We start from the raw sequence: 57671 nt of genomic DNA, 5'->3' as shown, positions 1-57671 counted from the left end.
CGAACAGGAGATCGGCGAACTGATCGCCGCCTGTTCACGCGACTGGAAGAATGTGGAGCCGGCGATCTTCGGCACCCTGCTGGAAAACGCGCTGAGCAAGCGCGAGCGCAGCCAGTACGGTGCCTTCTTCACGCCGCGCGCCTATGTGGACCGGCTGGTGGTGCCGGCCGTCATCGAACCGCTGATGGCGGAGTGGCGGGCGGCGCAGGTGATCGCCGAAAACGCCCAGCGAAAGAAAGAACCGGCGCAGGCCATCAAGGAAATCAAGGATTTCCATCGGAAGCTGTGTTCCGTCAAAGTATTAGATCCCGCTTGCGGAAGTGGGAATTTTCTTTACGTCGCCCTGGAGAAGATGAAGGCCCTGGAAGGGGAGGTCATTGCGACGCTGGAGGACATCGGCGGCGGAACGCAGGCCAATCTCGACCTTGCCGGGCACACGGTCGGGCCGCACCAGCTTCTTGGACTGGAAAAGAATCCCCGCGCCGTGCCGATCGCCGAACTGGTGATCTGGATCGGTCATCTGCAATGCCACCTGCGCCAGCGCGGGCCGGAAAGCCTGAGCGAGCCGATCCTCCATTCCTATGACAACATCCGGCAGTGCGACGCGGTGCTGTCCTGGGAGCGGGTGGAACCGATGCTGGACGAGGCTGGTCAACCGCGGGTGAAGTGGGACGGCCTCAGCTGGAAGACCGATCCCTTCACCGGTCAGGAGGTGCCGGACGAAAGCCGGACGGTTCCGCTGCAACGCTATGTCGGGGCCAGGCCGGCGGACTGGCCGGCGGCCGATTACATCGTCGGCAACCCGCCCTTCATCGCCGGCAAGGACCTGCGCGCCGAACTGGGCGACGGCTATGCCGAGGCGCTGCGGAAGGCCTATCCGCACATGCCCGGCGGCGCCGATTTCGTCACCTACTGGTGGGACAAGGCGGCCGATCTGGTGCGCAAGGGAGGGGCCAAGCGCTTCGGCTTCATCACCACCAACAGCATCACCCAGACCTTCAGCCGCCGGGTCATCCAACGCCATCTGGACGCGAAGACGCCGCTGTATCTGGCCTTCGCCATCCCGGACCACCCCTGGGCCGACGGGCAGGGCGCGGCGGCGGTGCGGGTGGCGATGACGGTGGGCGCACTCGTCGAGCATGACGAACGGACGGGCTTGTTGAAGACGGTGGTGCATGAAGGGCAGGCACCCGACAGGGACGGGGCGGTGCCGGTTGAGCTTTGCATGAAGAGAGGAGTAATTCATTCGGATTTGTCTATTGGCGCTAATTTAAACCTTTGTAATCCTCTTTCTGCTAACAAGGGATTGGCTTGCATGGGGGTAAAGCTCCATGGAAAGGGATTTCTTCTCAATAGAAGTGAATGGAAATATATAGCATCGCATTCTTCCGACAGTGCGCATGGCGTTGTAAAGAAATACATTAACGGAAAAGATCTAGCTGGGCGAAATAGAAATCTTATGGTCATTGATCTATTCGGATTTCACGAGGAAGAGATAAGGCAAAAATATCCGTTGCTGTACCAATGGGTGTTTGACAGGGTCAAGCCTGAAAGAGATCAAAATAATAGGGTGTCCTACCGGAAAAAATGGTGGGTTTTCGGTGAGCCGAGGCCAGAAATGCGATATGCGTTTGAGGGGATTGATGAGTACATAGCTACATGCAGAACTGCTAGGCATAGAGTGTTTCAGATGGTCGGGAAGTACGTTGTCCCGGAAAGTAAGGTCGTTGTTGTGGCGACATCAGACAAGGCAATATTAGGGGTGCTTTCTAGCAAAATTCATAGAACTTATTCAGAAGCTGCTGGCGGATGGCTTGGTGTGGGCAATGATTCAACCTACAATCATAGTCAATGCTTCGACACCTTCCCCTTCCCCAACGCCACGCCGCATCAGAAGCGCGTGATCGGTCAGCTTGCCGAGGAACTCGACGCCCATCGCAAGCGGGTGCTGGCGGAGCATTCCGACCGACTGACGCTGACCGAGCTTTACAATGTCCTGGAGAAGGGGCGGAGCCGGGAGGAGCTGACCGCGCGCGAGATGGAGATTTACCAGTTGGGGCAGGTCGGCGTGATGCTGGACCTTCACGGCCGGATCGACCATGCGGTGGCGGATGCCTATGGCTGGCCGGCCGATCTGGAGGATGCGCGGATTCTGGAAAATCTGGTGGCGCTGAACGCCGAGCGTCACCGCGAGGAACGCGACGGCCTCGTCCGCTGGCTGCGGCCGGAGTACCAGAACCCGCACGGGCAGGGCGCCGCCGTGCAGATCGCGGCGACGCTCGACATCGCGGCGGACACGGCGAAGCGGATCGTCTGGCCGAAGGCGCCGACCGAACAGGTCCACAGCCTAATGGCGGCGCTGAGCCGCTGCGGCCGTGCCGTCGAAGCCGAAAGCCTCGCCCGCCAGTTCAAGGGCGCCCGGTCGCCGCGGGTCAAGGAACTGCTCGACATCCTGGTGTCGGTCGGGCATGCCCGGCAGATCAACGACCGCTATGCGCCTTGACAGGAGCCGTCGCGGCCGGTCGCCGCCCGCATCGTCCGGATATGCGGACCACTAAATTGTACGTGCTACAAACTTGACGATCCGGGCCGTCCGGCGCATCATGGTCGGCGTGATGGATGGTGCCGAAAACGCATTGTTCCCACGACGCCGACCGGTCTGAGCATCGGTCGGAACCACGGCTGGAGTTCCAGTGGCAACGACCCACGGCCGCTTATCGCGCGCCGCCACATGACCTGTTGCCCGTCCGGCTGTTCGGCGGCGGAGCCATACCCGGGTGGCTCCGCCGCCGATTGTTTTTTGGCCGATTGTTTTTTGGGCAATCGTCACGAACCGGCCCGATCCCCGCCATCCTCCCGCCTCATTTCTGTCACGTCCTGTCCCGCTCCGCATTTCACAACGGCAGCGGTCAGCGCGTAATGGATTTTGCCGAATTTCATACCACTTTTGAGCAAAGACACCGGCAACCCTTGCCGGAATCGCTCGAAAATCAAACGAAACTTCGAAAAATATTGATGGGCTTTCGCAAAATGGGGGTAAGGGCTGTGGCTTTAACGCGCCATTAACCAGACTGGATTGAGTTTAGGCACATCAGACGCGGCCAACTCCAACCAGCACGCGAAGTTGACTTCCAGGCTAGATGGAAATGGTTCGTCCCGTGTTAATGCCGATATGTCCGTTCCCCCTGGTTTCGAAAGGCCCGCCCCCATGACCGTGCCGGCAGTCCTCCGCGATGTGGCGCAGTATGGCGCCTACGCCGCCGGCCGGGGCCGACATGCGGGCCTGCTGGTTGCGGTCCTGCTGCTGGCCGGCTGCCCGTCCAACACGGCAGGGCCCTGGGGCGGACCGGATGTGACGGCGGCCCGCCCGAACGCCCATCCGGCCTCGCCGCCGGTGCCAAAGCCGAAGCCGGTCCGGAAGGCTCCCGACGTCGCCACGCTGGCGCCGGCCCTGCCGATGCCGCAGCCGGGGCCGCCGGTGACCGCCGGGGAACTGACCGCCGGCCAAATGACCGCCGACCAGGCCACCACCCATCTGGCGGCCATCGGATCCGACAGCGCCGCCCAGGCGGCTTTGCCGCCAAACGCCGCCCAGTCGGCGAATTCGCCGACGGGGGGCATGCCCACCCAACCCGCAACCACCAACGCCGACCCCGACAGTCTTGTCGGGCTGGACGAAGTCCAGACTCTCAAACTCCTGGGGTCCCCCGTTGCACGGGAAGAGGCGCCTCCCGCCAAGATCTGGCGGTATGCCAAGGGCGATTGCACCCTCAAGGTGTTCTTCTTCATGGATATGACCTCGTCCCAGGACTTCCGCGCCCTCTCCTACGATATGAAGAGCAGCCAAAATGTCCCTGACGCCGACCACCGATGCTTCGCCCAACTCCTCGCTCAAGCTGACGCAGGGCGCCCTGTCCGCGCCGGGATTCAGTAAGGCGGAGTCGAACAAGGGAATGTCCGCAATGACCGATCCGACCATTGCCCGCATCGCTCTGGTGGACGACGACGACCTGTTCCGTGAGTCGCTCAGCCTCAACCTCGGCGACGAGGGCTACGAGGTCATCACCTTCGACCGCGGCGAACCGGCGCTCGACTTCTTCGCCGAAGGCGGGTCGGTCGACATCGTCCTCCTCGACTGGCGCATGCCCAAGCTGGACGGCATCGACGTGCTGCGCCAGATGCGTGCCCGCGGCATCGCCACGCCGGTCATCTTCCTGACCGTGCTGTCCGACCAGATCTACGAAGAGGCCGCCCTGGCCGGCGGCGCGCTGGACTTCGTCGAGAAGTCGCGCAGCCTGTCGATCCTGCTGAAGCGCATGCGCCTGATCCTCGATGGCATCAAGGGCGATGCGGCCAAGGGTGCGGAGGATGCGGAGGCCGGCGGCAACAGCACCAGCCACCGCCTGGGCGAGCTGGAACTACGCCTGGACAACAGCCGCGCCTTCTGGAAGGGCAAGCGCATCGACCTGACGCTGACCGAGTTCAACATCGTCAAGCTGATGTCGACCCGCCCGGAAGAGGACGTGTCCTATCGCGAGATCTACGATCTCGTCCACGGCAAGGGCTTCGTCGCCGGTTACGGCCCGTCGGGCTACCGCGCCAACGTCCGCGCCTTCATCAAGCGCATCCGCCAGAAGTTCCGCTCGGTCGACGCCAGCTTCGCCTGCATCGAGAACTATCCAGGCTTCGGCTATCGCTGGGGCAAGGGCGAGAACGCGGCCAACCAGGGCCGCGACGAGGATGGTATGGGCGAGGATATGCTGATCGATGGCGCTGCTGCCGATTGACCTCGCGATGCGGGCGCCCCGACGGGCGTCCGCCCGCCTGCTCTGGCTCTGGCGCTCGATGGCGAGCCGCCTGGTGCTGCTCACCCTTGTCTTCATCGCAGTGCCGGTCCTGCTCTATGACCAGTTCCAGCGCGCCGACGAGGCGTCGCAGCAGCTTCTGCTGAAAAGCGCCCAGCGCCAGGGCGAGCTGATCGCCCGCGCGCTGGAACCCGAACTGCTGGGCGTCGACCGCACGGCGCTGCCCAGCCTGAGCATCGCGCTCGCCCGCTACGGCGACGACCGCACGCGGCTGAAGCTGCTGGTGCGCCCGCGCGTGGCAGCCACCGGCGCCGCCACCACCCCGTCCGGCGCCAAGGCCGGGCCGGAGCCCTTCTTCTACGTCGCCGCCGCCCCCAGCCTGTCCACCGCCGACATCGACGCCGAACGGCGCCTGCTGCTCGAGCAGGGCGTGCTGGACCGGTTGGGGTCGAGCTGCGCCGGCAATTCGACGCTGGCGATGCGCGTTCCCCATCTGGAAGGCGGGGAGGAGGTGCTGTCCTCCATCACCCCGATCAAGACCAGCTTCGGCTGCTGGGCGCTGGTGACCAGCCACGCGACCGAAGCCTACATCTCCTCCTCCATCGGCCGGCCCTACTGGAGCACGCCGGCGGTCCAGGCCGCCGCCGCGATCTATCTGGCGATGGCAGCCCTGGTGCTGGCGGTGCTGGCCGGCATCTGGCGCAACCTGAACCGCTTCGGCGATCTCGCCCGCCGCATCGTCGGCGGCGACGATACGCCCGAGCGCGAGGACCGCGACGCCTCCTTCGCCGCGCGCAACACCGTGCCCGAACTGGCCGGCGTGGCCGAGGATTTCGACCGGCTGGTCGCCACGCTGCGCGACAGCGCCCAGTCGCTGCGCCGGGCCGCCGAGGACAACGCCCACGCCTTCAAGACGCCGATCGCCGTGATCCGCCAGTCGGTGGAGCCGCTGCGTCGCGCCCTGCCGGCAGAGAACGCCCGCAGCCAGCGCGCCCTGACCATGATCGAGAAGTCGCTGGACAAGCTCGACGGGCTGGTGTCCTTCGCCCGCCGCATGGACGAGGCGGCGGCCGACCTGCTGGCCCCATCGCGCCGCCGGGTCGACCTGTCGCAGCTGGTGGAGCGGATGGCCGGCGGCTATACCGGTCTGCTGGCCGAACGCCGCCTGCACATGCGCTCGCGCATCGATGCCGGGCTGGTGGTGCGCGCCAGCGAGGAGACTCTGGAGACCATCGTCGAGAATCTGGTGGAGAACGCCGTCAGCTTCTCGCCGCCCGAGGGGACGGTCAGCGTCCGCCTGACCCGCACCGGCAGTTGGGCGGAGCTGGTGGTGGACGACGAGGGGCCGGGCGTCGATCCCGCCAACCTGGACCGCATCTTCGAGCGCTATTTCTCCCACCGCGAACCCGGCCGCGGCATGCCGGAGGACGAGGCGGCGGCGCATCAGGCCGGCGCGGCCCATTTCGGCATCGGGCTGTGGATCGTCCGGCGCAACATCGAGGCGTTCGGCGGCCGTGTCCGCGCCGAGAATCGTCCGACCGGTGGCCTGCGCATGACGGTGGCCCTGCCGCTGGCGGCCTGACCGGCTGTGCTGCGGGCAAGCAGGCTCGGTTCGGCGTCCTTGTTGCCGCTGCGCCCGTCAGGGGCATCGAATTTGAGAATCCGTTCCTACCCAAGGAGGAGCGTCATTCCCGCGAACGCGGGAATCCAGCCGGTTCAGCGACGTTCCGTGAAAGTTTCCTGGATCCCCGCCATTGCGGGGATGACGGAAGTCCCGTCGTAGGAAATTTGCTTTCATATACGATGAGCCTGCTCCGCCTATGGTCCGGCATGGCCTGATCCCGTTTTTTCCGCTAGGATCGGGGCCGCCAGCCGAACAGCATTCCGAGCCGCCGATGGACCGCAGCCTCGATTCCACCGACATCAAGATCCTGCGCGAACTGCAGGATGACGGCCGCCTCAGCAATGTGGAGCTGGCCCGCCGCATCAACCTCAGCCCGGCCGCCTGCCTGGAGCGGGTGAAGCGGCTGCAGGCCGACGGCATCATCCAGCGCTATGTCGCGCTGCTCGACCCGCACCGGCTGGAAGCGGGGATGCTGGTCTTCGTGGAGGTGGTGCTGGACCGCACCACGCCCGACAATTTCGACGACTTCAAAGCCACCGTGCTGCGCATGCCGCAGATCATGGAGTGCCACATGGTGGCCGGCGGCTTCGACTATCTGGTCAAGGCCCGCGTGCGCGACATGAACGAGTACCGCCTGTTCCTGGGCGAGCTGCTGTCCACCGCCCGCGGCGTGCGGGAAACCCACACCTACGCCGTGATGGAAGAGGTGAAGAGCGTCACCGCGATCCCGCTGGACGGCCTGTCCAACGGGTCGTTGCGCGGCTGAATGATCAGACGGCAAAGCATTTTCCAAAATGCATAATACTTTGGGACCAGTCCCGTTTTGCGGTCGCATTTTGCAAAGAAGGGGATGGCCGCTTTCGCGCTTCCGTAGCAGTCAAGGGCGGAGCTTGTTTGTTTGCTGACAAAATGACGCGGCATGCCGATTGCAGCAAAGGCTCCGGTCCGGGGTGGCGACCGATATGGTCGTCCGGCGGCTTTCGTTCCGCCTCCACACCCGGCCGATTCCTTCGAGGCTTTGGCTGGAGCGGAACCCCGTCATGCGCGTCAACACTCCGATCACCGACCGGGAAGTCCAACTGACCGAGGGGGTTCCCCTGGTGTCCCGAACCGACACTGGCGGGCGCATCACCTTCGTGAACCAGGCCTTCGTCGAGATCAGCGGCTTTGACGAACATGAACTGATCGGCGCTCCGCACAACATCGTCCGCCACCCCCACATGCCGAAGGAGGCCTTCGCCGACCTGTGGGCGACGGTGAAGAAGGGACGGCCCTGGGAAGGGCTGGTGAAGAACCGGACCAAGGGCGGCGATTACTACTGGGTGCGGGCAAACGTCACCCCGGTGGTCGAGAACGGTGCCGTCACCGGCTATATCTCCATCCGCTCCAAGCCGGCGCGCGAGGACGTCGCGGCGGCCGAGGCGCTCTATGCGGAGATGCGCGACGGCCGCGCCGTGCTCGCGCTGGCGGAAGGCGCCCTGGTGCGGAAGAGCCGCGCCGGCCGCGCCGCCGCCTTCGCCTGGGCCAGCCTGTCGGGGCGGTTGGGCGCGGTGTTCGGGCTGCTGATCCTGGCGGTGCTGCTGGCGGGCTGGCTCGGCCTGGACGGCATGTCGGATTCCAACCGGTCGCTGCGCACGGTCTACGAGGACCGCACGGTTCCCGCCTATCAGATCGGCGAGATTCAGAACCTCGCCCGCGACAGCCGGCAGCGCCTGACCGACCTTGCCGCCGACCTGCGGGCGGGAAGCGGCGCCGGCGATCTCGGCGCGGTGGAGAAGGAGGTGACGGACAACGCCGCGGCGATGCGCCGCCTGCTGACCGACTATCTGGCGACCTACCTGACTCCGGAAGAGGCCGTCCTCGCCGAGAAGTTCAAGCCGCTGGTCGGGAGCTATCTGCAGGGCGGGATCGAACCGGCGCTGGCGTTGGCCAAGCAGAAGGATGCCGCCGGGCTGGACGCCCATTTGCGCAGCACCGTCCGCCCGGCCTTCGCCGATCTGCGTCGGGTGTCCGACGCTCTGCTGGAGCTTCAGATCCGCGTCGCGCGCGAGGAGTTCGACAAGGCGGAGCGGGATTACGGACGTCGTGTCGTTCAGGTCGCCGTGGCGATGCTGCTGAGCGCCCTGCTCGCCGCCCTGTTCGGCTGGGCGATCCTGCGCACGGTGCGCCGTCCGCTGGCGGTGCTGGAACGGACCTTCGAGCGCATCGCCCGCGGTGCCCTGACCGACCCGATGCCCGCCGTCGGCGTGCCGGAATTCCACCGCGTGGCGTCGGAGCTGAACGCCATGAAGGCCAAGCTGGCCTACGGCATCCATGAGAAGCACGAGACCGAAATGCGCCAGAAGGCGCTGACCCGGCAGGCCCTGCTGGAAACCTGCAAATCGATCGAGAGCGATCTGGACGCCACCTGGATCGGGGTCGAACTGGCCAGCAACCGCGCCGGCGACGGCATCCGTCACCTGATGCAGTCCCTGGGCGTGGTGCGCGAGAACACGGTGGTGGTGTCTGCCGCCTCCGAACAGGCCAGCGCCAACGCCCAGTCGGTCGCCGCCGCGACGGAGGAGCTGAACTCCGCCGGGCACGAGATCGCCCGGCAGGCGGCGCGCTCCAGCGAGGTGGCGCGGCGAGCGGTGGACAGCGCCCGCGGCTCCGCCAGCGCCATCGGCCAGATGGAGATCGCGACGGAGGAGATCGCCAAGGTCGCCAACCTCATCAACTCCATCGCCGGCCAGACCAACCTGCTGGCGCTGAACGCCACCATCGAGGCGGCGCGGGCCGGGGAGGCGGGCAAGGGCTTTGCCGTCGTCGCAAGCGAGGTCAAGACGCTGGCCAACCAGACGGCCAAGGCGACCGAGGACATCGCCCGCCAGATCGAGCAGCTGAAGCAGGCGGTGGGCGGCAGCGTCACCGCGATCCAGACCGTCATCTCGGTGATCGAGGAGATCGACGAAGCCGCCGCCGCCACCGCCGCCGCGGTGGAGGAGCAGTCGGCCGCCAACGCCGAGATCGGGCGCAGCGCCACCAACTCGGCCGGTGGCGCCTCCCAGGTGTCGGGCAGCGTGCTGCACATCCGCGACCAGACCGACGAGATCACCGGCATCGCCACCGACGTCAGCCGCCGCATGACCGACACCCAGGGCGCGGTGGCCGACCTGAAGCGCCGGCTGGTCATCGCGCTGCGCCAGTCGGTGGCGGGCGACCGCCGCGTCTCCGACCGCATCCCGTGCGAGGAGCCGATCGGCCTGACGGTTGCCGGCGACCGCCGCAGCGTCACCATGCTCGACCTGTCGCTGGACGGGCTGCTGGTGGAGAGCAAGGGGCTGCCCGAACTGGCCGAGCAGACGCGGCTGACCGTGACGTTGCGCAACGTCGGCGACCTGCCGGCCATCGTCGCCGGCACCAGCGACCTCGGCCTGCATCTGGCCTTCGACGAGCTGTCGGAAACCCAGACCGGCCAGTTGGAACGTGCCTACACCGCGATGATCGAGGCGGATTCGGCCATCATCCGCACCGTGCAGGACACCGCGGCGGCGCTGGCCAAGGCGCTGGACGGGGCGCTGTCCAACGGCAGCATCGGCGAGGAGGCGCTGTTCTCGACGGAGCTGTCCACCATCCCCGGCACCGAGCCGGAACAGTGCATCGCCCCCTTCACCGAGCTGACCGACCGGCTGTTCCCGGCGATCCAGGAGCCGGTGCTGGCCTCCAACCCGCGCTTCCAGTTCTGTGTCGCGGTCAACGCCGTCGGCTATCTGCCGACCCACAACGCCCGCTATTCCGAACCGCAGCGGCCCGGCGAAGCGGTCTGGAATGCCGCCCACAGCCGCAACCGCCGCGTCTTCGCCGACCGCTCCGGCCTTGCCGCCGCCCGCAACACCCGCCCGTTCCTGCTGCAGGCCTACCGCCGCGACATGGGCGGCGGACAGATGGTGCGGCTGAAGGAGGTCGATGCGCCGATCGTCGTGCGCGGCCGTCACTGGGGCAACCTGCGGCTGGCCTACATGCCGTAAGAGGAAAAAGGAGTTGCGGGGCGCTGCGGGACTGGCCCGGAGTTGCGACATCGGGACGCATTTCGGCCGGAAAAATTGCTTTTGACTAACAGGATTGCATTTTGCACCATCTGCAAGTTGCGGAAATGATTGAAGAATAAGTTATGAATTGAGTGGGCCATTCCCGCAGGGTCAGGAATCGGCGCGTGCGTCACGGAGCGGGGCCTTCCCCGTCGTCTGCCGATTCTGCCGCACCCGCTCCCCGCTCCCGAATTGACCGGGCCCGTCCCGGAAGGACACGCGATGCCGATCAGCGCCGCCGGCCGTGCCGGCATTCTTCTTGCCCTGGCCTGCAGCCTGCCGCTGCTGGCGTCCTGCCAGACCTCCCGCGGCCCCGTCTATCCCGGCGCTTTCGTGCCGACGGCGATCTATGCCCAGCAGCGGGGATGGCTGATCGAGCGCTACACCCCGACCAATCCCGGTGCCGTGCCCTATTGCGTCGCGTCGAAGCAGTCGCCCGCCCAGGAGCTGGCATTCATCGCCACCCGGAGCAACACCGGCCTGTCGATGAACAAGACGGGCGTGCCGGTGACGGCGGGGGCCACCTATCCGATCGAAATCGTGTTCGACAGCGGCAAGGTCCATCATGTCCAGGCCAGGCCGGGGGGATTCGGCATGCTGATCGCGCCGCTCGGCGGGCCGGACGTCGGGACGGTGCTGTCCCGCTTCGCCTCGGCGGACACGGTGGCGCTGGCGGTGCCGGGCCTCGGCATCCGCAAGCTGTACGAGCTGGACGGGTCGAGCTGGGCCATCGGCAAGCTGTCGGAGTGCATCGGCGCCCCGTCGCGGCCCAAGCATGCGACGTCCAAGCCGGCGCCTGGGCCGGCGCCGGGCAAGGCGCCGCCCGCCGGCCCCGCCCCGCAGCTGGAACCCATCGCGCCCGAACCGCCGGCCCCCGGCTACAATCCAGCCCCGGCCCCGACCCCGGCGCCCTCGGCACCGGCAGCTCCGGCCAGCGGCGGCATCGACCTCGACATGCAGATCGACCAGCCCATCGACCTGGATGAACCGAAGCGCTGATCCGGCCAACCGATTGACGGCGGCCTCCGGCCCGAACTCGCGGAAATAGGCCTGACCCGGATGCCGCTCCTTCGCGGGCGGCGACGGACATGCAGTGGGGATGTCTCGTGAAACAGCTTTTGATCCCGCCCCTGGCGCTCGGCCTGCTGCTCTCGCTCGCCCCCGCGGTGGGTGCGGCGGAAGACGGCCGGCGCCTTGCCTTCTCCGGAGCCTTGAAGGTCGAGGTCTTCGCCGACGGACCGTCCTGGTGCGCCGACCGCGCCGCGCTGAAGGTGGTGGCGGAGGACCGGGGGCTGTTCGCGACGGACGGTTTCACGTCGCTGGTCCGCCGCATCGGCTCCATGGTTCTGTCGAAGGAATGCCCGGCCGCCGGCCGCGCCGCGCTGGTCGGGGTGGAGAAGGCCAGCGGCGCCGTGGTCTGGCGGGGCGAGGCCGCCGCGGCCAGCGACTGGACGGTGGTCGCCGCCGCCCCCGCCGCTTCCGCGCCGGTGCCGCAGCCGTTGCCCCAGATGGCGCCGCAGACGGCGCCGCAGATGGCGCCGCCGCCCGCGCTTGCGCCTGCGCCGGCCTCCGTCGCGGCACTTGCTCCGGCTCCGGCTCCGGCTCCGATGCCCATGGCGCCTCCCCAGCCGGTCCTCGAAATCGGCAAGAACTACCCCGGCATGCTTCTGCTTCTGCTGCGCCGGAACGGGGATCTGGCGGAGGACAACGGAACCTTGGCCTGGTGGGCCGGACACCGGTTCAACCGCGAGTTCCAGCAGGTCCGCTACCAGGAATTCAAGCTCCAGCCCCTGCTGGAACGGGCCAGGGCCGATCTGTTCACCGAGATGAACCGTGCCGATCCCAACCGGGTGACCATCGTCTACCGCACCGAATTCCAGGCCTACGACTTCGCGACCCGGCAGTTCCCGATCACGCAGAAGATCACCTCTCTGTCGGTCCAGCCCAACTGGTGCTGCGTCGACTCCAAGCTGCCGAACAACTTCACCGTCGAAATCGACGGGCTCGACGCGATCACCGGCATTCCGATGGACCGGTCGGCGGCCCAGTCCTTTGCCGAGGGCCGCACGCGCTACGGGTCGGTCGACCGCACGCTGATGATCGGGGCGACGCTGAAGATCGATCCGTCCGGCATTCAGGTCGACAACTGGCGCGGGGCAAAAGCCAAGGCAAAGCTGGAAAGCGCCGTCATCTATGCCGACCGCGAGGCCACCAGCATGCTGTATCGCTTCGACGAGCGGGCGCTCGCCGGTCTGTTCGCCGAGCGCGACGCCCGCAAGGCCGCGGCGGCCCGGGCGGAGCAGGAACGCCAGCGCGAGCAGGAGCGCCAACGGATGGCCGCCCAGCGCGAGCAGGACATCAGCATGCTGGCCTCTCTGCCGGCCGGCGTCCGCCTCGCCAACCTGATGCAGCCCGGCCGGGTCGCGTATGGCGCCCAGCTGGACAATCTCCGCGACGCGCGGGCCAATGCGCTGATCCAGGGCGGGCCGGTTCCCGTCACCATGCTGGTCCAGGCCGGATCGGACGGGCGCAATGCCGTGGCCACCCGCTGGCCGGGCAAGCTGCAGGTCACCGTGCCGGAGACGGGACCGGCGCTGAAAGCCGACGGCTGGTACGTGGTCAGCGGCGCGCTGTCGGTTGCCGAGGGTGACGAGGCTCTGCCGCCGGCCAAGCTGGAGGCTGCGGTCGTCCATGCCTGCGGCAAGGCGGAATGCGCCGATGCGGCCGATCCCGTCTTCATCGTCGACCAGAAGCTCGCCGCGGCGGGCCTGTCCAAGGGAGCCCCGTGATGAAAATCAGCAGCAAGCTCGCCTCGGCGCTCGTCCTCGGCGCCCTGGTCGTGGTCGGCGGCGGCTGGACCCTGGCGAAGCGGCAGGCTACTGCCCAGGCCCGCGATCTGGTCGACGGCTTCCTGATCCGCGAAGGATTGAACGGCCGGGTCAGCTATGCCGACCTGTCGGCTTCACCGTTCGGGTCGGTCAGTCTGCAGGGGGTGACGGTCACCCTGTCGCCCGACGCCGTGGTCCGCGCCGCCAGCGTGGACGTGTCCGACATCGCCCTGCAGAACGGCGAGATCCGCAAGGCCCGCCTGTCGGCCAGCGAAGCCGACGTGCCGGTTCTGGCGATGGCGCGGGCCAACCGCTACAACCAAGCCCTGCGCGACATGGTCAGCCTCGGCTACACCAGCCTGCGCGGTGACGTCTCGCTGGCGCTGGATTATGACGACCAGCGGCAGTCGCTGTCCCTGGAGACCAGCGGCACCGTGCGGGATGCCGGCGGCTGGAGCGCGCGGCTGCGGATGGAGGGGATCGACCCAGCGATGGTGGCGACGGCCCGCCGGCTGGCGTCCGGCAAATTCAACCCGCTGGAAGTGATGGCCACCGCCGCGCAGAACATGGACATGCTGTTCCGCGTCGCCCTGGTCGAGGCCGACGTGACGGTCGACAACAGCGGCATCCGGCGCCGCGAGCGCGAGATCGTCGCGACCGATCTTCCGCAGAAGCAGGACCCGTCGGCCCGGCAGGCGGCGGCGCTGAACCCCACCGCGCTGATCCGCGCCGGCATGGCACCGGAAGCGGCCAGGACGTCGGCCGCCGCGGTGGATTCCTGGACGAAGGACGGCGGCAAGCTGCGGGTGGCGACCGGCCTGTCCCGGCCGATGCCGGTGTTCAAGCGGGGCGCGGGCTTCGCGCCGATCCTGCCCGCCTTCGACAGCCCGGAAGGCTTTCTGGCCGTCACCAAGGCGACGATCAGCAACTGACCGGGACCGGGCGAGACGGTCAGGCCGCCGGCACCAGCACGTCGGCGCAGATCGCCCGGACCACCTCGGCGCGGTCGGCGGCGGCGCCGGGGGCGAGCAGGCCCTGGCCGAAGGCGAAGGCGTAGAACAGGTAGGCGCGGGCGAAAGCCTGGTCGGAGGGAAGGCCCAGCGCCACGAACAGGCCGGCGACGCTGTGCAGGCGCTCGCGGTCGACCTCGGCGATCACGCTTTCCGCCTCGGGATCACGCCGCGCCCAGTCGCGCACCGCCAGCTCGATCGCCATGCCGCGCGGCTTGCTGCCGCCATAGAGCGCCAGCAGGTCGCGCAGTTGCCGTGCCGGCTCCCGCCCGTCCAGACGGGTCTGTTCCTTGATGGCGGCGATGCGGCCCGTCTTCCAGCTGTCCAGCAGGGCGTTCATCAGCTCGGTGCGGTCGCGGAAATGCCAATAGAAGCTGCCCTTGGTAACCTTCAGGGCCTTGGCCAGCAGCTCCACCCGCACTTTGTCGACGCCGCCTTCGGCGAGTGCCGCGAAGGCGGCGGCCAGCCAGGATTCGCGGTTCTTCGTCTTGGATTCCATACCTGTCCTTCACGCTTTCCCGGCTGCCGCATCCCTGGAGGCGATCTATACCCGAAAAGGAGGGGCGCTGACTATTCGCCCTGCTGCATCTGGATCGCGTCGGACGCCCGGCCGCGATAGTGGATGTTGCCGTCGGCGTCGAGGAAGGCGCGGTCGCCGGTCAGGTAATAGCGCCGGCCGTGGCGGAAGCGCCGGGCGGTGCGCTCGGGATTGTTCGAATAGGATTCGAACCAGAACAGCGGGGAATGGTCGACGTCGATGGCGATCTCGCCGGCGCCGCCCACCGGGGCTTCGCGCCCGTCGGGATCGAGGATGACGACGCGGAAGCCCGGCATCGGCCGGCCGAGCGAGCCGCTTGCGGGCTGGACCGTATCGCCGTCCTCCGGCGCGTCGGACTCGTAACGGCCGATGCCGTCGGGGTCGTACCTGTTGACGATGAAGATGCCGGTCTCGCGCTGGCCGTACTGGTCGAGCAGCGGGACCTTCACCGTCCGGTTGGCCCAGGCGATCAGGTCGGGCGGCAGCGGCTCGCCCACCACCGACAGGATGCGCAGGGCGAACTGGTGCGACACGCCGGGGTCGGCGCCGTGCCACGCGCGGATCTGCGACGGCGCCGCGGTCAGGTTGGTGACGCCGAATTTGGTCAGCATGCGGTAGCCCTGCCGCACGTCGTAGGGACCGTCGCAGAAGATCGTCGTCCGCCCCAGCAGAAGCGGCCCGACCAGGCCGTAATAGGCGCCATAGGCCCAGCCGGGATCGGCCATGTTCCAATAGATGTCGTCGTCGCGCAGGTCGAGGCCGATGCGCATGTACTGCTCGATCCCCGACAGCGCCTTGACCGGAAGCGAGACGCCCAGCGGCGTCGGTTCGGATTCCGAGGTGTAGATCAGGGCGAAGGCGTCGCCTTCGCGGTAGCGCGCCACCTCGGCCAGCGGGGCGGCCTCGTGCAGCGACGACCAGAAGGGCACGGCGTCGGGACCGAAGGCCTCGTCGCCCTCCACCGTCACCACCGGCCGGGTGTTGTCGCGCGGCACCTTGCGGCGCAGGAATCCGTTGGTAACGATGGCCCGCGCGTCGCTGTCGGCCAGCCGGTAGGCGACGGCCGAGGCGGTATAGGTGGTGAACAGCGGCATATAGACGCCGCCCAGCCGCCAGATCGCCAGCGCCGTGATCAGCAGCTCCGGCCCCTTGGGCAGCAGCACCGCCACCCGGTCGCCCGCCCCGACCCCCATGCCGGCCAGCACGGCGGCGAAGCGCGCCGAATCGCGGGCCAGCCGGGCGAAGCTCAGCTCCGTCGTCTGGCCGGCGACGCTTTCATGCAGCAGCGCCGCCCGCGCGCCGTCGGCGGCGCGGACATGGCGGTCGCACAGCAGCGTCGCCAGCGCGATGGAGTCGCCGCGATATTCCGCACGCAAAAAGGCCGAGGGCCGCACCATCAGGGCAGGCGGCGAGGGCGGCGCCGGCGGGGGCGGTGCTGCCTCCGGCGGCGGGGGCGGGGCAGGGGTGGGGAGCGGGGTGGCAGGGGGAGGCGCAAGGGGGCGGTGGCGCTGCGCCGCCAGATCGCCCAGCGCCACCAGATCGGGTCCCAGGTGATAGCGCTTGCTGCGGGCATCCTGCTCCACCAGCCCGTCGCGCGCCAGCGCCATCAGCAGACGGTGGGCGGTCGCCTTCGACAGCCCGACCCCCGTCATCAGGTCGGCCAGCCGCGCGCCGCCGGTCTCGGCGTCGGCGACCGCGCGCAGCAGGGCGATGGCGCGCTCCAGGCTCTGGGTGCCGCCGGCCGCGTTCGGAACGGCCGGAGAGGGAGCGATGTCGGCGGGGTTGTTCATGAGGTCCATCATATGGACCGTGCGGCGCCTTATCGCAACAAAAAACATGCGCTGGCGGAATGTCAGTGTTGAAAACAGAATGAGGCTCGGTATATAGTGCGGAAGTTGCTCATGAAACGGTCCACAATATGGACCCCGCCGGCCCCCAAGAGCCGGATCGTGACCCCGAGAAGCGGTACCAACAGCAACGGAGGAGGAAATGTCAGGCGCGCCCGTCGCACCACACCCCGGCCCTGGCCAAAATTCCCTTGGCCAAAATTCGCCCACCACCCAGGCGGAGACCATTTTCGAGGCTCGGGGCGTCAACCTGCGCTTCGGGGGCGTCCATGCGCTGACCGACGTCAGCTTCGGCATCCGCAGGGGCGAGCTGTTTTCGATCATCGGTCCCAACGGGGCCGGCAAGACCTCCATGGTCAACTGCATCTCCGGCCGTTACCGGCCGACCGACGGCAAGGTCTTCTTCAAGGGCCGCGACGTGACGGGGATGACCCCGAACCATCGCGCCTCGCTCGGCATCGGCCGCACCTTCCAGAATCTGGCGCTGTTCGGGCACATGACCGTGCTCGACAACATCATGGTCGGCCGCCACCACCTGCTGAAGAACAACTTCCTGACCGGGTCGCTCTATTGGCTGACCGGCGCCAGGAAGGAGGAGCTGTCCCACCGCCGCGAGGTGGAGGAGATCATCGACTTCCTCGAAATCCAGCATGTGCGCAAGGCGACCGCCGGCACGCTGTCCTACGGCCTGCGCAAGCGGGTGGAGCTGGCGCGCGCCATGGCGCTGAAGCCGGACCTGATCCTGCTGGACGAGCCGATGGCCGGCATGAACCTGGAAGAGAAGGAGGACATGGCCCGCTACATCGTCGACCTGAACGAGGAGTTCGGCATGACCGTGGTCATGATCGAGCACGACATGGGCGTGGTCATGGACATCTCGCACCGGGTGATGGTGCTGGAATTCGGCAAGAAGATCGCCGAAGGCAAGCCGGAGGAGGTCCTGGCCGATCCCCGCGTCCGCCGCGCCTATCTGGGCGAGGACGACGAGGAGGAGGCGCCGGTCACCACCACCACTGCCGCCGTCGTTCCGCCGCCCCGGAAGGAGGTCGCGTGATGTCGAGCCTCAATCTTCCCGATCTTGTCGCCAACGACACCCTGCCGAAGCTGCTGGCCCTGCATGCCCGCGATCATGGCGGCGACATCGCCATGCGCGAGAAGGATTTCGGCATCTGGCGCACCTTCACCTGGAGCCAGGTGCAGGCCCGCGTCCGCGCCTTCGCTCTCGGCATGACCAAGATCGGCGTCGTGCCGGGCGAGGTCGTCGGGCTTCTCGGCGACAACCGTCCCGACTGGGTGATGGGTGAGATTGCCACCCACGCGGTGCGCGGCTACAGTCTGGGCATCTACCGCGACGCGCTGGACGAGGAGGTCGCGTACCTCATCACCTATGCCGACGTGAAGGTGGTGTTCGCCGAGGACGAGGAGCAGGTCGACAAGCTGCTGAACCTCGCCGACCGGCTGCCGACGCTGCAGCACATCATCTATTCCGACCCGCGCGGCATGCGCAAATACGACGACCCCCGCCTGATGCCGGTCACCGATCTGGTGGCCATGGGCGAGGAACTGCATGCGCAGCAGCCGGATCTCTACGACCGCATGGTCGCCGCGACGAAGGGGGAGGAGGTCGCCATCCTCTGCACCACGTCGGGCACCACCTCGAACCCGAAGATGGCGATGCTGCCGGCCGGGCGGCTGATCCGCCATGTCGCCAGCTACCTGTCCGCCGATCCCAAGGGGCCCGAGGACGAGTATGTCTCGGTCCTGCCGCTGTCCTGGATCATGGAGCAGGTCTATGCCGTCGGCATGGTCATGGTGTCGCGGATGCGCGTGAACTTCGTCGAGGAAGCCGAGACGATGATGCACGACTTCCGCGAGATCGGCCCGACCTTCGTGCTGTTCGCCCCGCGCCTGTGGGAGCAGATCGCCGCCGACGTGCGCGCCCGCATGATGGACGCCTCGCCCTTCAAGCAGAAGATGTACGATCTCGGCATGAAGCTGGGGCTGGAGGCGCTGGCCAAGGGAGAGCGCTCGGCGATGGCCGACGCGATCCTGTTCAAGGCGCTGCGCGACCGGCTGGGCTTCACCAACCTGAAATCGGCGGCGACCGGCGGCGCGGCGCTCGGCCCCGACACCTTCAAGTTTTTCCAGGCGCTGGGCGTGCCGCTGCGCCAGATCTACGGCCAGACCGAGACGATGGGCGCCTACACCGTCCATCGCGGCACCGACGTCGATTTCGACACGGTCGGCGTGCCGTTCGACGGCGGCATCGAGGTGAAGGTGATCGACGCCGACCACAACGGCGTCGGCGAGATCGTCACCCGCCACCCCAACATGTTCGCCGGCTATTACCGGAACGAGAAGGCGACCGTCGCCGACATGCGCGACGGCTGGATGCATACGGGTGATGCCGGCTTCTTCGACAAGAAGGGCCATCTGGTCATCATCGACCGCATCAAGGACATCGCCACCACCGCCCAGGGCGACCGCTTCAGCCCGCAATACATCGAGAACAAGCTGAAGTTCAGCCCTTACGTGGCCGAGGCGGTGATCCTGGGCGACAAGCGCGAGTATCTGTCGGCGATCATCTGCATCCGCTTCCCCATCGTGTCGAAATGGGCGGAGAAGAACCGCATCGCCTTCACGACCTACTCCGACCTGTCGTCGAAGCAGGAGGTCTACGACCTGCTGCGGGCCGAGGTGGAGCGGGTCAACCAGACCCTGCCCGAGTACCAGCGCATCTCCAAGTTCCTGCTGCTCTACAAGGAGCTGGACGCCGACGACGGCGAGCTGACCCGCACCCGCAAGGTGCGCCGCGGCGTCATCGCCGAGAAGTACGGCACCATCATCGACAGCATCTATGCCGGCCAGCCGAAGATCGACGTGGACACCACGATCGCCTTCCAGGACGGCACCAAGCAGCGCATCCGCACGACGCTGACCGTCATCGACCTGGCTCCGGCCGCCGCGGTGAAGAAGCCGCAGCCTGTTGCGGCGTGAGGAGAGCGCATAGCAATGCAACCGCTTAAAGCCCCTCTCCCCCCCGGGGAGAGGATGGGTGAGGGGGATCCGTCTGCCGGACGCTCCTCGCCACGCGTCCCCCTCACCCCGACCCTCTCCCCGGGGGGGAGAGGGGGATTTGGATCCCATATCGGCGAGGCCACGCCATGACCCTTCTGTTTCAGCTTCTCGTCAACGGCCTGATCGTCGGCGCGCTGTATGGCGTGGTCGCCATGTCCTTCGTGCTGATCTACAAGGCCAGCCGCATCGTCAACTTCGCGCAGGGCGAATTCCTGCTGATCGGCGCCTGGACCTGCTGGTGGCTGCTGACCCATTGGCAGTTGCCCTTCTGGATCGGCTTCCCGATCACGCTGGTCTTCATGCTGGCCTTCGGCGTCATCCTGCAGATCGTCGTCTTGAGGCCGATGATCGGCGAGCCGATCATCTCCGTCATCATGGTGACGATCGGCCTGTCCATCGTCTTCCAGGCGGCGATGAAGTGGATGTTCGGCGTCTTCGCCAAGCCCTTCCCGCCGATCTTCGCCAGCCCCACCATGAACCTGTTCGGGCTGGAGGTGCAGACCGTCTACGTGATGTCGCTGCTGATCTCGATCCTGATCATGGCGGGCTTCGGCTGGTTCTTCAAATACTCGCGGACCGGTCTCGCCATGCGGGCCACCGCCTTCGACCAGCAGGTGGCGCAGTCGCTGGGCATCTCGGTCCGCCACATGTTCGCGATGAGCTGGGCGATCTCCGCCATGGTGTCGGCGGTGGCCGGCGTCACGGTGGGCGTGGTCAACGGCGTGTCGTCGGCGCTGTCCTTCTTCGGCATCAAGGTGTTCCCGGCGGTGATCCTGGGCGGTCTCGACAGCGTCATCGGCGCGGTGGTCGGCGGCCTGATCGTCGGCGTGCTGGAGAACATGGCGCACTACCTGGACAGCCAGTGGCTGAACTGGGGCAACATGTACGAGATCGCGCCCTTCTACGTCCTGATCGCCATCCTGATGATCAAGCCATACGGCCTGTTCGGCACCAAAGACATCGAGCGCGTGTGAGGCTCCCATGGCGAACATCAGCATCATCCCGAGCGGCGATTTCAAGACGTCCTACGGGACCGACACCACCATCTTCCCGACCAAGACCAGCCGCAACTTCGCGATCCTGGGCGTGGTCCTGCTGCTGGCCTGCCCGGCCTTCATGGACCGCTACTGGCTCAGCCTGTTGATCCAGATCGGCTATCTCGGCATCGCGGCGCTCGGCCTGAACATCCTGGTCGGCTTCACCGGCCAGATCTCCATCGGCCATTCCGCCTTCTTCGGCTTCGGCGCCTTCGCCTCGGCCTGGCTCAGCAACAGCGTCGGCGTCCCGGTGGCGCTGGCCATCCCGCTGGCGGGCGTCGTCACCACGCTGGTCGGCCTGCTGTTCGGCATGCCGGCGGCGCGGCTGAAGGGCCTGTATCTCGCCATCGCCACGCTGGCGGCGCAGTATATCCTGCAGGACTTCTTCGCGCGGGCCGACTGGTTCACCGGCGGCACCGCCGGCACCATCGCCGAGCCGCTGACCATCTTCGGCTTCGCCTTCGACACCGACGAGCGCTACTTCTACGTCGCCCTGGTGGCGCTGGTGGTGATGTACATCCTCGCCACCAACCTGATGCGGACCCGCGACGGCCGCGCCCTGGTGGCGGTGCGCGACCATTATCTCTCCGCCGAGATCATGGGCATCAACCTGACGAAGTACCGGACGATGTCCTTCGGCATCTCCGCCTTCTACGCCGGCATCGGCGGCGCGCTGTACGCCCACTACCTGCAGTTCGTGTCGGTCGAGGGCTTCACCATCCTCTTCTCGATCCAGTTCCTGGGCATGATCATCATCGGCGGTCTCGGCTCGATCATGGGCACGCTGATGGGCACCGCCTTCATGGTCTTCCTGCCGGAAGCGATGCAGGCCCTGACCAAGCTGGTGAGCGGCACCGCGCTGGATACCGCGCTGAACCTGAAGGACAACATCGCCTTCCTGCGCGAGATGTCGATCGGCCTCGTCATCATCCTGTTCCTGGTGTTCGAGCCCGACGGGCTGGCCCACCGCTGGAAGCAGATCAAGGCCTACTGGAAGCTCTATCCCTTCTCGCACTGATCCTTGAGCTTTTGTTGATCAACAAACAGAACAGAATAGGGAGTAAACGCACCATGTCGATCAAGACCGCGCTCTTCGCGACCTCTGCGCTCCTGCTGGCGACCTCCGCCACCGCTTATGCGGACATCCCGGTCGGCCATCTGGCGGACCAGTCCGGCGCCACCTCCGACGTCGGCGTGCCCTATGCGCAGGGCGTGTCGGACGCGCTGGCCTACATCAACGCCCATGGCGGCATCAACGGCACCAAGCTGGCGGTCGACACCGTCGACTACGGCTATCAGGCGCCGCGCGCCATCAGCCAGTACAAGAAATGGTCGTCGGGCAGCGACAAGATCGCGGCCCTGCAGGGTTGGGGCACCGCCGACACCGAGGCGCTGACCGGCTTCGTCGGCAAGGACGAGATCCCGGCCTATTCCGGCTCCTACTCCGGCCACCTGACCGACCCGACCGGCAAGGGCCCGCACGGCTCCAAGCCGGCGCCCTACAACTTCTTCTATGGCCCGTCCTACTCCGACGCGCTGCGCGGCATGCTGATGTGGGCGGCCGAGGACTGGAAGAAGCAGGGCGGCCAGGGCAAGCCGAAATACGTCCACATGGGCGCCAACCACCCCTATCCCAACGCGCCGAAGGAAGCCGGCGAGCAGCTGGCCAAGGAACTGGGCTTCGAGGTGCTGCCGGCCGTGCAGTTCGCCCTGACCCCCGGCGACTACACCGCCCAGTGCCTGACCCTGAAGGAGGCCGGCGCCAACTACGCCTATCTCGGCAACACCGCCGGCTCCAACATCTCGGTGCTGAAGGCCTGCCAGACGGTCGGCGCCAAGGTGCAGTTCATGGGCAATGTCTGGGGCATGGACGAGAACGCCGCCAAGGCCGCCGGCGCTTCCGCCGACGGCGTGGTGTTCCCGATGCGCACCGCGGTGACCTGGAACGGCGACGCGCCGGGCATGAAGACGCTGAAGGAGATCTCGAAGATTTCCGACCCGTCGGGCAATGCCTACCGCCCGGTGCATTACATGGCCGGCGTCTGCACCGCCTATTACATGAAGGAGGCGATGGACTGGGCGTCGAAGAACGGCGGCGTCACCGGCCCGAACATCCGCAAGGGCATGTACCAGAAGAAGGATTGGGTTCCGGCCGGGTTGGAGGGCGTCTGCGTGCCCTCGACCTGGACCGAGAACGACCACCGCGGCATGACGGCGGTCAACATCTACCGCGCCAAGGTGTCGGGCGAGACCGGCGCCAGCGTCGCCGATCTGGTCAAGGGCGGCACCATCAAGCTGGAGAAGCTGACCACCGTCGACGTCCCGCGCAAGCCGGAATGGCTGGGCTGGTAAGCCGACAAGTACCCGGCGCCTCCGCCCATCGCGGCGGGGGCGCCCCCCCTTCGTTTCGAATCTATCAGGTGCCGCATGCAGACCACCGCCACGGCCGCTTCGACCAACGCTCCAGTTGTGCCGCCCGTCACGGCTGCGAAGCGGATGATGCTGTCCGTCAACAACATCGAGGTCGTCTACAACGACGTGATCCTCGTGCTCCGCGGCCTCAGCCTGGAGGTGCCCGAGGGTGAGATCGTGGCCTTGCTTGGCGCCAACGGCGCCGGCAAATCGACGACGCTGAAGGCGATCTCCGGCCTGCTGAAGACCGAGGACGGCGAGGTCACCCGCGGCGACATCACCTTCAACGGCGAGCGCATCAACGGCATCGACCCGGACCAGATCGTTCGCAAGGGCATCTTCCAGGTGATGGAGGGCCGGCGCATCATCGCCGACATGACCTGCCTGGAAAACCTGCGGCTCGGCGCCTACACTCGACGCGACAGCGGGGTGAAGGACGATCTCGACATGGTCTTCAGCTATTTCCCCCGGCTGAAGGAGCGCACCGGCCTTGCCGGCTACCTGTCCGGCGGCGAGCAGCAGATGCTGGCCATCGGCCGCGCGATGATGGCCCGGCCGAAGCTGATCCTGATGGACGAGCCCAGCATGGGCCTGTCGCCGCTGATGGTGAAGGAGGTGTTCAGCATCGTCCAGCAGATCAACAAGGACCTTGGCGTCACCATCCTGCTGGTGGAGCAGAACGCCCGCATGGCGCTGCAGGCCGCATCGCGCGGCTACATCATGGAGAACGGCAAGGTCGTGCTGGACGGCACCGCCGAAGAGCTGCGCAACAACGAGGACGTGAAGGAATTCTACCTCGGCGGCGGCAACGAGGAGCGCAAGAGCTTCAAGAACCTGAAGAGCTTCAAGCGGCGCAAGCGCTGGATTTGAGGGCGGCACCTCTCCCGCGTCACCTCGGCCGACCCCTGAACGGACGAACGACCATGACCGATTTCTACGACGACCTCGAAACCCGTTCCTCCGACCGGCGCGAGGCCGAGCAGTTCGCGGCGCTGCCCGCCCATCTGCACCACGCCAAGGACGCGGCGCCCTATTTCCGCGAGCTGCTGGCCGACATCGACCCGGCGTCGATCCACGACCGCAACGCGCTGGCCACCCTGCCGGTGACGCGGAAGTCGGATCTGATCGCGTTGCAGCAGGCGAACCCGCCCTTCGGCGGTCTGGCGGCGGTGGAGATCGGGCGGCTGGCCCGCGTCTTCGCCTCCCCCGGCCCGATCCACGATCCGGAGCCGCATGGCGCCGACCCCTGGCGCAGCGCCCGCGCGCTGTTCGCCGCCGGCTTCCGCGCCGGCGACCTCGCCCACAACTGCTTCGCCTATCACCTGACCCCCGCCGGCTCGATGTTCGAAACCGGGGCGCACGCCGTCGGCTGCGCCGTCATCCCCGCCGGCACCGGCAACACCGAGATGCAGGCGCAGGTCGTCGCCAGCCTGAAGCCGCGCGGTTATATCGGCACGCCCGACTTCCTGAAGATCATCCTGGAGAAGGGCGACGCGCTGGGGCTGGACGTCTCGTCGATCCGCATCGCCAGCGTGTCGGGCGGTCCCTATCTGCCCGACGCCCGCGCCTTCTACGAGGCGCGCGGGCTGGAGGTCTACCAATGCTACGGCACCGCCGATCTCGGCATCGTCGCCTATGAGACCGAGGCGCGCTCCGGGCTGGTGGTGAACGAGGGCTGCATCGTCGAGATCGTCCGCCCTGGCACCGGCGACCCGGTTCCCGACGGCGAGGTCGGCGAGGTGGTGGTGACCATCTTCAACCCGGCCTACCCTCTGATCCGCTTCGGCACCGGCGACCTGTCGGCGGTGCTGCCGGGGACCAGCCCCTGCGGCCGGACCAACATGCGGCTGAAGGGCTGGATGGGCCGCGCCGACCAGACCACCAAGGTCAAGGGCATGTTCGTCCACCCGTCCCAGGTGGCCGAGGTGCTGCGCCGCCATCCGCAGATCGGCCGCGCCCGTCTGGTGGTGGGGCGGCAGGATGCCAGCGACACGATGACACTGCGCTGCGAGGCGGAAGAAAGCGGGGAGGGCTTGGCCGCCGCCGTCCGCGAGACGCTGGCGTCGGTGACCAAGCTGAAGGGCGCGGTCGAGTTCGTGGCGCCGGGGAGCCTGGCGAACGACGGCAAGGTGATCGACGATACGCGGGCGTGAGTGGCTGCGGCAGGCGCCCCCTCCCTAACCCTCCCCCACCTTTGGTGGGAGAGGGAACTGCCGCCGCACTCTTACAAAGCGCCTGCACCCCTCTCCCGCAAAGCGGGGGAGGGATGGGGAGGGGGCACCCGCCGCAACAACCTATCTCAGCACTCCGCATCCGCCGACGGCATCAGCTCGTACTGCGGCTTGTAGCCCGGCTGGGCGCGGAAGCGGTCGGCCCAGGCCTGGACGTTGGGGTAGTCCTTTACATCGATCCCCGATTCGTTCAGCAGGTCGATCCAGGGGAAGGCGAAGATGTCGGCGATGGTCAGCCGGTCGCCCTCGATGAAGCTGCGGCCGGCCAGATGCTGGTCGAACAGCTTCAGGCCGCTGGCCGCCGATGCATCGATCCAGGGCAGGGCGTTGGCGTCGCCGTTGAACTTGCGCACCGCGCGGGCGCGCTGGACCGGCAACAGCACGTCGGCCAGCCAGCTCAGCCATTCGGCGAGGCGCAGCTTCTCGGCCTGGTCGCGGCCGCCGAACTGGCCGGTCTGTTCAGCCAGATAGGTCAGGATCACGCTGGATTCGGAAATCGAATGGTCGCCGTGAACCAGAGTCGGCACCCGGCCGAAACGGTTGATCGCCTGATATTCCGGCGTCTTCTGCTGGCCGTTGCGCAGGTCGACATGGCGGTACTGGAAGGGAATGCCGCCCAGGCGGAAGAACAGCCCGATGCGGGTCGCGGGCTGGGAATTCACGTTGCCGTAGAGGATGAAGGGCGCGGTCACGATGCTCTGTCTCCCTGGATTGCGAACCCGGATGCTCCGGAGTCCGGCGTTGCAGGGAGCATGGCCTTAACCAATCCGGTCGCGCCAGCGGAAACGGTGCGAATAATATCAAGGCGGCCCCGCCCCATTCTCATGGCAAAGCGGGGCCGCCTCCGCCTCACAGCTCGCCGGCCACCGGCTCCTGCACCCGCTTCACGCCGAGCAGCTTCAGCACATAGCGTTCGTACACCGGTTCGCTGATGCCCTTGCGGACCTTGCGCAGGAAATAGCGCTCGAACCCGATCTTGGCGAAATGGACCCAGCGTCCGTGCGACGACCAGTTGACGTTGCGCGGCGGGATCTGCGGCATGGCGACGAAGGCGACGCCGCTGTCGCCGAAATCGGCGAGGCACAGCGCGCTCCAGGTCGCTTCCTCCGCCGGTTCCTTGCCGTCGAGCAGGGAGCGGATGTTGCGCGCGGCGGCGGTGACCATCGTTTCGATCATATAGCCGGTCTTCGGCACGCCGACCGGAACCGGCGTCTTTTCCACCGGCGGGATGGCGATGCAGACGCCGACGCCGAAGACGTTGCGGTGGGTCGGATTGCGCTGATGCCTGTCGGCCAGGACGAAGCCGCGCGGGTTGACCAGCCCCTCCGCACCGCGCAGGGCGGCGATGCCGCGGAAGGCCGGCAGCATCATGGTCAGGCGGCTTTCGACCACATGCGCCGTCTTCTCCCGGCCGGCCTCGTCCATCTCCGTGACATGCACGGCGTCGGGGGTGAAGCGGTCGGTGCGGGCGTTGACGATCCATTTGATGTGACGCTCGCGCAGCGCCGATTCCAGCAGCCCCTTGGTGTCGCCGACGCCGCCCAGCCCGAGATGTCCGACATAGGGTTCCGAACTGATGAAGGTGATGGGGACCTTGTGGCGGATCTTCCGGCGCCGCAGGTCGGCGTCGGCGATCATCGCGAACTCGTAGGCCGGGCCGAAGCAGGAGGCGCCCTGCACCGCGCCGATCACCAGCGGGCCGGGGTCGCGGCAGAAGGCCTCCCACCGTTCGGCCGCCTCCACCGCATGGTCGACATGGCAGATGGAGATGGTGTGAGCCTGCGGACCGAAGCCCTCGATCTCGTCGAAGGCAAGCTCGGGACCGGTGGCGATCACCAACTGGTCGTAATCGAGGCTGGTGCCGTCGTTCAGCTCCAGCCGGTTCTCCTCCGGCAGCACCCGGCGGCAGCCGACGGGGGTGAAGGCGATGCCCTTGCGGGCGAAGGGCTCGGCAAGCGGGACGGTGATGTCCTCCCGCTTGCGCCAGCCCACGGCCACCCAGGGGTTGGACGGCACGAACTGGAAGCTGTCGCTGTTCGACACCACGGTGATCCGGTCCCCCGGCCGTGCCAGCTCCTTCATCTCGTAGGCCATCGGGATGCCGCCGATGCCCGCGCCGAGAACGACGATATGCGCCATTGCTGTGTTTCCTCTCCTAGTTCGTCGGGGCCTTCTTGTCGGTCACCGCATTGGGGTCACCGCCGGGCCTTTGCCGTATTGGGGGTGTGGAGCGCCGCCGCCCCGTCAGGAGAAGGCGACGCCGGAGCGTGCGCCCAGCCGCTTCAGGATCATCGCCAGCGGGCAGAAGCGGGTGAAGGAGGCCTGCAGCAGGTTGGCGCCGACGAAGGCGGTCAGCCACAGCCACTGCGGGCTGTGCAGTTGCGACAGCGCCAGACTGACCAGGATCATGGTCCCGGCGAAGGCCATCACGATACGATTGATGCTCATGTCCGTGTCTCCGCTGAAGAAGAAGGGGGTGCCGACGCATGGTCCGGCGGTGGTCCATCGCAATAGAGGCCCTGCAGCACGCCGATCACCGCGGCGGCCTCGGCGCTGGCCAGCGCATAGACGATCGAGTGTCCGTTGCGCCGGGTGCTGACGAGGCCGTCGGCGCGCAGCCGGGCCAGATGCTGCGACAGGGCCGATTGGCTGAGTCCGATGGCGGCCACGAGCGCGCCGACGCACATCTCCCCGTGCGCCAGATGGCAGAGGATGGAAAGGCGCCGTTCGTTGGCGATCGCCTTCAGCAGGCGCGCCGCGGAGCGGATATGGCGGCCATCCGAATCATTCATTGACACTAAATTAGAGTATTCTAAATTAAAGGTCAACAGGCGTCCGCCGCACCTATCCGTCCGTTCCTGCCGTCCGAGGTGGCCCCATGTCCCGTCGATCCTCTCCAGCCTTTCTGGCCGCCCCCCTCGCCCTGGCCCTGCTGTCCGCCGCCGGCTTCCCCGCCGCGTCGCGCGCCCAGCAGGCGGAGGTGAAGTCGGAGGTCCTTGCCAGCATCACCATCCAGCCCCGCCCGGTGGAGGATCTGAAGGCCGTCTTCGCCACGGTGGAAAGTGTTCACGAGACGCTGGCCCGCACCCGCATCGGCGGCACCATCGCCGAACTGAAGGTGACGGAGGGGGACAAGGTCACCACCGGCCAGCTGCTCGCCACCGTCCGCGACCCGAAGCTGCCCCTGCAGATCGTCTCGCTGGACGCCCGCATCCAGGCTTTGCAGGCGCAGCAGCATCAGGCCGCACTGGAGCTGGACCGGGCGCAGCGCCTGCGCGCCAGCGGGACGGGCACGCAGCAGCGGCTCGACGACGCGCAGTCGGCGGTGGACGTCGCCCGCGCCCAGATCGCCGCCATGAAGGCGGAGCGGGCGGTGGTCGAACAGCAGCTGCGCGAGGGGGAGGTGCTGGCCCCGGCCAACGGCCGCGTCCTGCAGGTCAAGGTGATTGACGGCGCGGTGGTGGTCCCCGGCGAGACGGTGGCGAGCATCGCGACGGAAACCTATGTGCTGCGCCTGCACCTGCCCGAACGTCATGCCCGCTTCATGCATGAGGGCGACCCGGTGCTGGTCGGCAACCGCGGGCTGGCGCCGGCCTCGCCACAGGCTGTTGCGCCGGCCGGTGAAACTGCGCTGAAGCGCGGCACCGTGCGGCAGGTCTATCCGGAGCTGTCGGGCGGGCAGGTGGTCGCCGACGCGACGGTCAGCGGGCTGGGAGATTTCTTCGTCGGCGAGCGGGTGCGGGTCTATGTGGCGACCGGCACGCGGCAAGCCATCGTGGTGCCGCCGGACTGGATCGTCCGCCGTTTCGGCACCGATTTCCTGCGGCTGGCCGACGGCAGCGAAACGCCGGTTCAGGTCGGCGGGCCGATCCCGGCGCTGGACGGCCAGCCCGGCGGGATCGAGGTGCTGTCGGGATTGAAGCCGGGCGACGTGATCGTCCGGCCGGAGGGCGTGTGATGAAGCTCGGCATTTCCGGGGTGTTGACGCGGACCTTCATCCGCTCGCCCCTGACCCCCCTGCTGCTGCTGGCCTCGCTGGTGGTCGGCGCCGTCGCGCTGATGTCGCTGCCGCGCGAGGAGGAACCGCAGATCAGCGTGCCGATGGTCGACATCCTGGTCCGCGCCGACGGGCTGAAGGCCGACGACGCGGTCGAGCTGGTGACCAAGCCGCTGGAGGAGATCGTCAAGGGCATCGACGGGGTCGAGCACACCTACAGCCAGACCATGGACGACCGGGTGGTGGTGACCGCCCGCTTCCTGGTCGGCACATCGTCCGACGACGCCATCCTGCGCGTACACGAGAAGGTGCGCGCCAACATGAACCGCATCCCGCTCGGCATTCCCGAGCCGCTGATCGTCGGGCGCGGCATCAACGACGTGGCGATCCTGACCCTGACGCTGGCGCCCAAGCCGGAGGAGGCGGGGCGCTGGACCGACACCGCGCTGCACGGCGTCGCCGACGAGCTGCTGGCCCAGCTGGTGCAGGTCGAGGATGTCGGCAAGAGCTATATCGTCGGCGGCCGGCCCGACCAGATCCGGGTGGAGCCCGACCCGGAAAAGCTGGCGCTGTTCGGGGTGACGCTGAACCAGCTGGTCGACAAGGTGAAGAACGCCAACCGGTCCTTCATCGTCGGCTCGGTGCGCGACAAGGGCGGCAGCCTGCCGGTGGTGGCGGGCCAGACCCTGCAGGGCACCGCCGACATCGGCCTGCTGCTGGTCACCACCCGCGACGGACGCCCGGTCTATGTCAAGGACGTGGCCGACATCGTCGTCGGCTCGCGGCCCGACGACAGCATGGCCTGGACGATGACCCCGGACGGCAAGGGCGGGCTGGTCCGCACGCCGGCCGTGACCCTCGCCATCGCCAAGCGGGCCGGCGCCAACGCCGTCACCATCGCCGAGCGCGTGCTGGAGCGTGTCCACGCCATCGAGACGGAGTCGCTGCCGAAGGGCCTGACGCTGACCGTCACCCGCAATTACGGCGAGACGGCGAATGAGAAGGTGAACGAGCTGCTGTTCCATCTGGCGCTCGCCACCGTGACCATCGTCGCGCTGATCGTGCTGGCCATCGGCTGGCGCGAGGGCATCGTGACGCTGATCGTCATCCCGACGACGATCCTGCTGACCATGTTCGCGTCCTGGCTGATGGGCTACACCATCAACCGGGTCAGCCTGTTCGCCCTGATCTTCTCCATCGGCATCCTGGTGGACGACGCCATCGTCGTGGTCGAGAACATCGACCGGCATTGGGCGATGAAGGACGGCCGGTCCAAGGTGCAGGCCGCCATCGAGGCGGTGGCCGAGGTCGGCAACCCCACCATCATCGCCACCCTGACCGTCATCGCCGCGCTGCTGCCGATGATGTTCGTGTCCGGCCTGATGGGGCCGTACATGAGCCCGATCCCGGCCAACGCGTCGGCGGCGATGGTGTTCAGCTTCTTCGTCGCCATGGTGCTGACGCCCTGGCTGATGGTGAAGCTGCGGCCCGGCGAGACGCCGGCCGCGGGGCATGGCGGCGATGGTCATCGCGGCGGCCATGAGGGCGGCGGCCATGAGGGTGGCGGCAAGCTGGGGCGGATGTATCTGGCGGTGGCGCGGCCGCTGATCCGCAGCAAGCGGCGGGCCTGGATTTTCCTGCTGGTGGTCGGCGTGGCGACGCTGGCCTCGACCACGCTGTTCTACACCAAGGACGTGGCGGTGAAGCTGCTGCCCTTCGACAACAAGTCGGAGCTGCAGGTCGTCGTCGATCTGCCGCACGGCGCCGCGCCGGAGGAGACCGAGCGTGTGCTGCTGAACGCGGCGCGGGCGATCGGCGATCTGCCGGAGCTGGAGAGCGTCCAGGCCTACAGCGGCACCGCCTCCCCCTTCAACTTCAACGGTCTGGTCCGGCATTACTACCTGCGCGACCAGCCGGAACAGGGCGATCTGCAGGTGAACCTCGCGCCGAAGGGCGAGCGCAGCCGCAGCAGTCACGAGATCGCGCTCGACGTCCGCGCCCGGCTGAAATCCGTGGCGGTGCCGCAGGGCACGACGGTCAAGGTGGTCGAGGTGCCGCCCGGCCCGCCGGTGCTCTCCACCCTGCTGGTCGAGGTCTATGGCCCCGACGCGGCGACGCGGCAGAAGGCGGCGCACATCGTCGAGGACGCCTTCCGTAGCGTCGATTTCATCGTCGACGTCGACAACACCGTCCGCCCGCCAGGCGAGCGGCTGCGCTTCGCGCTCGACCATGAAAGCCTGGAGTTCCATGGCGTCGAGGAACAGGCGGTCTACGACACGCTGCAAGCGCTGGTCGGCGGTGTGCCGGTCGGCTATTCCCACCGCGGCGCCGGACGCAACCCCATCGAGATCGCGGTGCAGCTGCCGAAATCGGGCCTGTTCCTGTCCGAGCGCATCCTCGCCACCCCGGTGCCTGGGGCGCGCGGCACGGTGGAACTGGGCGACCTCGTCACCATGACGCGGGAGCCGGCCTCCTACCCGCTGTTCCGCCGCAACGGCCGCTATGCCGAGATGGTGATGGCCGACCTCGCCGGCCGGTTCGAAGCGCCGATCTACGGCATGCTGGCGGTGCAGGACCGCTTGAAGGAGGTCGACTGGAAGGCCGCGGGGCTGGGGGCCGAGCCGGAGATTCTGCTGCATGGCCAGCCGGAGGACCAGAGCAAGCCGGCGCTGCTGTGGGAGGGCGAATGGGAGATCACCTATGTCACCTTCCGCGACATGGGGGCGGCCTTCGGCGTGGCGATTCTCGGCATCTATCTGCTGGTGGTCGGGCAGTTCGGCAGCTTCAAGCTTCCGCTGGTGATCCTGGTGCCGGTGCCGCTGACGCTGATCGGCATCGTGCTCGGCCATTGGCTGTTCGGCGCGGCCTTCACCGCGACCTCGATGATCGGCTTCATCGCGCTGGCCGGCATCATCGTGCGCAACTCCATCCTGCTGGTGGACTTCATCCGTCACCTGCGCGAGCGCGGGATGAGCGTGCGCGAGGCGGTGCTGGAGGCCGGGGCGATCCGCTTCAAGCCGATCCTGCTGACGGCGGTGGCCGCGATGATCGGCGCCGCCTTCATCCTGACCGACCCGATCTTCCAGGGTCTGGCGATCTCGCTGCTGTTCGGGCTGCTCAGCTCGACGCTGCTGACCGTGCTGGTGATCCCGGCGATCTATGTCGTGCTGCGCGGCGACGCGCCCACCCTGCCGCCGCAGCGGGGGGAGAGGCAGGAAAAGGCCGTGGCTGCGGGGGAGCTGGTGGGGACGTGAGGGAATCCCGACGCAATATAAAGTCCCCTCTCCCCCCCGGGGAGAGGGTTAGGGTGAGGGGGGCGCGTTGCGAGGATTTTCGAGAATCCTCGCCGTGCGACCCCCTCACCCCGACCCTCTCCCCGGGGGGGAGAGGGGGATTTCGGACGCGCAGAACAGGTGGTAGAGGTCGCCCAGGATCGGCCGCACCCGGTCGGAGCCGATGCGGTAATGGATCGCGGTGCCCTGGCGGCGGGTGGCGACCAGACCCTCCTCGCGCAGCTTGGCGAGATGCTGGGACAGGTTGGATTGCGACAGGCCGAGGCGGCGCACCAGTTCGCCCACCTGCATCTCGCCTTCCAGAAGGCTGCACAGGATCATCAGCCGATGGCGGCTGGCGATGGAACGGAGGAAGCCTTCCGCCTCCGCGGCCCGTGCCTCGAAATCGGCGGTGTTGAGAGTTATGTCGCCCAGCGTTGAGGTCATCGCCTGGACCATCCTGAAACCGGAAATCGCAAAATTAGCTTAATCTAAAATACCTGCTGTCCCCACCGGTTCAAGGGATTTGTCGGCCGCATTGCGGTTCAGCCGATCCGCCGCAGCGCCAGCCCCGACGCGGCGATGCGGAAGCCGCCGTCCGGTGTCGGCTCCACCGCCTCGCCGCCGTCCAGGCGATAGCTCTTGCTCTCAGGAACCCAGCCGGCGGGGCCGCGGAAGGTCACCATCTGGATGAAGCTGGTGGTCTCGACCACGGCATGGGTGCTGCCGTCCTCGGCCGTCGCCTCGAAGCGGTCCGTTTCCATCTCCTGACGCAAGGGCATCGGCCCGTTCTCCTCCCTGATCCGCGGCGGACCATAGCCTGCCATGGCGCCGTCGAAGCAAGGCATAAGTTTAATTTGTACCTTCTGCGAGGAAAGCTCGTTTGTTCGCGCACCCCCGGCTTTCTATCGTCCGGCCATCGCAACAGCGGAATATGGGGTTGGAGATGATCGGAAGACGGGAATTCCTGGCGGCGACGGGCGGGGTTCTGCTGCTGTCGGCGGGTGGAGCGGTGGCCGGGGCGCAGGCTGCGGACAGCAGCAAATCCAAGGCCGGCAAGGCATCCGGCAGCGATGCGCTGGCCGGGAGGATGACGGAACTGGAGGCCCGCAGCGGCGGCAGGCTGGGCGTCGCGGTTCTCGATACCGCCAATGGCAAGCTGCATGGCTGGCGCGGGGACGAGCGGTTCCCGATGTGCAGCACCTTCAAATTTCTATTGGCTGCCGCCGTGCTGAAGACGGTGGACCAGGGCCGGGACCGGTTGGACCGGCGGATCCCGGTGACCAAGGCCGATCTGGTGCCCTACGCTCCCTTCGCCGAAACCCGGCTGAACGGCACGCCGCCGACGGTGGCCGAACTGTGCGAGGCGGCGGTGACGCTCAGCGACAACGTCGCGGCCAACCTGCTGCTGCCGGGCGTCGGCAATCCGGCCGGCCTGACCGCCTTCATGCGGGGCATCGGCGACAGGACCACCCGGCTGGACCGCAACGAGCCGACGCTGAACACCGCCATCCCCGGCGATCCGCGCGACACCACGACGCCGGCCGCCATGGTGCGCAGCATGGAACGGCTCATGGTCGGCGACGTGCTGCGGCCGGACTCCCGCCGGCAGCTGATCGACTGGATGGTCGCCAACAAGACCGGCGACAAGCGTCTGCGCGCCGGGCTGCCGGCCGGCTGGCGGGTGGGGGACAAGACGGGGACCGGCGCCATGGGCACCGCCAACGACATCGCCATCGTCTGGCCGGAGGGGCGTGCGCCGCTGCTGGTCGCCAGCTACCTGACCCAGACGGCGGAGGGCTTCAAGCAGCAGGACTCCATCCATGCCGAGGTGGCGCGGGCGGTGGCCGGCCTGACCGGCTGAAGGTTTATCGGCTGAGGCGTCTTAAGCGGGGGATGCGGGCGCGGGTTGCTGCGGCTGCGCAGGCTGGGCCCATCGCACGATGGACCGCACGGCGTTCAGGGCGTGCACATTGTCCTGAATGTGGAAATGCCGCCGCAACTCGACGACCGCCGCCCATTCGCCGCTCTCGTGAAACGCCCTTTGGATCGCGGCGGCTTCATCCTGGCTGACGCTGAACATCCGAACCTCACGGCCGACCTTGCGACCTTCGCCGCCGATCATGCACCGGCGGGGAACAAGGTTGCAAGCCCCTGTCAGGCGCCTTCCATCCCGGCGTCGGGTTCCATGCCGCCGGACTCGTCGAAATAATCGCCGGCGACGTCCGGCCCCCATTCCTGGACCAGCGACACCTTCTTCTGCTTCAGCACCTCCACCCGCTTTTCGGCGCGGGTGACCTCCATGCCGGCGACCAGCGGCGGGATGCCGTAATAGATACCCCAGCCGACGGCCGCGGCGGTATACATCACCAGCCAGGCCAGCGGGTCGGCGAACACCTTCGCGGCGGCGCCGATGGTGTGCTGGTGCTTCCACAAATCGATGGCGAAGGGCATGCAGCCGCAGAAATTCAGCCCGCCGACGGTGATCGGCGCCGATTTGTCGGGATCGCGGTCGACGACATAGGCGACGATGGTCGGGATCATGCCGATGCCGAACAGGATGGTCGTCGGCAGCACGATCAGCGCCGCCGGGATGATCAGCAGGATCAGCGTAAGGCCGCCGCCTTTTTTCTTCTTCTTGCGCGCCATGGCGATCCCCCCCGTTTTCCGGTCAGAAGGCGAAGAACAGGATGATGCCGGCGACCAGCACGGTCGACAGCAGGCTGGACGCGATGGCGGCGACCTGCCGGCCCGACGTCTCGATGATGGAATTGCGGTCGGCGATGGTGTGGCGGATCTTGTCCATCTCCGCATCGGCCTCGCGGTAGGCGATCTGCGCCGCCTCGAACTCCAGCCGGTCGCGGCGCAGCGCCTCGGGATCGTCCACCACCTTCAGCAGCTCGGTCAGCCGGCCGTTGTGCGCGGCGGCATCGGCCATCTTGCGCACCTCCTGCTGCTGCGGCCGGTTGTGGAAGCGGCGGAAGGCGGGGTCGAGCAGAGCCACCACCCAGCTGGCCAGATGGGTCAGCCCGTCCACCCCGGTGCGGGCCTGGATGTCGGACAGAATGGTCAGCATGGCGATGACGCGCCGCATCGGCTCCACCCCGCTGCCGAGCTGGGTGTAGAGCAGCTCGTCGCCGCGCTTGTTGCGGGCGCCCAGGAAGGCGGCGATCTGGCGGTCGATGGGGTCCTTGTGCCGCTCGCCCCCGGCGGCGATCCAGTCGAGCGCCCGCAGCAGCTCGGCCAGGGTGGTCGGCAGCTGCTTGGCGACCAGACTGCTCATGCAGGGCATGGTCGGGTTCATCTCGTACAGCACGCGCTCCACCCCCAGCCCGTAGCTTGAGCGGTCGAGGAAGCCGCGCAGCTGGTCGAAACTCTGCACCAGCGGCACGAATTCCGGTTTGAAGTCGGTCTGGACGTTGACCCAGAACATCGGCAGCTGGTTGGCCAGCACCTCCGCCACCGCCTGGGGGGATTCGCCGCGCATGAAGGCGTCGGCCAGCATGGTGGCGATGCCGTCGGGCATCATCGCCCGGCCGCGGTAGCGGATGGGGGCGGCGGGGTCGAGCGCGATGCAGACGCGGGCCACCAGCCGGTCGCCCTGGCTGCCGCCCTTGCCGCTGGAGGCGGTCTGGATGGCGTGGTTGACCGCCTCCGCCCGCACGTCGTCGCCCATCGACCGGCGCAGCCACTTGTCCAGCTCGCCGCTTTCGATGACGGAGGCGGCGGCGGGGGCATGGCGGGCGAAGGCGCGGGCCAGCGTGCGGCAATGCCAGTATTCCGACCCCTGGAATTCCAGCGGCCGGGCGGCGCGGCGGGAAATCTGCGGCTGTTTCGGGCTGAGCCGGCGGCCGGCGACCCAGAGGTCGAGGTCGTTCAGGGTCCAGCGCTGCTTGGGGTCGTCCACCAGCAGGCCGCGCACCACCTCGTTGATCGCCAGCGGCAGCCGGTGCTGCTGGACCAGCGCCGGGTAGGATCCGCGCTCCAGCTTCGCCTGCAGAACCGCCTCGTCGTCCAGGCCGGACAGCGGGTTGCGGCCGAGCGCCAGGATCAGCAGGGTGACGCCCAGCGAATAGAGATCGTCGGCCATGGTGCCGGTGCCGCGCCCGGCCGGGTTGGCCATGCCGCGCTCGATCGTCTCCAGCAGGACCGGCTGGCCGTAGCCGGGCTGCGCCGACACGCATTCGCCCAGCATCAGCCCGCCGCCGGCCAGATCGCGGTAGAACAGGTTGGTCGGGCGGATCGCGCCATGGACGACGCCGCGGCTCGACAGCTCCTTCAGCGCCGAGACCAGCGGGTGGATGATCTGCCGGGTCAGCTGGTCTTCCGGCATCGGGTCCAGCGTGTCGGTCAGCGAGCCCATCAGCCGCTTGCCGCCCGGCCGTTCGAACACCAGGCAATAGCGCCGCCCGCGGTCCTGCGGCCAGTCCACCAGCCCCCAGTCGAGCAGCCGCATGTGGGTGGCGTTGTCGAGGCTGCCGACGGTGGAGCAGATGTCCATCCGCGGCAGGATCGAGGCGTGGCAGATGACGGCGAAGGGCTCGATCCGCTTTTCGCGCAGCGCCTTGGCGGTGAAGGCGTTGCCGCCGACGGCGTTCAGCAGCGGGATCGGCGCACCCGGCTGGATCTCGTAGCGTTCGGCGAGCTTCACCGGTTCGGCGTTCGCCATCGCCGCAGTTGCGGCTCCCATCGTAGCGGTTTGGGCGTCGGATGGCATGGGCGGCGGATCCCCGGGGCGTGCGAATGTGCGCAGGCCTTAGGTGGCGTGAAAAGGGCAAACAAACCCTTAACGTGCGCGTGCGTAACACTATCGGATTGGACCGGAAAGGAAAACCCCCGCCGGTAAGGGCGGGGGTTTTCCGTAGGGATAAGCGGGCGAGCCCTGACTTACCCGTTCTTGACCTTGACGTAGGACCCCGGCGCGTCTTCCAGGGCGGGCAGGGCGCCGTCGCCGGGCTGGCGGGCGGGAACCTTGCCGTTGGCGTACTGGCCGACCCACTTGTTCCATTCCGGCCACCAGGAGCCGGGGGTCTGGGTCGCCTTCTCCAGCCACTCGTCGGAGGTCTTGGCGAGCTTGTCGCTGGTCCAGTAGCAGTATTTGTTGGCCGCCGGCGGGTTGACGACGCCGGCGATGTGGCCGGACGCGCCGAGCACGAACTTCACCGGGCCACTGAACAGCTGGGCGCCGCTGTAGGTGCTCTTCCACGGGGCGATGTGGTCCTCGCGCGCCGACAGGAACAGCGTCGGAACCTTGACCTTGCCGAGGTCGATCGGCACGCCCTTCAGCGTCACCGCCCCCGGCTGCGCCAGCATGTTCTTCTGGTACATGTTGCGCAGATAGAAGCTGTGCATCGCCGCCGGCATGCGGGTGCTGTCGCCGTTCCAGTACAGCAGGTCGAACGGGAACGGGTCCTTGCCCAGCAGGTAGTTGTTGACGACGAACGACCAGATCAGGTCGTTGGCGCGCAGCATGTTGAAGGTGGTCGCCATCTTGGAGCCGTCGAGATAGCCCTGCTCGGCCATCTGCCCCTCGATGAAGGTCAGCTGCTCCTCGTCGATGAAGACCGACAGTTCACCGGCCTCGGTGAAGTCAAGCATGGTGGTGAAGAAGGTGGCCGACTTGATGCGGTCGTCCTTCTTGGCCGCCATGTAGGCGAGCGTCGAGGCCAGCAGCGTGCCGCCCAGGCAGTAGCCGATGGCGTTGACGTCCTTCTCGCCGGTCGCCTTCTCTATGGCGTCCAGCGCCGCCAGCGGGCCTTCGACCATGTAGTCCTCGAAGCCCTTGGCCGCCAGCGTCTCGTCCGGGTTGACCCAGGACAGGACGAAGACGGTGTGGCCCTGGTCGACCGCCCACTTGATGAAGCTGTTCTTCTCGCGCAGGTCTAGGATGTAGAACTTGTTGATCCACGGCGGCACGATCATCAGCGGACGCTTGTTCACGTCCGGCGTGGTCGGGGTGTACTGGATCAGCTGCATCAGGCTGGTCTGGAAGACGACCTTGCCCGGCGTGACCGCGATGTTCTTGCCCAGCTGGAAGGCGTCGTAGTCGGTCATGGAGATGCGCAGCTCGCCCTTGCCGCGCTCCAGATCCTTCAGCAGATGCTCCAGCCCCTTGACCAGATTCTCGCCGCCGCTCTCGATGGTCGCGCGCAGCACCTCCGGGTTCGTCATGACGAAGTTGGAGGGCGCCATCGCGTCGACGAACTGGCGGGTGTAGAAATCGACCTTCTTGGCGGTGTGGTCGTCGAGACCGTCGACCTGATTGACGGTCGACTGCATCCACCGGGCGCTGAGCAGGTAGGACTGCTTGATGAAGTCGAACAGCGTGTTCTCGTCCCAGGCGGCGTCCTTGAAGCGGCGGTCGTCCTTGGCCGGCGCGATGACCGGCTGAGTCTCCTGCCCGAAGAAGCGCTGGGTCGTGCGCTGCCACAGGGTCAGGTAGTCCTGCCACAGCGACATCTGCGCCTGCATCAGCTTGGCCGGGTCGGCCATCATGCGGGTGGTCATCTCGAGGAAGGCATGGCCGACGCCCATCGGATCCGGGCTCTTCGGGCCGGCGCCGTCGGAGGCCTGGCGCGCGAGGAACTCGGAGACCAGCCGCTGGCTCTGTTCGGCGATGCGGGTCATCGCCCGCGACATCTCGACCGGATCGGGAAGCTTGACGTCGGGCACCTGGGGGGAAGCCGGGGTGGAAGCCTGGGGGGGGGCCTTGGTCTCGGCCATGAGCACGGTCCTTCTTCTTTGGGCGGGTGTCGCGTCGTCTCGGTCACATCGTCTCGGCCACCGGGGTCCGCCTCGGCCCACCATGCCCCAGATTGGGCTTTGGGCCTTGCGGACGGGCGGCTATACAGGCTTGCGGGCGTTCTCTGGGGGCGGTCTGCACCTTGTCGCTGTTGGTGGCGTCGCTGTCGATGGCGTGCGGAGGTCCGGCCTTCGGTTGCGGTGCGGGAGAAATCCGGAACCTCTCATACACCGCTGGTGTGAACATTTCATTTCATAGATCGTCGCACAAGTGTGGCGTATCGGCCAGGGATGGGGAAGGATGATGGCGACGGGCAATCAGGGGGACGGTCTGGGCATCGCGGCGGCCGGACGGGTATTCGGCGCCCTAATCGTCGGAATACCAATGGTTTTCGGGTTGTCGGCCTGTAGCAACCGGGCGCTGGACACCGGCCTTCTGGGGGCCGTCACCGGCGAGCCCTCGCCGGTCAGCGACAATTCGTCGCCCATCCGCAGCATGACCGGGGAGCGTACCGACTACCCCAACCTGGGTACGGTCCCGCCGCGCCCGACCGATTTGAGCACCGAGGCGCAGCGCCAGCAGGCGATGGACCGCCTCGCCGAGGACCGTGCGGCATCCCGCCGCACGCGGGCGCAGACGGAGGCGATCCAGATGCCGGAGCCGCTGCCCGTACCGCCGAAGCCGGATCTGCGGCCGGGCAGGAGCTGAGGTTCCCGGGTAAAGAAAAAGCCCCCGGCCGGATGGCCGGGGGCTTTTTTTCGTGCATGGGGGAGGGGATGGCTGACGATGCCCCCACCCTAACCCTCCCCCGCTGGGCGGGGGAGGGGACAAGTGCTTGTGCGGCAGAGCGGCGGCAGTCCCTCCCCCGCCCAGCGGGGGAGGTTAGATGGGGGTCTAACCTCGCGCGCCCCCATCCACCGTCACTCCTGGATGAACGCCTTCACGTAGGACTGGCGCAGCGGCTGGATCAGGTAGTCCAGCGGGGTGCGGGCGGAGAGCACGATGCGGGCTTCCACCGGCATGCCGGCCTTGATCTTCAGGTTGCGGACCTCGTGGCTGTCGGCGTCCTTCAGGCGGATGCGGGCCAGATAATATTCCTGGCGGGTGGCGTTGTCGGTCAGGCGGTCGGCCGAGACGTAGGACACGGTGCCGTCGATGGTGCCGACGACGCGGCTGTCATAGGCGGTCAGCTGCACCTTCACCGGAAGGTCGACCGCCATCGACTTGATGTCCTTCGGCTGGATGCGGACCTCGGCCAGCAGGGCCTTGTCGTCGGGGACGATATCCAGCACCGGCTCGTTCGCGGTGATCGTGCCGCCGACGGCCGGGTGGCCGTACATCACGACGTTGCCGGCGTCCGGCGCCTTGATGGTGCGGTTGTCCAGGCGGTTCTTGGCATCGCGGATCTGCTCGGCCAGCTTCTGGGCGTCGCCGCGCGCCTTGTCCAGCTCGACCAGCACCTTCTCGCGGAAGTCGCTGCGGCGGCGGACCAGATCGCCCTGGGCGTCGACCGCCTGCTGGCGCGACTGCGACATGCGGGCTTCCAGCTCGTGGTCCTGGGCGTGGAGCTGCGCGTTCTCCTTCTGCGCCGCCACCAGCTTGGTGCGGGTGGAGTTGCCGCGGTCCAGCAGGCCCTGGGTGATCTGGATGTCCTCGTCCGACAGCTTGATCTCGCGGTTCAGGAAGGCGCGCTGCTGTTCCAGGCTCTTCACCTCGTCGCCCAGCGTGGCGATGCGGTCCTGGGTCAGCTTGGCCTCGGTCTCCAGCTGGTTGCGGCGGACCTGGAACAGCTTCTCCTGGTTCAGCATGGCGTTGTCGACCGCCGGCTCCTTGCCGCGGCGGGCGGCCAGATCGGCCGGCCATTCGATGGCGGGCTTCTCGAACAGCTCGGCCGACAGGCGCGCCTCCGACGCCAGCGTGTCGACCAGCGCGGCGTTCAGCATGTCGAGGCGGGTCTGTGCCTCGGTGTTGTCCAGCTGCATCAGGACCTGGCCGGCCTGGACCCGGTCGCCCTCATGGACCAGGATGGCGCTGATGACGCCGCCTTCGGTGTTCTTCACCACCTTGCGGCCGGTTTCCGGCGCCAACGAGCCCGAGGCGCTGATCGCGCTGTGCAGCGGAGCCACCGCCGCCCAGCCGGTCATGCCGCCGAAGCCGACCGCCAGGACCAGGAAGCCGCCCAGCAGCAGGCCGCGCACGCTGGTTTCCGGCATCGTCGCCCGCAGCGCATGGATCGAGGTGATGGTCGCCGTCTTGCGCGACGGCTTGCCGGCGGGGGTTTCGGAACCGTTGTCACCGGACAGCGGGGTGGGAAAGGTCGTGGTCATCGTGGTCATGGTGCTTCCTTGGCTCTGTCGGGTCGTGCCGGGTGCTCAGGTCTGAGGGCGGTGCCGGCGGTCAGCCGGCGGCCCCCGCCGTGGCGGCGGACGGACCCTGAGGGCCGAGATTGCGGAGGCGGGCGAGGTTGACGGCGCCGGGCTGGGCCTGCTGCTGGTCGGGACGCGGCAGCTCCATCGCCATGCCGTTCTTCAGGACATAGGTGTGGTCGGCCATGTCGACGAAGATCGGGGCGTGGGTCATGACGATGGTGGTCGCCCCGCGCTCCTTGCAGGCCGCGACGAAGGCGCGGACCGCCTTGATGCCCAGCTCGTCCAGGCCGGCGGTCGGCTCGTCCAGCACCAGCAGCGGCGGCTGGCCGAAGGCGGCGCGGGCGATGCCGATCAGGCGGGCGCTGGCGCCGGTGATCGGGGACAGCGGATCGTTGACCTCGGTCTCGTAGCCCATGGGCAGGCTTTCGATCCACTCGTGGATGCCGACGGCCTTGGCGGCCTCCTCCACCTGTTCGCGGGTGGCGCTGGTGAAGCGGGCGATGTTGTCGGCGATGCTGCCGGGCAGAAGATCGACCTGCTGCGGCAGGTAGCCGATGCCCTGTTCGGGGCTGTCGGGGGTCAGGGTGGCGACGGACAGGCCGCCGAGGCGCACCGTACCGGCCGACGGCAGGGCGACACCGGCCAGCAGGCGGGCCAGAACCGACTTGCCCGAGCGGTTGGGGCCGGCGATGCAGACGGTCTCGCCCGGCTCGACCGACAGGGTGACGCTGCGCAGGATCGGCTTCTGGTCGCGGGGGGAGACGAACAGCAGGTTCTCGACGGTCAGGCGCTCGCTCTCGACGGGCACGGAGGGACGCTCCGGCTCACGCGACAGGCGCTTCAGCAGCGGCAGCAGGCGGCGGACGGCCTGGGCGGAGCGGACCAGCCCGCCCCAGGCGCCGGCGGTCTGCTCGATCGGGGCGAGACCGCGGCCGACCAGCATCGAGGTGGCGATCATGCCGCCGAAGGACAGGTGCTGCTCGATGACCAGCCAGGCACCGATGGCGGTGACGGAAATCTGCAGGACCATGCGGACCCACTTGGTGGCGGCGCCGATGGCGGCGCTGCGCTCGTAACCCTGGCCCTGCATGGCGCTGGCGGTCAGGAAGTCGCGGTTGACGGCGTCCAGCGAGGCGTTGCCCATGCGCAGGCCGCGCACGGTGTCGGAGCGCGAGGCCAGCGCCTCGAACAGCTTCTGGGCGCGGCCGGCCGGCAGCTTGCTCTCGTCGTTGATGTCCTTGACGGCCATGTAGCCGATCCAGCCCATCACCGTCATGATCAGCATCGACACCACCAGCACCAACGCCAGCATCGGGTGGATGACGTAGATGCCGATGACGTAGAGCGGCGCCCAGGGCAGATCCATCAGTGCCGGCAGCGACGGGCGCGAGAAGGCGCCCTTCAGCTCCATCAGGTCGGCGAGCGGGCCGTTGTCCGGCCGGCCGCGGCCGGCGGCGTCCAGTGCGTCGGCGGTCAGCCGGCGGCGCCACCGCACCTCCAGCGCGTTGCCGGCACGGGCCAGCAGGCGCGAGCGCACCATCTCCAGCAAACCGCTCAGCGTCAGCGCGAGGACGACGATGAGCGTCAGCATGATCAGGGTGTCGTAATTGCCCGACGGAATGGCGCGGCTGAACACCTGAAGCGAATAAAGCGGCATGGCAAGCATCAGCGCATTGATGGTGGCGCTGAAGACAAATGTACTAACGAGTATCCTGGAGAAATAACCGCGATTGAATGCGGCTTCCGGCTTATTGTTGCCGGGCTGTCGCAAAGAGTTGGTCTTGGTCGAAACAGGCATGAACAGCCCTCCAATTGTCACCGGTCGGCGCAGTGCCCACTGGATGCAGGCGAGGTCAGAGAACGCCTTCTTGGTAAATGGGACCTTAACATTCGGGGACGTCACAGGATTGCCACCGGATGCCACCACTTTTGCGCAGACTTACTCCGGTATTGTCTGGTCTTTCGGGGTGATTTGCCCCGCTTGGCGGCCCGGGACGCATGACCTATGGCCGGTTGGTGGCGGCGGTCATTGCCGCTATCGTTGCCCGCGGCGGCGATTCCGCCGGTCCACCCCAACCACAGCCGGAGAAGATGATGGAAGGGCGCAAGGTCCCCTCGGTGGTGTTCAAGACCCGCGTGCGCGACGAGAGCGTCGGCGGACCCAACCCGTTCCGTTGGCAGGATGTGCGGAGCGACGAGCTGTTCCAGGGCAAGCGGGTGGTGGTGTTCTCCCTGCCCGGCGCCTTCACGCCGACCTGCTCCAACGAGCAGTGCCCGGCCTTCGAGCGGCTCTATGACGATTTCAAGAATCTCGGCATCGACGAGGTCTATTGCCTCAGCGTCAACGACGCCTTCGTCATGTACCAGTGGGGCAAGAGCCTGAACCTGAAGAAGGTGAAGCTGATCCCCGACGGATCGGGCCATTTCACCCGCCGCATGGGCATGCTGATCGACAAGGACCATGTCGGCTTCGGCCACCGGTCCTGGCGCTATGCCATGGTCGTGAAGGACGGCGTCATCGAAAAGTTCTTCGAGGAGCCGGGCATCAACGACGAGGGCGAGAACGGCGATCCCTATGGCGAATCCTCGCCGGAAACCGTCCTGGCCTACTTGCGGAGCTGAGCCGCCCGATTCGGCGCCCACCGGGGGCCGGAAAGCGGGGCGGGATGCAGGGTACAAGGCGAAAGGCCGGCGGGGCGAAGGCTCCGCCGGCCTTTTCCATGACCACACCGCGCCTGCGGCACCGGCGGCGGCAGGGCGCGGAATTGCGTATGAATGCGTGTATTATTGCAGTCGATATTCTTTTTATTAGACAATCAACATTGCATTGCTACCCTCCGTGCAGGCTTCGGCCACGGTTCCAGCCCCAGGGCCGGCCGGCAACAATCTGATCGTGCGCGGCCCGGCTTGCCGGGACGGAATCGGCACGGCGGGGACGGATGACGCGACGAAGGGGCGGGGCGCAGATCGCCGCTGTCCATGCGACGTTGATATCCCTAGCAGGGCAAAGGTGACCCTCCCATGAGCATTTCCAAGCAAGTCATTTTGAAGTCCGCGCTGGCGGCGCTCGTCGTCCTGGCGCCGCTTCCGGCGGCCGCCCAAGTCAAGCTGTCGGATCTGAAGCTGAAGATCGACCCGGCGCAGACCACGGTGTCGGGCATCTCCTCCGGCGCCTATATGGCCGGGCAGTTCCAGGTCGCCTATTCGGGGCTGGTCAAGGCGGCCGGTCTCGTCGCCGGCGGTCCCTATGACTGTGCCGAGGTGTCGGAGGGCGGCATCGCCCCGGCGGTGGTGGCGCTGAAGCGCTGCATGGATGTGGCGATGGGGGCTCCCAATGTCGACGCGCTGGTCGCCAACGCCAAGGCGCGCGAGAAGGCCAAAGACATCGACCCGCTGGCCAACATGGCGCAGTCGAAGATCTACCTGTTCAACGGCGACAACGACGTGACGGTGAAGCGCCCGGTCGCCGACGCCACCGAGCAGTTCTACAAGGCGCTGGGCGTGACGGACGCCAATTTCACCTATGTGAAGCTGCCGAAGGCGGCGCATGCCTACATCACCGATGGCTATGGCGCCGCCTGCGATTTCATCCCGAAGGAGAATGAGAAGAGCGAATACATCAACAACTGCCAGTATGATCAGGCCGGCGCCATCGTCCGCTTCTTCTACGCCGACGCCAGGATTCCGAACGCCCCGGCCGCGGCCCGCCAGCCGCAGCTGTTCAACCAGGCGCCCTTCGTCGGCGACACCAGCCGCAGCGGCATGGCCAAGACCGGCTACATCTATGTTCCGGAGGCCTGCGAGGGCGGCAGGCAGACCTGCCGCATCCATGTCGCCTTCCATGGCTGCAAGATGGCGTCGAACCTGATCGGCGATCATTTTGCAGTCCATGCCGGCTACAACCGTTGGGCCGACGTCAACAACATCGTCGTGCTGTACCCGCAGATCGACGGCGACGCCAAGCAGTCTTCCAACCCCAAGGCCTGCTGGGACTGGTTCGGCTACACCGGCTACGACTTCGCCCGCAAGGGCGGCTTCCAGATGACCGCCGTCCGCAAGATGATCGGGGCGCTGGCCGGGGAGTGATCAGGCCAGGGCTTCCCCGGCATGAAACGCCCTGAAAGTCGGACTTGAGTATCAAACATCCGGAGTCCGGCAGTTGGTTCGATATCCAATTGTCGGACTTCGCGAGCCCGACAGGGCTTGGCTTGCCGCCGGTGACATCACGGGCTCAAAGCCTTGCGATGCAGGAAGCGGATGACGGGACGTTCGTAAAGCCGGTGGTACAACACGCCCACGAGGATGGATGCGATGAGCGCCGCGAAGGCCGTCATGGCCCATTCATTCGCCGTGCCGAGCTTGACCGTATGCCTGTTGAGCGCCGGAACCGCCCGGAACACGAGGGAAAACAGCGGCATGTGAATGAGATAGATGGCGTAGCTCGCATCGCCCAGAAGCAGGAACAGGCGTGGCGTTCTGATGGCTCCAGCCTTCTCGAGGTAACATCCACCCAGCAGAATGAGGGAGAACGGGAACAGGAGAAGCCAGCGCATTTTGGGCAAGTCGAGGCAGAGGACACCCGCAAAGCTGATAACGCCTGCCAGAAGCAGCACGCTGCCGGCTGTCCGACCGGCATCCACTTTCCGCCAAATATACGCACAGACCAGACCGCCCATGAACTCCAGATTGATGGGGCCAAGAAACCTTTCAAAGGTTAGGCCGGTAAAAAACTCCCAGTGAACTGGCAATCTTGCCGCTATTATTATAGCCCATACAGAAATTGCGGCAAGGAAGTATTTCCTACACAGAAAATATAGTGAGAATATGGTGTAAAAAACCATTTCGTGGATCAATGTCCACGAAGCGGGAAGTGCAGGAGGCCTTGGGGCAGGAATCAGAAACAGAGAAGAAAGGACGCTGAAATTTTTCCTTTCTGCGATTCCGATATGCGGATTTATGGAATAAGCAGTAACAAGAAACACAGATATCGGCAGAAAAGGCGAGAATATGCGGATCAATCTTTTTATGGAATAGCGTTTTAAAGAAGAGAGTCCTTCTTCATTTTCATAATGGGCGGTGAGGATAATGAAGCCTGACAATACAAAAAAGAAATCAACGCCGATATAACTTTTCTCAGATATCGCTGTGAAAAGAAACGGAAATTCATGATAGGAAAATGAAGGAGAAGTTATCAGAATGTGATATAATACAACCATGATCGCTGCTACTGCGCGATAGGCTTGAATTATATCGATTCTATTCGAAATCTGGTAATTGTGGCTTGGTCTGTGCGCGCAAACACTCAAATCTCGTTTAGTCAATGATCGCGGTATCTTGCTGTCTTTCGGGTTTGACTTCTCTGCACAACGCGATCCGTTGAAAACCATAGTTTTATTATGCTTTCCACGACGAATGAGCGATGGGCTGATAAAAGAAAGCCCCTCTCCGGCAACCCGGAGAGGGGCTTTTTCACATCAGCGCAATCAAGCCTTCAGGATGCCGCGGCCGGCGAAGCGGGCGGCCACGCCCAACTGCTCCTCGATGCGGATCAGCTGGTTGTACTTGGCGAGGCGGTCGGACCGGCTGAGCGAGCCGGTCTTGATCTGGCCGCAGTTGGTGGCGACCGCCAGATCGGCGATGGTGCTGTCCTCGGTCTCGCCCGAGCGGTGCGACAGGACGGCGGTGTAGCCGGCCTTGTGCGCCATATCCACCGCTTCCAGCGTCTCCGACAGCGTGCCGATCTGGTTCACCTTCACCAGGATCGAGTTGGCGACACCCTGTTTGATGCCCTGGGCCAGACGCTTGGGGTTGGTGACGAACAGATCGTCGCCGACCAGCTGCACCTTGCTGCCGATGGCGTCGGTCAGCGCCTTCCAGCCTTCCCAGTCGTCTTCCGCCATGCCGTCCTCGATCGAGATGATCGGGAAGCGGCCGACCAGATCGGACCAGTAGGCGACCATCTGCTCCGGCGACAGCGACTTGCCTTCGCCGGCGAGCTCGTACTTGCCGTTCTTGAAGAACTCGGTCGAGGCGGCGTCGAGCGCCAGCATGACGTCGTCGCCCGGCTTGTAGCCGGCGGCCTCGATCGCCTTCATGACGAAGCCCAGCGCCTCGTCGGTGGAGCCGATGTTGGGGGCGAAGCCGCCCTCGTCGCCGACATTGGTGTTGTGGCCGGCGTCCTTCAGCTTCTTCTTCAGCGACTGGAAGATCTCGGAGCCCATGCGGATGGCGTCGGCGCCGGTCTCGGCACCCACCGGCATGATCATGAATTCCTGGATGTCGATCGGGTTGTCGGCATGGGCGCCGCCGTTGATGATGTTCATCATCGGCACCGGCAGCAGCGAGGCGAAGGCGCCGCCGACATAGCGGTAGAGCGGCAGGCCGGCATCCTCGGCCGCCGCGCGGGCGACAGCCAGCGACACGCCCAGGATGGCGTTGGCGCCGAGACGGCTCTTGTTCTCGGTGCCGTCCAGGTCGATCATGGCGAGGTCAATGGCGCGCTGGTCGTCGGCGTCCAGGCCGGCGAGCGCGTCGTAAATCTCGCCGTTGACCGATTCGACCGCCTTCAGCACGCCCTTGCCGCCGAAGCGGGCTTTGTCGCCGTCGCGCAGTTCGACCGCCTCATGGGCGCCGGTGGAGGCGCCCGACGGCACCGCGGCGCGGCCGAAGGCGCCGCTGTCCAGCGCAACGTCGACTTCCACGGTCGGGTTGCCGCGGCTGTCCAGGATTTCGCGGGCGTGAATCTCGGTGATGACGCTCATGGTCGGTCGATCCTTCGAGGAATGGCAGCCGCGTTGTCTCGCAGGCCGCGTTTTAAGGCGCGCAGGCTTGATAGCCCCGACGTCCGGGCGATGCAATATCTGCTTCGGCTTACAACCACGCGAAAATGCGGGGTTTTGCCGCGGAAATCAGAGGAATCCCTCCACCAGCGCCGCGAATTCGGCCGGACGTTCGGCATGCAGCCAATGCCCGACCCCCTCGATCATGCGGATTTCCGCCTTGGGGAAATAGTGGCGGATGGCGTCGTGATTCTCCGGCCGGATGTAGTCCGACGTGCCGCCGCCGATGAACAGGGTGGGGCCGTCATAGCGGGCACCGGCGAAATCGGGGAAGCCGATCAGCCCCTCCATGTTCGCGGCGATGGAATCGAGGTTGATCCGCCAGGAGAAGACGCCGTTCTCCAGCACCAGATTCTGCATCAGGAAGGAGCGCAGCGGCGCCTCCGGCACGGCGTCGGCCAGTTGGGCCTCCACCTCCGGCCGGCGGGTGACGCCCTCCAGCTTCGCGGCCTTCATCGCGGCGACATAGGGGGCGTGGGTGTGGGTGTAGGCGACGGGGGCGATGTCGGCGACCACCAGCCTCTCCACCCGGTCGGGATGGGCGAGAGCCAGCGCCATAGCGGCTTTGCCGCCCATCGAATGGCCGACCACGGTGGCGCGGGCGAAGCCGCGGTCGTCGAGGAAGCGCAGCACGTCGGCCGCCATGTCGGGGTAGCTCATGCTCTCCGCCCAGGGCGCGCCGCCGTGGTTGCGCAGGTCCAGCGCATAGACCCGGTGCTGCTCGCCGAAGCGGCGGGCCAGCGTCTGCCAGTTGCGGGCCGAGCCGAACAGGCCGTGCAGGACCAGCATCGGCGTTCCGCCATTGGCTTCGCCGGCTTCCAGATAGGTCAGGGGGAGGGCTTGCTGCTGCGGCATGTCGGGGACCTTTGACCGATTGGGTGACTGGAGATGCGCTCTGGACGGATGCGGGCGGCGATCCTATGACGAACGCGGGCGCATCGCTAGGATGCCGCCGGGCTAATTCTGCACCACAAGAGCGACCCAGCCATCGTGTTCCGTCATATCCTGTCCGTCGGCGGCCTGACCCTGGCCAGCCGGGTGCTCGGTTTCCTGCGCGACGTGCTGACCGCGGCGCTGTTGGGGGCGGGGCCGGTGGCCGACGCCTTCTTCGTCGCCTTTCGGCTGCCGAACCATTTCCGCGCGCTGTTCGCGGAGGGCGCCTTCAACTCCGCCTTCGTGCCGCTGTTCTCGGGCAAGCTGGTGCAGGACGGCGCCGCAGCCGCGCGCCGCTTCGCCGACGAGGTGATGACCCTGCTGGTCATCGTGCAGATGGTGCTGCTGCTGGCGGTGCTGGCCTTCATGCCGCAGTTCATGACGGTCTTCGCCCCCGGCTTCGCCGACGACCCGGAGAAGTTCCGGCTGGCGGTGCTGTTCACCAGCATCACCTTCCCCTACCTGCTGCTGATTTCCCTGGTCTCGCTCTATGGCGGCGTGCTGAACAGCATGAGCCGCTTCGGCGCGGCGGCGGCGGCGCCGATCCTGATGAACCTCTGCCTGATCGCGGCGCTGGTGGTCGGCACGCCGTTGATGCCGACGGCGGGCCATGCGCTGTCCTGGGGCGTGCTGGCGTCGGGTGTGGCGCAGTTCCTCTATCTGGCCTGGGACGCCCGGCGGGCCGACATGACGCTGCGGCCGGTGATGCCGCGGCTGTCGCCCGACGTGAAGCGCTTCCTGACGGTGCTGGGGCCGGCGGCGCTGGGGTCCGGGCTGACCCAGATCAGCCTGTTCGCCGACACGCTGATCGCGTCCGCCCTGCCGACCGGCGCGGTGTCCTACCTCTATTACGCCGACCGGCTGAACCAGTTGCCGCTGGGGGTGATCGGCATCGCGGTCGGGACCGTTCTGCTTCCGGAAATGTCCAAGCGGATCAAGAGCGGCGACGAGGCCGGCGCGGTCGACAGCCAGAACCGCGCCATCGAGCTGTCGCTGGTGCTGACCCTGCCGGCGGCCGTCGCCTTCCTGGTGGCGGGCACGCCGATCCTGTCGGTGCTGTTCCAGCGCGGCGCCTTCGGCCCGTCGGACGCCGCCGCCTCGGCCCTCACGCTGCAGGCCTATGCGCTGGGGCTGCCGGCCTTCGTGGTGATCCGCAGCCTGGTCAACGGCTTCTACGCCCGCCACGACACGGCAACGCCGGTGCGGGTGGCGCTGGCGGCGGTCGGCATCAATGTGGCGCTGAAGCTGGCGTTGATGGGGCCGCTGGCACAGGTCGGACTGGCGGTCGCCACCTCCGTCGGCGCCTGGGTGAATGCCGGCTTGCTGGCGCTGCTTCTGCACCGGCGCGGCCTGTTCCGGGCCGATGCGCGGCTGACCCGCAACCTGCCGCGCATGGCGATTGCCGCCGCAGCCATGGCCGGTGCGCTGTGGCTGGCGACGGAGCGGCTGGCCCCCTGGCTGGGCGCCATCGGCGTAATCGAGCGGCTGGGCGGGCTGGTGGTGCTGGCGGTCGTCGGTCTGGCCGTCTATGCCGTCGCCGCCGTCCTGCTGGGGCTGGTGCGGCGCAGCGACCTCGGCCGTCTGCGCCGCCGCCGGTCGAAGGCGTAGCTCAGCCTTCGGTCTGCAACGGACGCTGCGGATCGGCGCTCCATTCCGACATGGAGCCGTCATAGAGCCGCACGCCGGGCACGCCGGCGATCTCGCTCAGCGCGAACCAGGACACCGAGGCGAGGTGGCCGGTGTTGCAGAAGGTGATGGGCTGGTCGCGCAGCGGCAGCCCCGCCTTATCGGCCATCGCCTTCACCGCGTCGGGCGAGGCGAAGCGGTGCTCCGCCGGGGAGAAGAGGGCGGCGATGTCGAGATTGACGGCGCCGGGGATGGTGCCGGCGGCGCGGGCCTGCGGGCTCTTGGCCTTGCCGGCGAACTGCTCGGCCGAACGGGCGTCGTGCAGCGGCGTGCCGCCGGCCTGCACCGCCGCCTCGACCTGCTCCACGGTGGCGCGCAGGTCGGCGCGCGGGTGGACGGTGAAGGTCGCCGGCTTGCGCACCGCCGGCTGCGGTTCGACCGGGCCGCCGGCCGCGGTCCAGGCGGTGAAACCGCCGTCCAGCACCGACACCGCGTCATGGCCCAGCATCTTGAAGGTCCAATAGACGCGGGTGGCGTTGCCCATGTCCGATGCGTTGGCGCCGGCCGCCACCAGAACCACATGGTCGGCGTTGCCGATCCCCAGTCCGCCGATCAGCCCGGCCAGCACATCCGGCTCCGGCAACATCCCGGCGCCGCCGCCGACCACAGTCCGCCAGCCGGCCGTTGCATAGTCGGAATGAACCGCTCCCGGAACGAAGCCGCTGGCAGGCGGGGTCCGCACGTCGAGGACGACGATGCCGGGGCTGTCGAGCCGGCTTTTCAGCCAGGAAGCGTCCACAAGCGGGGAAATGCTGTTGTCGGTCATCAGGGTGAACCCGGTTCCGGTTGGTCGATGCCCTGCGGTGCCTGGATCGTTGCGAAGCGACAACGAAAGGACCGGCAGGCGGGCAGGGTCGACAGTGTGGGCGAAGCGCCGGTACGGGAAAAGCCCAATCTTGTCGCAATCCCCATCGGTCGGTGGCGTTGCCGGGTAACCCGTCCGGGGTGTAGGATGTCCCGTTCGTGTAAGAAGGCGCCATTTCCGGCGCGGGAGCTTGGACAGCCATGGCCAACATCGACGACCTGCTCGGCGCCGCCGATCCCAACGACGGCGACGCCTCGTCCTTCGCCATCGGCGATGCGCCGGTGGAGATCAAGGTCGTCATCGGCACCGCCATGCTCCGCGTCCGCGACCTGCTGAAGCTGGGCCGCGGCGCCGTCGTGGAACTCGACCGCCACCTGAAGGATCCGACCGACGTCTATGTCGAAGGCGTGCTGGTCGCCCGCGGCGAGGTGGCGATCATCGACGACAAGATCGGCGTCACCCTGACCGACTTCATCAAGTCCAGCCGCGAATGGAAGCGCTGAGCGCAGCGTCCCGGCATTGGGCCCACCTTTGGTAATGCTTCATTCGGTAGCAGCCGCGCCAGCGCTGGCGTCTTGACGGCGGGCGGTGGCTTTTGGTCTCGTTATGGGTGGTCGTGGGATGTGCCGTCGCCGACGGCATCGCCGGCCCGGAGAGCGAAGCCATGCCCCACCACGCCGTCTCGCCATCCTCCTGCCTGCCGCGCCATTTTTCGAACCCGAAAGCCGACCATGAGCGGGTCTATGGCCCGTCGGAACGCGCGATCCTCAGCCGCGCCGCCTTCGAGGAGGCGATGGCGGAGATCGGCGCCTGGCCCGGCTATGCGCCCACCCCGCTGCGCTCCCTGTCGGGACTGGCGCGGGAGGCCGGGATCGACCGCATCTGGTACAAGGACGAAAGCGCCCGTTTCGCGCTCGGCAGCTTCAAGGCGCTGGGCGGGGCGTACGCCGTGCTGCGGCTGCTGGCGCGGGAGGTGACGGCGCGGGTGCCGGGCGTGCCGGTGACGGCGCTGGACCTCGTGGTCGGCCGCTATGCCAAGGTGACGCGGACGCTGACCGTCACCACGGCGACCGACGGCAACCATGGCCGGTCGGTCGCCTGGGGCGCGCAGGTGTTCGGCTGCAATTGCGTGGTGTACGTTCCCGCCGCCTGTACGCCCGGCCGCCGTGACGCCATAGAGGCGTACGGGGCGCGGGTGGTGGTGGTCGACGGGTCGTACGACGACGCGGTTCGCCGGGCCGCCGCCGATGCGGCGGAGCAGGGCTGGTTCGTCGTCTCCGACACATCCTACACCGGCTATATGGATGTGCCGCGCGACGTGATGCAGGGCTACACCATGATGGTGGAGGAGGCGATCTCGCAGCTGCCCGCCAGCGAGCGGCCGACCCATGTCTTCGTGCAGGGCGGCGTCGGCGCGCTGCCCGCCGCGGTCTGCGGCCATCTGTGGGAAAGCTGGGGCCGCCAGCGCCCGCGCTTCGTGGTGGTGGAGCCGCACAGCGCCGACTGCCTGTATCAGAGCGCGGTGGCCGGGCGTCCGGTGCGGTCGGAAGGTGACCTGGACACGGTGATGGCCGGGCTTGCCTGCGGCGAGGTCTCGCTGCTGGCCTGGGCGATCCTGGAGCGCGGCGCCGACGATTTCCTGACCATTCCCGACGAAGGGGCGATCGCCGCCATGCGCAAGCTGGCAGACGGCAGGCATGGCGGCCGTCCGGTGGTGGCCGGCGAATCCGGTGTCGCCGGGCTGGCAGGACTGCTCTGCGCCGCGGCCCATGAGGAGACCCGGCGCGCGCTGGGCCTCATGCCCGACGCCCGCGTGCTGGTGTTCGGGACCGAGGGGGCGACCGACCCGGAGGTTTACGAGCGGATCGTCGGCCGTACGCCCGAGGCGGTCGCCGAAGGTCTGGTCAGCGCAGCAGGTCGGTGACGATGTTGGCGCCGTCGGCGCTCAGCCGGTCGGCGGTCTCGCGGTAATCGCGGGCACCGGAGAAACCGCCCTCCGCCGTCACCCGCTGAACCCAGGCCGGCGAGGCGCCGAGCGACACCAGACGGTCCACCATCATCCGGGTCGAGCGGAGCGTCATCCGGCCATTCTCCGCCATGCGCGGCGCATGCACCATGAACTCCGCCCGCGGGGCGGCATAGCGCGGATATCCGGCCAGATAGAGGCCGACGCACATGCTTTCGCAGGACTCGCCGTCGCGCACCCGGGTGGCGACCGGCCGCCCACCCCGGCGTTCGGCCAGCACGGCGTCGATCATCCGGTAACCGGCGGCGGTGAAGCCGCCCGGGCTCGACAGTTCAATCACCAGCGGGCGACGGGCCGGCAGGGCGCGCAGGGCATCGACGAAGCTGCGCTCCGCCCCCGGCGTGATGATGCCGTCCAGCCGCAGGATGGTGATGTCGCCCTGGTCGTCGCGGGACATGGCGGCATCGGGATAGTCGGACGGGGAGGGCGCGGCGGGGGCCGGGTTGACGGTGACGGGGGTCACGACGACGGGGTTCACGGTGACTGGGGCGGGGCCGGCCGTGCCGAGCGATAGGCCGTCGGGCCGGGTGGCGGCATGGCCGACGGTGGTGCCCGCCATCAGCAGTGCGCCCAGACCGACACCGAACCCGACCTTCCGCAGCAGCTTTCGCACCGACATCAGACCCTCCCGCGCTCGTCCGGTTCAGCGTGGCGGGCAAAGCTTGCATGAAGGTTAACGAGGCGTCTGTGGCCGGCCGCACAATCGTGGTATGGGCCGGGGCAGGAAGGCGGCGGCGCGATAAAGCGTGCGCGCGGGCGCAAAGGGCGTTAGAAGAAACAGGATTCCAAGGGTATGGCCGGGGCGCCCTTTTCCGGGGCGCGCCCGTCCGGTCCCGTGCCGTGAACGTCGAAGAGCGGAACGATGTCGTACATCCAGGGTGAAACGGGCGATTGGGAAGTCGTGATCGGGCTTGAGGTCCATGCCCAGGTGATTTCGAACGCGAAGCTGTTTTCCGGCTCCGCCACCGAATTCGGGGCCGCGCCGAACAGCCAGGTCAGCTTCGTCGACGCCGCGTTCCCCGGCATGCTGCCCGTCATCAACGAATATTGCGTCGAGCAGGCGGTGCGCACCGGTCTGGGCCTGAAGGCGCAGATCAACCTGAACTCGGTCTTCGACCGCAAGAACTACTTCTACGCCGATCTGCCGCAGGGCTATCAGATCAGCCAGTTCCTGCAGCCGATCGTCGGCAAGGGCGAGATCGTGCTGGACCTGCCGGACGGCACCAGCCGCACCGTCGGCGTCACGCGCCTGCACCTGGAGCAGGACGCCGGCAAGTCGCTGCACGACCAGCACCCGTCCAAGACCTACATCGACCTGAACCGGTCGGGCGTGGCGCTGATGGAGATCGTGTCGGAACCCGACATGCGCAGCTCGGAGGAGGCCGGCGCCTATGTGCGCAAGCTGCGGTCGATCCTGCGCTATCTCGGCACCTGCGACGGCAACATGGAGGAAGGCTCCATGCGCTGCGACGTCAACGTGTCGGTGCGCAAGCCGGGCGATCCCTTCGGCACGCGCTGCGAGATCAAGAACGTCAACTCGATCCGCTTCGTCATGCAGGCGATCGAGTACGAAGCCCGCCGCCAGATCGAGATCATCGAGGAAGGCGGCAAGATCGACCAGGAGACCCGGCTGTGGGACACGACCAAGTTCGTGACCCGCTCCATGCGGTCGAAGGAAGAGGCGCACGACTACCGCTATTTCCCCGACCCCGACCTGCTGCCGCTGGAACTCGACCCGGAATGGGTGGAGGACATCAAGAAGACGCTGCCCGAACTGCCGGACGACAAGAAGGCCCGCTTCATCGAAGACTACAAGCTGTCGGTCTATGACGCCGGCGTGCTGGTCTCCGAGAAGTCGAAGGCCGACTATTTCGAGGCGGTGGCCAAGGGCCGCGATCCGAAGCTGGCCTCCAACTGGGTCACCGGCGAGCTGTTCGGCTATCTGAACAAGGCCGGCAAGGAGATCGAGGAAAGCCCGGTGTCGGCCGAGAATCTCGGCGGCCTGATCGACCTGATCGCCGACAACACCATCTCCGGCCGCATCGCCAAGGAAGTCTTCGAAGCGATGTTCGAGACCGGCGAGAAGGCCGCCGACATCGTCGAGAAGAAGGGTCTGCGCCAGGTCACCGACACCGGCGCCATCGAAGGCTCGATCGACGCCGTCCTGGCCGCCAACCCCGACAAGGTGGCGGAATTCCGCAGCGGCAAGGACAAGCTGTTCGGCTTCTTCGTCGGCCAGGTGATGAAGGCGACCCAGGGCAAGGCCAACCCGGCCATGGTAAACGAAATCCTGACCAAGAAGCTGAAAGGCTAAGCGGCCACAGCCTATTGGCGGGGCGAAATCGCCGCTTTGTCCGAAAGAAAGCCTCTCCGTCCAGCGGAGAGGCTTTTTTCTTGGGTACTGTCCGTCTGTACGGTAAAGCCGCAGTTGAATTTTCCCGGTTTCCATCGTCACAGTGCTGGAAACGGTGGAGGAACCATGGCGGCGGAGCCGGTGATGGTGGCGCTGGCGGCTGGTGCGGCCGGCTGTCTGCTCGGGGTGCTGCTGGGCCGGTATGCCGGTCGCCGGATGGGCGGCCGTCCGCCGGGCCTGTCCGGCTCCGGATCCGGCAAGGTCGCGGCGACGCCCCTCCACGAGCCGGAGATCGGCGAGCGTCTGGAAATGGCGCTGGAGGCGACCGGGGCGGCGGTGTGGGACGCCGATCTGGTGGCAGGCACCTGCTGGTGGTCGGACACCTTCCCGCGCATGCTGGGCTTTCGCAGCCGGCCGGCCATGCCGCCCGATTTCTGGGAGCGGCGGCTGCATCCGGAGGACCGCGACCGGGTGCTGGCCCACATCGCCTCGCATCTGGCGGGGGAGACCTCGGCCTACGCCTATTCCTACCGCCTGCGCCATGAGGCCGGCGGTTGGGTGTGGATCGCCGCCAAGGGCCGCGCCTTCCGCGACGAGGCCGGCCGCGCGGTGCGCTATGCCGGCATCATGACCGACATCACCGAAGCCCGGCGGCAGGAGGAGCGGCTGCGCGCCAGCGAGGAGCGGCTGCTGAAGATCATGGAGGCGGCGCCCATCGCGGTGAACGTCACCACCCGCGACGGCCGTTGGCTGTTCTGCAATGCCCAGTCGGTGCGGCTGATGGGGCGCGACCGGGCGGAACTGATGCGCTCGCCCGTGGCGGACCTCTATGCCGATCCCGCCGACCGCGAGGCGCTGATCGCCCGGTTCGACCGCGAGGGCGCCTTCCGCAACGCCGAAATCCGTTTCCGCCGGCCGGACGGCAGCGTCGTCTGGGTGCTGTCCTCGTGGAACAGCATCGAACTGGACGGCGAATCGGCGCTGCTGACCTGGCTCTACGACATCACCGACCGCAAGGCCGCCGAGTCGGCGATGAACCAGGCCAGGGAGGAGGCCGAACAGGCGCTGGCCGACCTGCGGGAGGCACAGGAAAGCCTGATCCAGGCCGAAACCATGGCCTCGCTGGGCCAGCTGGTGGCGGGCGTGGCGCACGAGATCAACACGCCCATCGG

46 protein-coding genes (2 of these 46 cut by a window edge) are annotated in these 57671 nt (G+C 67.2%); 27 read left to right on the top strand and 19 right to left on the bottom strand.

Annotated features, from left to right (window positions below):
- From PWS46_RS20770 to PWS46_RS20730, 9 genes are all read left to right on the top strand, one after another.
- Window positions 1–2503: the 3' portion of a class I SAM-dependent DNA methyltransferase gene (locus PWS46_RS20770; RefSeq protein ID WP_434622597.1), read on the top strand. Its footprint begins 992 nt before the window's first position; the window shows 2503 of its 3495 coding nt (coding positions 993–3495); its start codon lies off the left edge, out of view; its stop codon occupies window positions 2501–2503.
- Between the two features lie 705 nt (window positions 2504–3208).
- Window positions 3209–3934 carry a hypothetical protein gene (locus PWS46_RS20765; protein ID WP_434622595.1) on the top strand — a complete coding sequence of 242 codons (726 nt, stop codon included), beginning with the start codon at window positions 3209–3211 and terminating at the stop codon, window positions 3932–3934.
- 28 nt (window positions 3935–3962) lie between these two features.
- The gene (locus tag PWS46_RS20760; protein ID WP_434622593.1) at window positions 3963–4787 is read left to right on the top strand and encodes a response regulator transcription factor; all 825 of its coding nucleotides are present in this window, start codon (window positions 3963–3965) and stop codon (window positions 4785–4787) included.
- Window positions 4768–6387 carry a sensor histidine kinase gene (locus tag PWS46_RS20755; protein ID WP_434622591.1) on the top strand — a complete coding sequence of 540 codons (1620 nt, stop codon included), beginning with the start codon at window positions 4768–4770 and terminating at the stop codon, window positions 6385–6387. The genes PWS46_RS20760 and PWS46_RS20755 overlap by 20 nt, the downstream gene beginning before the upstream one ends.
- A gap of 313 nt (window positions 6388–6700) precedes the next feature.
- The gene (locus PWS46_RS20750; protein WP_085084112.1) at window positions 6701–7195 is read left to right on the top strand and encodes an Lrp/AsnC ligand binding domain-containing protein; all 495 of its coding nucleotides are present in this window, start codon (window positions 6701–6703) and stop codon (window positions 7193–7195) included.
- A gap of 274 nt (window positions 7196–7469) precedes the next feature.
- Window positions 7470–10436: a methyl-accepting chemotaxis protein gene (locus tag PWS46_RS20745; RefSeq protein WP_434622587.1), complete on the top strand. Its 2967-nt coding sequence runs from the start codon at window positions 7470–7472 to the stop codon at window positions 10434–10436.
- Between the two features lie 282 nt (window positions 10437–10718).
- Window positions 10719–11495 (top strand): hypothetical protein, encoded by a 777-nt coding sequence (locus tag PWS46_RS20740; RefSeq protein WP_434622585.1) that lies wholly within the window; start codon window positions 10719–10721, stop codon window positions 11493–11495.
- 107 nt (window positions 11496–11602) lie between these two features.
- Complete coding sequence (locus tag PWS46_RS20735; RefSeq protein ID WP_434622583.1) at window positions 11603–13285, top strand: hypothetical protein; 1683 nt, start codon at window positions 11603–11605, stop codon at window positions 13283–13285.
- Window positions 13285–14256, top strand: a complete 972-nt coding sequence (locus tag PWS46_RS20730) for a hypothetical protein (RefSeq protein WP_434622581.1) — start codon at window positions 13285–13287, stop codon at window positions 14254–14256. Before PWS46_RS20735 ends, PWS46_RS20730 begins: the two co-directional genes overlap by 1 nt.
- Window positions 14257–14275: 19 nt before the next feature.
- On the opposite strand, the gene PWS46_RS20725 is transcribed toward PWS46_RS20730, so the two are convergent.
- Both PWS46_RS20725 and PWS46_RS20720 read right to left on the bottom strand, forming a co-directional pair.
- Complete coding sequence (locus PWS46_RS20725) at window positions 14276–14833, bottom strand: TetR/AcrR family transcriptional regulator (RefSeq protein ID WP_434622579.1); 558 nt, start codon at window positions 14831–14833, stop codon at window positions 14276–14278.
- Between the two features lie 71 nt (window positions 14834–14904).
- Window positions 14905–16662, bottom strand: coding sequence for an AMP-binding protein (locus tag PWS46_RS20720; RefSeq protein WP_434622577.1), 1758 nt, complete (start codon window positions 16660–16662; stop codon window positions 14905–14907).
- A gap of 199 nt (window positions 16663–16861) precedes the next feature.
- Here PWS46_RS20720 and PWS46_RS20715 point away from each other — a divergent pair, with 199 nt between their 5' ends.
- From PWS46_RS20715 to PWS46_RS20685, 7 genes are all read left to right on the top strand, one after another.
- On the top strand, window positions 16862–17773 hold the full coding sequence (locus PWS46_RS20715; protein WP_434622575.1) for an ABC transporter ATP-binding protein: 912 nt from the start codon (window positions 16862–16864) through the stop codon (window positions 17771–17773).
- Window positions 17773–19716 carry a long-chain fatty acid--CoA ligase gene (locus PWS46_RS20710; protein WP_434622573.1) on the top strand — a complete coding sequence of 648 codons (1944 nt, stop codon included), beginning with the start codon at window positions 17773–17775 and terminating at the stop codon, window positions 19714–19716. Before PWS46_RS20715 ends, PWS46_RS20710 begins: the two co-directional genes overlap by 1 nt.
- A 167-nt stretch (window positions 19717–19883) precedes the next feature.
- Window positions 19884–20771 (top strand): branched-chain amino acid ABC transporter permease, encoded by an 888-nt coding sequence (locus PWS46_RS20705; protein ID WP_434622571.1) that lies wholly within the window; start codon window positions 19884–19886, stop codon window positions 20769–20771.
- A 7-nt stretch (window positions 20772–20778) separates the two neighbouring features.
- Window positions 20779–21852, top strand: coding sequence for a branched-chain amino acid ABC transporter permease (locus PWS46_RS20700; RefSeq protein ID WP_434622570.1), 1074 nt, complete (start codon window positions 20779–20781; stop codon window positions 21850–21852).
- A gap of 53 nt (window positions 21853–21905) precedes the next feature.
- Window positions 21906–23186: an ABC transporter substrate-binding protein gene (locus PWS46_RS20695; RefSeq protein WP_434622567.1), complete on the top strand. Its 1281-nt coding sequence runs from the start codon at window positions 21906–21908 to the stop codon at window positions 23184–23186.
- Between the two features lie 75 nt (window positions 23187–23261).
- Window positions 23262–24116: an ABC transporter ATP-binding protein gene (locus tag PWS46_RS20690; protein WP_434622565.1), complete on the top strand. Its 855-nt coding sequence runs from the start codon at window positions 23262–23264 to the stop codon at window positions 24114–24116.
- Window positions 24117–24169: 53 nt separating this feature from the next.
- Window positions 24170–25399, top strand: coding sequence for a phenylacetate--CoA ligase family protein (locus PWS46_RS20685; protein ID WP_434622563.1), 1230 nt, complete (start codon window positions 24170–24172; stop codon window positions 25397–25399).
- 146 nt (window positions 25400–25545) lie between these two features.
- On the opposite strand, the gene PWS46_RS20680 is transcribed toward PWS46_RS20685, so the two are convergent.
- The 4 genes from PWS46_RS20680 to PWS46_RS20665 form a co-directional block, all read right to left on the bottom strand.
- Window positions 25546–26169, bottom strand: a complete 624-nt coding sequence (locus tag PWS46_RS20680) for a glutathione S-transferase family protein (protein WP_434622561.1) — start codon at window positions 26167–26169, stop codon at window positions 25546–25548.
- Between the two features lie 157 nt (window positions 26170–26326).
- A complete protein-coding gene (locus tag PWS46_RS20675) occupies window positions 26327–27616 on the bottom strand; it encodes an NAD(P)/FAD-dependent oxidoreductase (RefSeq protein WP_434622559.1) in 1290 nt (429 codons plus the stop codon).
- A gap of 105 nt (window positions 27617–27721) precedes the next feature.
- Entirely contained in the window at window positions 27722–27925 is a 204-nt protein-coding gene (locus PWS46_RS20670) for a YgaP family membrane protein (protein WP_434622557.1), read from the bottom strand.
- The gene (locus PWS46_RS20665) at window positions 27922–28269 is read right to left on the bottom strand and encodes an ArsR/SmtB family transcription factor (RefSeq protein ID WP_434622555.1); all 348 of its coding nucleotides are present in this window, start codon (window positions 28267–28269) and stop codon (window positions 27922–27924) included. Before PWS46_RS20665 ends, PWS46_RS20670 begins: the two co-directional genes overlap by 4 nt.
- An 86-nt stretch (window positions 28270–28355) precedes the next feature.
- Between PWS46_RS20665 and PWS46_RS20660 the strand changes: the two genes are divergently transcribed.
- The gene (locus PWS46_RS20660) at window positions 28356–29435 is read left to right on the top strand and encodes an efflux RND transporter periplasmic adaptor subunit (RefSeq protein ID WP_434622553.1); all 1080 of its coding nucleotides are present in this window, start codon (window positions 28356–28358) and stop codon (window positions 29433–29435) included.
- Window positions 29435–32728 (top strand): efflux RND transporter permease subunit, encoded by a 3294-nt coding sequence (locus tag PWS46_RS20655; RefSeq protein WP_434622552.1) that lies wholly within the window; start codon window positions 29435–29437, stop codon window positions 32726–32728. Before PWS46_RS20660 ends, PWS46_RS20655 begins: the two co-directional genes overlap by 1 nt.
- A gap of 105 nt (window positions 32729–32833) precedes the next feature.
- On the opposite strand, the gene PWS46_RS20650 is transcribed toward PWS46_RS20655, so the two are convergent.
- Window positions 32834–33193 (bottom strand): ArsR/SmtB family transcription factor, encoded by a 360-nt coding sequence (locus tag PWS46_RS20650; protein ID WP_434622550.1) that lies wholly within the window; start codon window positions 33191–33193, stop codon window positions 32834–32836.
- A gap of 98 nt (window positions 33194–33291) precedes the next feature.
- Window positions 33292–33528: a hypothetical protein gene (locus PWS46_RS20645; RefSeq protein ID WP_434622548.1), complete on the bottom strand. Its 237-nt coding sequence runs from the start codon at window positions 33526–33528 to the stop codon at window positions 33292–33294.
- 164 nt (window positions 33529–33692) lie between these two features.
- Here PWS46_RS20645 and bla point away from each other — a divergent pair, with 164 nt between their 5' ends.
- Window positions 33693–34610 carry a class A beta-lactamase gene (gene bla, locus PWS46_RS20640; RefSeq protein WP_434622547.1) on the top strand — a complete coding sequence of 306 codons (918 nt, stop codon included), beginning with the start codon at window positions 33693–33695 and terminating at the stop codon, window positions 34608–34610.
- A gap of 21 nt (window positions 34611–34631) precedes the next feature.
- Here bla and PWS46_RS20635 read toward each other — a convergent pair whose 3' ends face one another.
- The 4 genes from PWS46_RS20635 to PWS46_RS20620 form a co-directional block, all read right to left on the bottom strand.
- Window positions 34632–34871: a hypothetical protein gene (locus tag PWS46_RS20635; protein ID WP_434622545.1), complete on the bottom strand. Its 240-nt coding sequence runs from the start codon at window positions 34869–34871 to the stop codon at window positions 34632–34634.
- A gap of 32 nt (window positions 34872–34903) precedes the next feature.
- Window positions 34904–35395, bottom strand: a complete 492-nt coding sequence (locus PWS46_RS20630; RefSeq protein WP_434622543.1) for a hypothetical protein — start codon at window positions 35393–35395, stop codon at window positions 34904–34906.
- A 22-nt stretch (window positions 35396–35417) separates the two neighbouring features.
- Window positions 35418–37415, bottom strand: coding sequence for a serine/threonine protein kinase (locus tag PWS46_RS20625; RefSeq protein ID WP_434622541.1), 1998 nt, complete (start codon window positions 37413–37415; stop codon window positions 35418–35420).
- A 218-nt stretch (window positions 37416–37633) separates the two neighbouring features.
- Complete coding sequence (locus PWS46_RS20620; RefSeq protein ID WP_109157371.1) at window positions 37634–39469, bottom strand: PHA/PHB synthase family protein; 1836 nt, start codon at window positions 39467–39469, stop codon at window positions 37634–37636.
- A 319-nt stretch (window positions 39470–39788) separates the two neighbouring features.
- On the opposite strand from PWS46_RS20620, the gene PWS46_RS20615 reads away from it, so the two are divergent.
- Window positions 39789–40196, top strand: coding sequence for a hypothetical protein (locus PWS46_RS20615; protein WP_434622538.1), 408 nt, complete (start codon window positions 39789–39791; stop codon window positions 40194–40196).
- Window positions 40197–40408: 212 nt separating this feature from the next.
- Here the strand turns inward: PWS46_RS20615 and PWS46_RS20610 are convergent, their stop codons facing one another.
- Window positions 40409–41824, bottom strand: a complete 1416-nt coding sequence (locus PWS46_RS20610) for an HlyD family type I secretion periplasmic adaptor subunit (protein ID WP_434622536.1) — start codon at window positions 41822–41824, stop codon at window positions 40409–40411.
- A gap of 61 nt (window positions 41825–41885) precedes the next feature.
- Window positions 41886–43514 carry a type I secretion system permease/ATPase gene (locus PWS46_RS20605; RefSeq protein ID WP_434622534.1) on the bottom strand — a complete coding sequence of 543 codons (1629 nt, stop codon included), beginning with the start codon at window positions 43512–43514 and terminating at the stop codon, window positions 41886–41888.
- A gap of 341 nt (window positions 43515–43855) precedes the next feature.
- Between PWS46_RS20605 and PWS46_RS20600 the strand changes: the two genes are divergently transcribed.
- Together PWS46_RS20600 and PWS46_RS20595 are read left to right on the top strand one after the other, a co-directional pair.
- Complete coding sequence (locus PWS46_RS20600; RefSeq protein WP_434622532.1) at window positions 43856–44479, top strand: peroxiredoxin; 624 nt, start codon at window positions 43856–43858, stop codon at window positions 44477–44479.
- A gap of 399 nt (window positions 44480–44878) precedes the next feature.
- Entirely contained in the window at window positions 44879–45943 is a 1065-nt protein-coding gene (locus tag PWS46_RS20595; RefSeq protein WP_434622530.1) for an extracellular catalytic domain type 2 short-chain-length polyhydroxyalkanoate depolymerase, read from the top strand.
- A 137-nt stretch (window positions 45944–46080) separates the two neighbouring features.
- On the opposite strand, the gene PWS46_RS20590 is transcribed toward PWS46_RS20595, so the two are convergent.
- From PWS46_RS20590 to PWS46_RS20580, 3 genes are all read right to left on the bottom strand, one after another.
- Window positions 46081–47073 (bottom strand): acyltransferase family protein, encoded by a 993-nt coding sequence (locus tag PWS46_RS20590; protein ID WP_434622528.1) that lies wholly within the window; start codon window positions 47071–47073, stop codon window positions 46081–46083.
- 267 nt (window positions 47074–47340) lie between these two features.
- A complete protein-coding gene (eno, locus tag PWS46_RS20585) occupies window positions 47341–48618 on the bottom strand; it encodes a phosphopyruvate hydratase (RefSeq protein ID WP_434622526.1) in 1278 nt (425 codons plus the stop codon).
- 147 nt (window positions 48619–48765) lie between these two features.
- A complete protein-coding gene (locus PWS46_RS20580) occupies window positions 48766–49551 on the bottom strand; it encodes an alpha/beta fold hydrolase (protein ID WP_434622524.1) in 786 nt (261 codons plus the stop codon).
- Between the two features lie 135 nt (window positions 49552–49686).
- Here PWS46_RS20580 and murJ point away from each other — a divergent pair, with 135 nt between their 5' ends.
- A complete protein-coding gene (gene murJ / locus PWS46_RS20575) occupies window positions 49687–51237 on the top strand; it encodes a murein biosynthesis integral membrane protein MurJ (protein ID WP_434622522.1) in 1551 nt (516 codons plus the stop codon).
- Between the two features lies 1 nt (window position 51238).
- Here murJ and PWS46_RS20570 read toward each other — a convergent pair whose 3' ends face one another.
- On the bottom strand, window positions 51239–52081 hold the full coding sequence (locus PWS46_RS20570; RefSeq protein WP_434622520.1) for a sulfurtransferase: 843 nt from the start codon (window positions 52079–52081) through the stop codon (window positions 51239–51241).
- A gap of 239 nt (window positions 52082–52320) precedes the next feature.
- On the opposite strand from PWS46_RS20570, the gene fliN reads away from it, so the two are divergent.
- The gene (fliN, locus tag PWS46_RS20565) at window positions 52321–52623 is read left to right on the top strand and encodes a flagellar motor switch protein FliN (RefSeq protein ID WP_085084056.1); all 303 of its coding nucleotides are present in this window, start codon (window positions 52321–52323) and stop codon (window positions 52621–52623) included.
- A 161-nt stretch (window positions 52624–52784) separates the two neighbouring features.
- Window positions 52785–54044 carry a diaminopropionate ammonia-lyase gene (locus PWS46_RS20560; protein WP_434622517.1) on the top strand — a complete coding sequence of 420 codons (1260 nt, stop codon included), beginning with the start codon at window positions 52785–52787 and terminating at the stop codon, window positions 54042–54044.
- Here PWS46_RS20560 and PWS46_RS20555 read toward each other — a convergent pair.
- Entirely contained in the window at window positions 54025–54765 is a 741-nt protein-coding gene (locus PWS46_RS20555) for a hypothetical protein (protein WP_434622515.1), read from the bottom strand. The two genes, PWS46_RS20560 and PWS46_RS20555, sit on opposite strands and share 20 nt — an antisense overlap.
- A 243-nt stretch (window positions 54766–55008) precedes the next feature.
- Here PWS46_RS20555 and gatB point away from each other — a divergent pair, with 243 nt between their 5' ends.
- The gene (gatB, locus tag PWS46_RS20550; protein WP_434622513.1) at window positions 55009–56460 is read left to right on the top strand and encodes an Asp-tRNA(Asn)/Glu-tRNA(Gln) amidotransferase subunit GatB; all 1452 of its coding nucleotides are present in this window, start codon (window positions 55009–55011) and stop codon (window positions 56458–56460) included.
- Between the two features lie 165 nt (window positions 56461–56625).
- Window positions 56626–57671, top strand: partial view of a PAS domain-containing sensor histidine kinase gene (locus PWS46_RS20545; RefSeq protein ID WP_434622511.1) — the 5' portion only. Its footprint extends 730 nt past the window's final position; only the first 1046 of its 1776 coding nucleotides appear in the window; it begins with the start codon at window positions 56626–56628; its stop codon lies beyond the right edge, outside the window.

Origin of the sequence: Azospirillum sp. B2RO_4 (assembly GCF_051124815.1) — a bacterium.
In the GTDB taxonomy this organism is placed as follows: domain Bacteria; phylum Pseudomonadota; class Alphaproteobacteria; order Azospirillales; family Azospirillaceae; genus Azospirillum.
This window is presented reverse-complemented; position numbering and strand designations above follow the sequence as displayed.

Excerpts from the sequence above, each read along its gene's own strand:
- PWS46_RS20765 (WP_434622595.1), top strand. The coding sequence starts at position 3,209 with ATGACCGTGCCGGCAGTCCTCCGCGATGTGGCGCAGTATGGCGCCTAC.
- PWS46_RS20760 (WP_434622593.1), top strand. The coding sequence starts at position 3,963 with ATGACCGATCCGACCATTGCCCGCATCGCTCTGGTGGACGACGACGAC.
- PWS46_RS20755 (WP_434622591.1), top strand. The coding sequence starts at position 4,768 with ATGGCGCTGCTGCCGATTGACCTCGCGATGCGGGCGCCCCGACGGGCG.
- PWS46_RS20750 (WP_085084112.1), top strand. The coding sequence starts at position 6,701 with ATGGACCGCAGCCTCGATTCCACCGACATCAAGATCCTGCGCGAACTG.
- PWS46_RS20745 (WP_434622587.1), top strand. The coding sequence starts at position 7,470 with ATGCGCGTCAACACTCCGATCACCGACCGGGAAGTCCAACTGACCGAG.
- PWS46_RS20740 (WP_434622585.1), top strand. The coding sequence starts at position 10,719 with ATGCCGATCAGCGCCGCCGGCCGTGCCGGCATTCTTCTTGCCCTGGCC.
- PWS46_RS20730 (WP_434622581.1), top strand. The coding sequence starts at position 13,285 with ATGAAAATCAGCAGCAAGCTCGCCTCGGCGCTCGTCCTCGGCGCCCTG.
- PWS46_RS20725 (WP_434622579.1), bottom strand. The coding sequence starts at position 14,833 with ATGGAATCCAAGACGAAGAACCGCGAATCCTGGCTGGCCGCCGCCTTC.
- PWS46_RS20720 (WP_434622577.1), bottom strand. The coding sequence starts at position 16,662 with ATGAACAACCCCGCCGACATCGCTCCCTCTCCGGCCGTTCCGAACGCG.
- PWS46_RS20715 (WP_434622575.1), top strand. The coding sequence starts at position 16,862 with ATGTCAGGCGCGCCCGTCGCACCACACCCCGGCCCTGGCCAAAATTCC.
- PWS46_RS20710 (WP_434622573.1), top strand. The coding sequence starts at position 17,773 with ATGTCGAGCCTCAATCTTCCCGATCTTGTCGCCAACGACACCCTGCCG.
- PWS46_RS20705 (WP_434622571.1), top strand. The coding sequence starts at position 19,884 with ATGACCCTTCTGTTTCAGCTTCTCGTCAACGGCCTGATCGTCGGCGCG.
- PWS46_RS20700 (WP_434622570.1), top strand. The coding sequence starts at position 20,779 with ATGGCGAACATCAGCATCATCCCGAGCGGCGATTTCAAGACGTCCTAC.
- PWS46_RS20695 (WP_434622567.1), top strand. The coding sequence starts at position 21,906 with ATGTCGATCAAGACCGCGCTCTTCGCGACCTCTGCGCTCCTGCTGGCG.
- PWS46_RS20690 (WP_434622565.1), top strand. The coding sequence starts at position 23,262 with ATGCAGACCACCGCCACGGCCGCTTCGACCAACGCTCCAGTTGTGCCG.
- PWS46_RS20685 (WP_434622563.1), top strand. The coding sequence starts at position 24,170 with ATGACCGATTTCTACGACGACCTCGAAACCCGTTCCTCCGACCGGCGC.
- PWS46_RS20675 (WP_434622559.1), bottom strand. The coding sequence starts at position 27,616 with ATGGCGCATATCGTCGTTCTCGGCGCGGGCATCGGCGGCATCCCGATG.
- PWS46_RS20670 (WP_434622557.1), bottom strand. The coding sequence starts at position 27,925 with ATGAGCATCAATCGTATCGTGATGGCCTTCGCCGGGACCATGATCCTG.
- PWS46_RS20665 (WP_434622555.1), bottom strand. The coding sequence starts at position 28,269 with ATGAATGATTCGGATGGCCGCCATATCCGCTCCGCGGCGCGCCTGCTG.
- PWS46_RS20660 (WP_434622553.1), top strand. The coding sequence starts at position 28,356 with ATGTCCCGTCGATCCTCTCCAGCCTTTCTGGCCGCCCCCCTCGCCCTG.
- PWS46_RS20655 (WP_434622552.1), top strand. The coding sequence starts at position 29,435 with ATGAAGCTCGGCATTTCCGGGGTGTTGACGCGGACCTTCATCCGCTCG.
- PWS46_RS20650 (WP_434622550.1), bottom strand. The coding sequence starts at position 33,193 with ATGACCTCAACGCTGGGCGACATAACTCTCAACACCGCCGATTTCGAG.
- PWS46_RS20645 (WP_434622548.1), bottom strand. The coding sequence starts at position 33,528 with ATGCCCTTGCGTCAGGAGATGGAAACGGACCGCTTCGAGGCGACGGCC.
- bla (WP_434622547.1), top strand. The coding sequence starts at position 33,693 with ATGATCGGAAGACGGGAATTCCTGGCGGCGACGGGCGGGGTTCTGCTG.
- PWS46_RS20635 (WP_434622545.1), bottom strand. The coding sequence starts at position 34,871 with ATGATCGGCGGCGAAGGTCGCAAGGTCGGCCGTGAGGTTCGGATGTTC.
- PWS46_RS20630 (WP_434622543.1), bottom strand. The coding sequence starts at position 35,395 with ATGGCGCGCAAGAAGAAGAAAAAAGGCGGCGGCCTTACGCTGATCCTG.
- PWS46_RS20625 (WP_434622541.1), bottom strand. The coding sequence starts at position 37,415 with ATGGCGAACGCCGAACCGGTGAAGCTCGCCGAACGCTACGAGATCCAG.
- PWS46_RS20620 (WP_109157371.1), bottom strand. The coding sequence starts at position 39,469 with ATGGCCGAGACCAAGGCCCCCCCCCAGGCTTCCACCCCGGCTTCCCCC.
- PWS46_RS20615 (WP_434622538.1), top strand. The coding sequence starts at position 39,789 with ATGATGGCGACGGGCAATCAGGGGGACGGTCTGGGCATCGCGGCGGCC.
- PWS46_RS20610 (WP_434622536.1), bottom strand. The coding sequence starts at position 41,824 with ATGACCACGATGACCACGACCTTTCCCACCCCGCTGTCCGGTGACAAC.
- PWS46_RS20605 (WP_434622534.1), bottom strand. The coding sequence starts at position 43,514 with ATGCCGCTTTATTCGCTTCAGGTGTTCAGCCGCGCCATTCCGTCGGGC.
- PWS46_RS20600 (WP_434622532.1), top strand. The coding sequence starts at position 43,856 with ATGACCTATGGCCGGTTGGTGGCGGCGGTCATTGCCGCTATCGTTGCC.
- PWS46_RS20595 (WP_434622530.1), top strand. The coding sequence starts at position 44,879 with ATGAGCATTTCCAAGCAAGTCATTTTGAAGTCCGCGCTGGCGGCGCTC.
- PWS46_RS20590 (WP_434622528.1), bottom strand. The coding sequence starts at position 47,073 with ATGGTTGTATTATATCACATTCTGATAACTTCTCCTTCATTTTCCTAT.
- eno (WP_434622526.1), bottom strand. The coding sequence starts at position 48,618 with ATGAGCGTCATCACCGAGATTCACGCCCGCGAAATCCTGGACAGCCGC.
- PWS46_RS20580 (WP_434622524.1), bottom strand. The coding sequence starts at position 49,551 with ATGCCGCAGCAGCAAGCCCTCCCCCTGACCTATCTGGAAGCCGGCGAA.
- PWS46_RS20570 (WP_434622520.1), bottom strand. The coding sequence starts at position 52,081 with ATGACCGACAACAGCATTTCCCCGCTTGTGGACGCTTCCTGGCTGAAA.
- fliN (WP_085084056.1), top strand. The coding sequence starts at position 52,321 with ATGGCCAACATCGACGACCTGCTCGGCGCCGCCGATCCCAACGACGGC.
- PWS46_RS20560 (WP_434622517.1), top strand. The coding sequence starts at position 52,785 with ATGCCCCACCACGCCGTCTCGCCATCCTCCTGCCTGCCGCGCCATTTT.
- PWS46_RS20555 (WP_434622515.1), bottom strand. The coding sequence starts at position 54,765 with ATGTCGGTGCGAAAGCTGCTGCGGAAGGTCGGGTTCGGTGTCGGTCTG.
- gatB (WP_434622513.1), top strand. The coding sequence starts at position 55,009 with ATGTCGTACATCCAGGGTGAAACGGGCGATTGGGAAGTCGTGATCGGG.